This is a genomic window from Amycolatopsis kentuckyensis, assembly GCF_002155975.1.
Taxonomy (GTDB): domain Bacteria; phylum Actinomycetota; class Actinomycetes; order Mycobacteriales; family Pseudonocardiaceae; genus Amycolatopsis; species Amycolatopsis kentuckyensis.
Genome location: NZ_MUMI01000126.1, coordinates 1 through 56,052, shown reverse-complemented (window position 1 = coordinate 56,052; position 56,052 = coordinate 1). Strand labels below are relative to the sequence as shown.

Here is a 56,052-nt window from a genome sequence, read left to right as displayed (position 1 = left end):
GAGCCGTCGTCGAGCTCCAGCGACCGGCGCACGTCACCGACGTACTTCTGGACCAGGTTGACCGCGCTCCTCGGCGGCTTCGCGCCCCAGGCACCCTCGATGATCTGCTCGCGGTCCACCCGCCGGTTCGCGTGCAGCAGCAGCACCCCGAGCACCCGCAGGCACTTGGCGGACCCCACCTCGACCGGGGCCGCGCCGCGCCAGGCGGTGATCGGCCCGAGCACGCCGAATCGAACATCACGCATGGAAATGCCCCCTCCCCGAGGCCGAGCGTACCTCCGACCGGCGACGTTCCGTAAGACTGCAGTGCGATTGCAGTGAGCGCTGCCAGGCTCCCGTCGCCGGCCGAGTGCGTGCCGGCGAGGGGAGAGCCACGATGGGAACCAGGACGAAGGCCGGATCCGTGTGCCGCGGCCGGCCTTGACGGCGGGACCACCGCGCCGGATCGCGGCCGCGCTGCTGAGCGCCGCGGTCGTCGTGGCTACCGCGGCGCCCGCCGGCGCGGCGCCGGCCCCGCACGTCCCGGCCAGGGTGCGCGAGGTCGTCACCACCGTCGAGTGGGCGTCCATCGAGGTGGTCGACGCCGGGCTCCACCACCGGCGGACGGTGGTGCCGCTGACCCGCGCGTTCACGATCGAACGGGTGCTGTGACCGAGCCGACTCCGGTCCGTCCACAGTTGACACCGGCCGCGTGCCCGGCGCAGGATCGGACCACAGTGGTCGATCGTGTGTTCGAACAGTAGTCGCTGGCTTCCCCACAGCGAAATCGGTGGGAGAGTCGGCGTTGGCGTTCAACAATCCACGCGTGCCGTGGTCCGAAGTGGAGCGGATCGCGTCCGGGCGTCCGCCCGTACCCGGGGACGGCAACGACGCCCCCGCGTGGTCGCGCAAGCGGGAGGGCTACGCCGGTGCGCCACCCGATCTCGTGCACCGGCGGGGCCGGGACGACGGCGGGGACCGGATCCGGGCGCCCTACGCCGAGCTGCACGTCCACTCCAACTTCAGCTTCCTCGACGGGGCCTCGCACCCGGAGACCCTCGTGGAGGAGGCCGCGCGGCTCGAGCTCGACGCGCTCGTCCTCACCGACCACGACGGCATGTACGGCGCCGTGCGGTTCAACGACGCCGCCCGGGCGCTCGGGGTGCGGGTCGGGTTCGGGGCCGAGCTCTCGCTCGGGCTGCCCGCGCCGCAGGCCGGCGCGCCCGATCCGGCCGGGTCGCACCTGCTCGTGCTCGCCCGGCAGCAGACCGGTTACCACCGGCTGTGCCGCGTCATCTCCCGCGCCCAGCTCGCCGGCGGGGAGAAGGGACGGCCCGTCTACGACTTCGACGAGCTGGCGGACGAGCTGGCCGGGCACGTCGTCGTCCTCACCGGCTGCCGCAAGGGCGCGGTCCGGCAGGCGCTGGCCCGGAAGGGGCCGGCCGCCGCGCGCGCCGAGCTGGCCCGGCTCGTGGACCGGTTCGGGCGGTCGCACGTGGCCGTCGAGCTGATCGACCACCGGCTGCCCACCGACGAAGCCGCCAACGACCTGCTCGACGCGCTGGCCAAGGAGCTGCGGCTGCCGACGGTCGTGTCCAACAACGTGCACTACGCCCGCCCGGAAGACGCCGTCGTGGCGGACGCGCTCGCCGCCGTCCGGGCGCGGCGGTCGGCCGAGGACCTCGACGGGTGGCGGCCGCCGTCGGGGCAGGCGTTCCTGCGGTCCGGGATGGAGCAGCGGCGCCGCTTCGAGCGCCGCTACCCTGGCGCGGTCGGCCGGGCCGCCGTCCTGGGCGTCGAAGTGGCCTTCGACCTGCAGCTGGTCGCGCCGGACCTGCCGCCGTTCCCCGTCCCGGCCGGGCACGACGAGATGTCGTTCCTGACCGAGCTGACCCGGCGGGGCGCGAGGAAGCGGTACGGCACGCGCGAAGAGAACCCGAAGGCCTACGCCCAGCTCGACCACGAACTCGCCGTCATCGAGGAGCTGGGCTTCCCCGGCTACTTCCTCGTCGTCTGGGACATCGTCCGGTTCTGCCGGGAGTCGGACATCCTCTGCCAGGGCCGCGGTTCGGCCGCGAACTCCGCGGTCTGCTACGCGCTGGAGATCTGCCACGCCGACCCGGTGCGGTGGAACCTGCTGTTCGAGCGGTTCCTCGCGCCGGAGCGGGACGGCCCGCCGGACATCGACGTCGACATCGAGTCCGGCCGCCGTGAGGAAGCCATCCAGTACGTCTACGAGAAACACGGCCGGTTCCACGCCGCGCAGGTCGCCAACGTCATCACCTACCGGGCGCCCTCGGCGATCCGCGACGCCGCGAAGGCGCTCGGCCACAGCCCCGGGCAGCAGGACGCCTACGGCAAGCTCGTGGACCGCTGGGGCGGGGTCGCCGCGACCAGGCGGCAGGCAGCGGGGTCGATCCCGGACGACGTCCTCGACCTGGCGGCGCGGATCGAGGACTTCCCGCGCCACCTCGGCATCCACTCCGGCGGCATGGTGATCTCGAAGCAGCCGGTGTCCGAAGTGGTCCCGGTCGAGTGGGCGACCATGAAGGACCGCAGCATCCTGCAGTGGGACAAGGACGACTGCGCCACCGTCGGCCTGGTCAAGTTCGACCTGCTCGGCCTCGGCATGCTGTCCGCGCTGCACCACATGATCGACCTCGTCGCCGAGCACCACGGATCCACTGTGGACATCGGGAAGCTCGACCTGGCCGACCCGGCGGTCTACGACATGCTCTGCGAAGCCGACGCGGTCGGCGTGTTCCAGGTGGAGTCCCGCGCCCAGCTGGCCACGCTGCCGCGGCTGCGGCCCCGGAAGTTCTACGACCTCGTCGTCGAAGTCGCCCTGATCCGGCCCGGCCCGATCCAGGGCGGCTCGGTGCACCCCTACATCCGCCGTCGCCGCGGGGACGAGGAGTGGGAACACGCGCACCCGCTGCTGGCCGCGTCCCTGGACCGCACCCTCGGCGTGCCGCTGTTCCAGGAACAGGTGATGCAGATGGCGGTCGACGTCGCCGGCTTCACCCCGGCCGAAGCCGACCAGCTGCGGCGGGCCATGGGCGCGAAACGGTCCAGCGCCAAGATGAAGGCGCTGATGGCGCGGTTCTTCGCCGGCTGCGCAGCCAACGGCCTCGACCGCGAGCTCGCCACGCGGATCTTCGAGCAGATCCACGCCTTCTCCGGCTACGGCTTCCCCGAAGCGCACTCGATGTCCTTCGCGCTGCTCGTGTACGCGTCCGCGTGGTTCAAGCGCTACTACCCGGCCGCCTTCTGCGCCGGGCTGCTGCGGGCCCAGCCGATGGGTTTCTACAGCCCGCAGTCCCTGGTCGCCGACGCCCGCCGCCACGGCGTGCGCATCCGCGAACCCGACATCAACGCGAGTCTCGCGGGCGCCACCCTCGAACCGGACGCCGGCGGAGTCGCGCTCCGGCTCGGCCTCGCCGCGGTCCGTCACCTGGGCGAAGACGTGGCCGGCTCGATCGTGGCCGAACGCGAGGCCCACGGCCCGTACACGAGCATCGGCGACCTGACCCGCCGCGTGCAGCTGAAGAAGAACGCCGCCGAAGCACTGGCCACGGCCGGGGCGTTCAGTGGCTTCGGCGGCGACCGGCGCCAGGACCTGTGGGCGGCGGGCGCGGCCGCGGCGACCCGGCCGGGTCACCTGCCCGGCCTCGCTCCGGGTCTCGACGCACCGGCGCTGCCCGGGATGACGAAGCTGGAGGTGACGGCGGCGGACCTGTGGGCGACGAGCGTCTCCCCGGACAGCCACCCGGTGGAGTACCTGCGCGAGCTGCTGGACAGGCGCGGGGCGATCACCGTGGCGGAGCTCATGCGCACCGAGGACGGCACGCGAGTGTGGATCGGCGGCGCGGTCACCCACCGCCAGCGCCCGGCGACGGCGGGCGGCATCACGTTCCTCAACCTCGAAGACGAGACGGGGATGGCCAACGTCCTGGTCTCACCGGGCCTGTGGCAGCGGCAGCGGCTGGTGGCCCGCACCAGCGCGGCGTTGCTCGTCCGCGGCCAGGTCCAGGCGGCCGAAGGTGTGGTCACACTGGTTGCCGATCGCATCGAAAACCTCGATCTTTCGGTGCGAACCGGGCCCTCACGCGACTTCCGTTGACTTCGGGCCGCCTCGGTGGTTCTCTCGCTGAGAGCGCTCCCAGTCATCCGTTCGTGCCCGACGAGTGAGGATGGACCTTCATGACAGCTCGACGTCTGCGCTGGGCAGCGTGGCCGGTGATCGCCGTGCTCGCCGCGGCCATCCCGGCGGCCGGGACCGCCGGGGCGGCGACCGCGCCCACGGCGACGGTCACCGTCAACGCCCGAGCCGGGCTGGCGACCATGCCGGACACCGGGATCGGCATCAACCACGCGGTCTGGGACAGCCAGCTGGGGACCGACGAGGTGGCCGACCTGTTCGGCGCCGCCGGTGTCCGCACGATGCGCTACCCCGGTGGTTCCTACGGCGACATCTACCACTGGAAGGACAACACCGCGCCGGGCGGGTACGTGGCGCCGAACACCGATTTCGACACCTTCATGGGCGGCGTCCGAAGAGCCGGGGCCCAGCCGATCATCATCGCCAACTACGGCACCGGCACCCCGGAGGAAGCCGCGGACTGGGTGCGGTACGCCAACGTCACCAAGGGGTACGGCGTCAAGTACTGGGAAATCGGCAACGAGCTGTACGGGAACGGGCACTACGGCGCGAACTGGGAAGCCGACAACCACGCGGACAAGAGCCCGACCGCCTACGCCAACGGTGTCGTCGCCTACGCCGACGCGATGAAGGCCGTCGACCCGGGGGTCAAGATCGGCGCCGTGCTGACCACCCCGGCGAACTGGCCGGACGGCATCGTCGGTGCCGGCGACACCGCCACCTGGAACCAGACCGTGCTGTCCATCGCGGGCCCGCACATCGACTTCGTCATCCTGCACTGGTACCCCACCGGCTCGACGGCGGCGGAAGCCCTCGCCAAGCCGGAGCAGCTCGACGACATGCTCTACCTGGCGCGCGAGCAGATCACCCGGTACGCGGGCCCGAACTCCGGCCGGATCGGCATCTCGATGACCGAAACGAACACCCCGGTGGGCATGGACACCCAGCCCGGTGCCCTGTTCGCCGCCGACACCTACAGCTCGCTGCTGGCGAACGGCGTGTTCACCGTCGACTGGTGGGACACGCACAACGGCGGGACGAAACTGTCCACTGTGGCCGGTTATCCGGACTACGGCGACTCCGGCCTGCTCTCCAGCGCCACCTGCCTCGAAGGCGGCGTCTGCGAACCGCCGCTCAACACCCCGTTCGCGCCCTACTACGGCCTGAAGATGCTGAGCGCCTTCGCTCATCCCGGTGATCAGTTCGTCCGGGCCGGTGCGGACGACCCGCTCGTCGGCGCGCACGCCGTCCGGCGCCCCAACGGCGACCTCGCGGTGCTGCTGCTCAACAAGGACCCCGACCAGGCCAGGGCGGTGACGCTGGACTACGCGGGTTACACGCCGGCCGCGGCCGCGCCGCAGGTGCTCACCTTCACCAACGGCGCCACGGCCATCTCGAGCGCCACGACCGGGACGAGCACGTCCCAGACGCTGCCGCCGTATTCGCTGACCACGCTGGTGTTGCACCCCGCGACCGCCGCGTCCGCCGGCCCCGGGACACCCGGGCAGCCGACCGGCACGGCGACCGACCGGACCGCGACGATCAGCTGGCCCGCGGCGGCGCCCGGCGCCCACCCGATCGCGAAGTACGAGGTCTACCGGCAGCTGGGTGCGGTCAGCGAGCAGTGGGGCGAGACGGCCGGCACGTCACTCGACGTCGGGAACCTGGTGCCGGGCAGCAGGTACACGATCAACGTGCTGGCGCGCGACACGGCCGGGAACGTGTCCGCGGCCTCTCCGCCGCTGACGCTGACGACCGGCGCGCCGGCGTCGAGCAGCTGCACGGTCCGGATGACCGACGTCACCGACTGGGCGAGCGGTTTCGTCGGCGGCATCCACGTCACCGGCACCGGCGTGGTGGGGGACTGGACGCTGACGTTCAGCTGGCCGACCGCGCGGCAGAAGCTCACCGGCGGCTGGAACGGCACCTGGGCCCAGAACGGCACGACGGTGACGGTCTCGTCGTCGGCCCCACCGGCGGCGGGGGTCGATGTCGGCTTCACGGCTGACTACAGCGGGCCGAACATCCTGCCGACGGCGTTCACGCTCAACGGCGTCCTCTGCGCGGCGGGCTGAGCGCGGGGACTGACTCCTTCCTGGCGTCCGACGCCAGGAAGGAGTCAGTCAACGCTCTCGACGCGCTCGCGCACGGCCCGCAGTTCCTCGCCGACGACCGCCATCTGCGCGTCGACCGCCGACGGGTCGGTGTCCTCGGGGAAGAACAGGCTGAAGATCAGTTCGGCGCCGGCCAGGTTCGGCACCACCCGGGTGAACAGGCCCAGGGTGGGGGAGTCGGCGCTGACGACGTCGACGACGCCGTGCTCGGCCGCGACCCGCACGGCGACCCGCTGCGGGCCGCTTTCGGTGTGGACGCGCCAGATGTCACCGTGGTCGTGGTCGACGGCGGTGGCGAATGCCGGTGCCCATTCGGGGAGGTGACGCGGATCGGCGAGGTATTCGACGACCCGCGCGGGCGGGGCGGCGACGGAGATGGTGCGGGTTTCGGCGCGTCCCGGTGTCGTGGGTTCCATGCCGGAAACGATACGCACCTGCGTATGGTTTGTCGACGCGTAAAATCCCGCCGGTGAACGAGGACGACGATCTCGGAGCCCTCTGCGCCGGGGCGGGCCGCAGCCTGGCCGAAGCCGAGCGGCCGGTGCTCGAGCGGCACGGGCTCTCGATGTGGCAGTACGTGGTGCTGTCGGCGCTGTCCGCCGGGTCGGCGCCGAGCCAGCTGGTGCTGGCCCAGCAGATCCGCTACGACAAAACCCGGTTGATCGGCTTGCTGGACGCGCTCGAAGCGGAGGGCCTGGTCGCCCGCGACCCGGACCCGGCCGACCGGCGCGCAAGGGTGGTGCGCCTGACAAGGGAGGGCAGCGAGCGGCACGCGGCGGTCCGGGCCGCGATCAAAGAGGTGGAGGACCAAAAACTGGCGGGGCTGCCCCCCAACACCAGACGACTGCTGCGGTCGGCCTTGGCCCACCTGGCAAATTCGGACTGACCGCAGCGCTTCAGGCGGCGCACTTCCCAAAGGGAGAGAAGGAACACGCGAACCGGCGGCCGGGAGCGCAAGCCGGCCAACGCGGAACCGATCCGGACGACAAGGCGAACCGGCGGCCGGGGGCGCAAGTCGGCCGACGCGGAACCGATCCGGACGACAAGGCGAACCGGCGGCCGGCAACGCAAGCCGACCAACGACGTCACCAGACCTCCCCCGCCCCTCGTCCCAGCCTGCACTTCAGTCGACGACCGGGTTTGTCAAGGCACGCTTTCCCGCCTTGACAAACCCGGGCGGCGACTGAGACTCCTACCGGAGGGGCGGGGGAGGGCGGACCCGCTTTACCACGGCAGACTGTCTCTGCCGTGGCGGACTCTCTCTGCCGCGGCAGAGACAACCCGCCACGGCAGAAAAACAAAAGACTGTCCTCGCCGGACGGGCAGGCTCTGGGATGGCCCGCGCTGTCCCCTCACGTTCTGGATGTGGGCCGCTGGGTGGTCATCCCGTCGCCTGATTGAGGCCTATCACTTTGAGCNNGGATGACCACCCCGCTCCTCCGTGGGGCAGGGCCTTACTGGTGGCGGATCAGCTCCTCCGCCACCCACTCCGCGATCCCCTCCGGATACGGATCGGCCAGCCCGAGCACGAAGTGGCCGAACCCTGCGTCCGCGGCCTCGGCGATCTTCTCCCGCGTCACCTGCGGTCGCTCGTACTCCACCGGTAGGAAGATCGACCGCGTGATCTCTGCCGGGTTGCGGCCCAGCTCCGCGCAGTACTTGTCCAGCAAGCGACTTCGGGCGGCCAGGTCCGCGATGTCGCCGCCGCCCGGGATGTTCCACATGTCCGCGTGCTTTGCCACCACCCGCAGCGTTGCGTTTGCTCGGCCGCCGATCATGATCGGGGGGTGGGGGCGCTGTAGCGGCCGTGGGTTTCCGTATGCCCCCGAAAGGCGGACGTGCGCTCCCGAGAAGTCGAACGGTGATGGGGATGTCCACAAGCGACGGATCACCGTGCATGCCTCGTCCAGGGCCGTGACCGCGTCCGCCTGGCTGAGGTACGGCAAGCCGTGGGCGTCGTACTCGCGTCGGGCCAGTGGGTGGCTTGGCCGGGAGCCCGCGCCGATGCCGAAGTCGAGGCGTCCGCCCGAGACTATGTCGACCGTTGTGGCGATCTTGGCCAGCATGGCCGGTGGGCGGAACCGGTTGCTGGTGACCAGCAGGCCGATGCGCAGCCGGGATGTCTGGGCCGCCAGCGCCGAAAGCAGGGTCCAGCCTTCGAAGATCGGGCCGTCCGGGTTGCCGGCTATCGGCATCAGGTGGTCGAACAGCCACGCGTGCTCGATCTCCGGTACCTTGTCCGCTTCTCGCCACACGCGCAGGATCTCGTCGTAACCGACCTGCTGCGGTGCGGTCATGATGCCGAACTTCACCGGCGCCGCCGCAGTGACGCGTCGAGCAGCGCCGGCGGGGTGTCGAACTTCTCGTCCGGGGCCAGGTCGACGCCGGGCGCCACGATGGTGTCGATCTCGTCGAGGACGTCGGCCGGCAGCACCGTGTCGGCGGCCGCGAGCTGGGCAGCCAGGTGGTCCGGGGTGCGCGGGCCGATCAGCGCGCTCGTCACACCCGGGTGTGCGGTGACGAAGCCGAGCGCCAGCTGGATCAGGGTGAGGCCGGCCGCGTCGGCCAGCTTGACCAGTTTCTCCACCGCGTCGAGGCGGGCGCGGTTGGCCGGGATGTCGAGGTCGAAGCGCTGCGGCACGACCTTCGCGCGATTTCCGCTGAACTCCCGGCCCGCGCGGATCGCGCCCGACAGCCAGCCCGAAGCCAGCGGGCTCCAGGCCAGGACGCCCATGCCGTACTCCTCGGTCACCGGCAGCACGTGGGCTTCGATGCCGCGCTGCAGGATCGAGTAACTCGGCTGCTCGGTGACGTACCGGCCGAGGTGGTGCGCGCGGGCGGCCCACTGCGCCTGGACGATGCGGTACGCGGGGAACGTCGAGGACCCGAAGTACCGGATCTTGCCCGCACGCTGCAGGTCGGTCAGCGCGGAAAGCGCTTCCTCGTCGCTCGTCGCGGGGTCCCAGCGGTGGAGCTGGTAGAGGTCGACGTGGTCGACGCCGAGGCGGCGCAGGCTGTCGTCGAGCGCGGTGACCAGCCAGCGGCGCGAATTCCCGCGGTGGTTGCGCTCTTCGCCCATCGGCATGGTCGCCTTCGTGGCCAGCACGAGGTCGTCGCGGCGGCCGGCGATCGCCTTGCCGACCATCGTCTCCGACTCGCCCTGGCCGTACATGTCGGCGGTGTCGACGAGGTTGACGCCGGCTTCGAGCGCGGCGTCGACGATGGCGGTGGCCTCGTCCTGCGTCGTGTTTCCGATGGCGCCGAAGTTCATCGCGCCGAGCGCGAGGGTGCTGACCTGGACGCCGGTGCGGCCCAAGGTGCGGTACTGCATGGGGAGTGCCTCCGTGGCAGGATAGGCAAACGGAACGTTGCTCCGCTAACGATACGGAACATTGTTCCGCTTAGCAAGGGAGGGTCGGTGGGCGAACGCAAGCCCAAGCGGGCGGACGCCCGGCGCAACGAAAAGACGTTGCTGGACGCGGCGGCCGCGGTCTTCGTCGCCTCCGGCGTGGACGCGCCGGTGCGGGACATCGCGGCGAAGGCCGGCGTCGGGATGGGCACCATCTACCGGCACTTCCCGACCCGGGCGGACCTGGTCATCGCGGTCTTCCGGCACCAGGTGGACGCCTGCGCGGCGGCGGCGCCCGCCTTGCTGGCCTCGCACGAATCGCCGTATGCCGCGCTGACGCAGTGGATCGACCTGTTCGTGGACTTCCTGGTGACCAAGCACGGGCTCGCCGGGGCGCTCCAGTCCGACAACACCGGCTTCGAGGCGCTGCACGCGTACTTCCTGGACCGGCTGGTGCCGGCGTGTGGCGAGCTGCTCGACGCGGCGATCGCCGCCGGCGAGGTCCGGGCCCGGGTGGCGCCGCTGGACCTCATGCGCGGGGTCGGCAACCTCTGCATCGGCGCGGACGATCCCCGCTACGACGCGCGAGGGATGGTGAAGCTCCTTGTCGCCGGGCTGCGGTGCGAGACCATGGACGCATGACGGTGTGGCGGGAGTTCGAAGCGGCGGAACCGGAGTTCGCGGGCCGGGTGCGGGCGTTGTTCGACGCGCACAAGCACAAGACCATCGCGACCCTGCGGGCGGACGGCTCGCCGCGGATCTCGGGGATCGAAACGGTCTTCGAGGACGGTGAGCTGGTCTTCGGGTCGATGCCGAACGCGCGCAAGGGCGCGGACCTGCGGCGGGACCCGCGGTTCGCGCTGCACAGCGCGACGGTCGACCCGGTGGACGGCGCCGAGGCGCAGTGGCCGGGCGAGGCGAAGATCGCCGGGCGGGTGCGCACCGAGGACGGCGAGCGGTTCGTCGCCGACGTCGCCGAGGTCGTGCACACCCACCTGAACGAGGCGGCGACGCTGCTGGTCGTCGAGTGGTGGACCCCCGACGGCGGCCTGCGCAAGGTCGAGCGCGAGTAACTCCGCCCTGCGGTGAACGACTCATGCAAGGCGCTGTCGGAGTCTGAATTAAGTCAACTGCTTGACTTAATCAGGGATCGTCGCCATGCTCGGGTCAGGGGACATTCACCAACGAGAGGCCCGTGATGACGCCGAGCAACACCGATTCGCTGCCGCGGTTCCCGTTCGAGGCCGCCACCGCGCTGGAGCCGCCCGCCGAGTGGGCCGAGTTCCGGGAGAAGTGCCCGGTCGCGCGCGTCGCGCTGGCCAGCGGGGACGAAGCCGCCCTGATCACCCGCTACGACGACGTCAAGACCGTCCTGTCCGACCCGCGGTTCACCCGGCCGACGCCGGGGGACAACGCGGCCCGCGTCGCCGACACCGAGTCGGGCGGGGTGTTCAACAGCGAGATGGCGACCGTGCTCCCGCAGCACGGCGAGGCGCACCTCAAGTGGCGGCGCCTGCTCGGGAAGTGGTTCACCGCCAAGCGGATGAACGCGCTGCGGCCGGGCATGGCGGCGATGGCCGAGCAGCTCATCGACGACATGGTCGCCAAGGGCGCGCCCGGCGACCTCAAGGCGGGCCTCGCCTTCCCGCTGCCGGTCTGGGTCATCTGCGACATGCTCGGCGTGCCGGACGCCGACCGCGACCGGTTCGCCCACTGGTCCGACGTCATGCTCAGCATGACCCGCTACACGCAGGCCGAGTTCGACGCGGCGCAGGCGGAGTTCGGCCGGTACATGGGCGGGCACATCGCGAGCAAGCGGGCCGAGCCGGGCGAGGACATCCTCAGCGCGCTGATCGCCGAGGGCGTCGACTGGTCCGACGCGATGTTGACCGCCACCGGCATCGGCCTGCTCATCGCCGGCCACGAGACCACCGCGAACATGATCGCCAAGATGACGGCGATGCTGCTGGCCGACCGCCGCCGCTGGGAGCAGTTGCTGGCCGATCCGTCGCTGGTGCGCACGGCGGTCGAGGAAGCGCTGCGGGCGGACGCCAACGCGGGCGTGGGCATGCAGCGGTACCTGACCGAGGACTTCGAGGTCGGCGGCACCGTGCTGCCGGCGGGGACCACCGCGATGTGCAGCATGGCCGCGGCCAACCGCGACGAAGGCGCCTTCGAGAACGCCGCCGACGTGGACCTGACCCGCAGCCCGAACCCGCACCTGGCCTTCGGCGCCGGCGCGCACGCGTGCCTCGGCCAGCCGCTGGCCCGCACCGAGCTGCAGGTCGTGCTGGAAGTGCTGCTGCGCAAGCTGCCGGACCTCGAGCTCGCCGTCCCGGCGGACGAGCTGCGGCGGGTCGAGGGCCTCGCCGTCGGCGGCCTGCGGGAACTGCCCGTCCGCTGGTGACGGCCCAGGCGACCCGGGAGCGGATCCTGGTCGCGGCGGAACGCCTCTACGCCGAACACGGCGTGCTGGCCGTTTCCCACCGGCAGATCAGCGAGGCCGCGGGGCAGGGGAACAACACCGCGGTGGGCTACCACTTCGGCACCCGGGCCGAGCTGGTCCGGGCCATCGCCCGCAAGCACACCGGGCCGATCGAACGGCTGCGTGGCCGCCGGCTGGACCGCGGTCACGACGGGCTGCGGGACTGGCTCGGGTGCCTGGTGCACCCCACCACCGAGCACCTGGCCGAACTGGGCGCGCCCACCTGGTTCGCCCGGTTCGCCGCCCAGGTGATGACCGAACCGTCGCTGCGCGCGGTCATCATCGAGGAAACCCTGACGTCCCCGTCGCTGGCGCAGACCGTCGAGGGGCTCCACCGGTGCCTGCCCGGGCTGCCCGCCGAAGTCCGCGCCGAACGCAACGACTTCACCCGCCTCGTGCTGATCCACGGGCTGGCCGAGCGCGAACGCGCCCTCGCCGACGGCGCGGGCACCCCGGAAGCCGGCTGGCGCGACACCGCCGGGGCCCTCACCGACGTACTGGCCGGGTTGTGGCTCGCGCCGGTCACCCAGTAACTCCAACGGAAGGAACCGCCATGAAGGTCATCGTGGACGAAGCCAAGTGCTGCGGCGCCGGCACCTGCGTCATGCTCGCCCCGGACGTGTTCGACCAGCGTGACGACGACGGCATCGTCGTCCTGCTCGACGAGCACCCCGCCGAAGCGCTGCACGCGACCGTCCGCGAGGCGGCGAGCGTGTGCCCGGGCGTCGCGATCGCGGTCAGCGAGGAGGGATGATCGACGACGTCCTCGTCGTCGGCGCCTCGGCGGCCGGGCTCGCGACCGTGGAAGCCCTGCGCCGCAAGGGTTACGCCGGCCGCGTGACCGTGCTGGGCGCCGAAGCGCACCTGCCCTACGACCGGCCGCCGTTGTCCAAGCAGGTCCTCGGCGGGAGCTGGACGCCCGAGCAGGCCCGGCTGCGGACGCCGGACGCGTTGTCCGCGTTGGCCGCCGAGTTCGTGCTCGGGGACCCGGCGGTGCGGCTGGATGCCGCCGCGCGGACCGTCCACACCGCGGCCGGGCGCACCCTGACCGCGGACGCGATCGTGCTCGCCACCGGGCTGCGGCCGCGCACCCTGCCGGGCCAGGACGGCCTCGACGGCGTCCACGTGCTGCGCACCCTCGACGACACGCTGGCCCTGCGCGCGGACCTGGCGCCGGGCAAGCGGGTGGTGGTCGTCGGGGACGGCGTGCTCGGCGCGGAGATCGCCGCGACCGTGTGCGCGGCGGGCGTGCCGGTCACCCTCGCCGGCCCCCAGCCCGCGCCGCTGGCCTACCAGTTCGGCCCGCTGCCCGCCGGGCTGCTCGCCGAACTGCACGCGAGCCGGGGCGTCGGCCTGCGGCTCGGCTCGGCGGTCACGGGCCTGGCGTCCGGAGACGGCCGGGTGACCGGGGTCCGGCTCGCGTCCGGCGAAGTGCTGCCCGCCGACGTCGTCGTGGTCGCCTTCGGGGCCGCACCGGCGACGGAGTGGCTCGTGGGCAGCGGAGTGCTGTGCGACAACGGCGTCGTGTGCGACTCCCGCTGCCGGGCGGCGGACGGGATCTACGCCGCGGGCGACGTCGCCCGCTGGCACCACGAAGGGCTCGATGCGCTGCTGCGGCTGGAAAACCGGACCAACGCGACCGAGCAGGCGGTGGCCGTCGCGGGGAACCTCCTCGGCGAAGACCGCCCGTACACGCCGGTGCCCTACTTCTGGACCCACCAGTTCGACGCCCGGATCCACGTGCACGGAACCCTGTCCGCGGCCGCGGAAGTGTCCGTTGTGGAGGGTGACCCGGCCGAAGGCCGGTTCGTGGCGCAGTACCGCCGTGGCGGCGTCGTCACCGGCGTGCTCGGGTGGAACATGCCCAAGCAGGCGCGGCTGCGGCGGCAGGACATCGCCGGTGCCGTCCTCGCCGGGCGTCCATGATGCCGAAGCGGCGGGGGTGTCCGCACGGCGGGTGCCGTGCGGACGCACCGCGGCACTACCGGCGGTAGCAGAAGCCCGTGTGGGCGCCGCCGGCGCCGTTGTTGTAGTCGTAGGCCTGGAAGGAGAAGTAGGAGCTGGTCTTGGGGCCGAACCGGCCGTCGACGGTCAGGACGTTGCCGTAGGCGCGGTTGATCGCGGTCTGGGCGTTCTTCACCCCTCGCTCGGTGTTGCCGCCGAAGTCGGAGTCTTCCTGCAGGCCCTGCTGGTAGCAGGCGTTCAAGCTCTCCTGCACCACCAGGACGGCGATGCCTCGGTGCCCCCGGACCACGACGCAGTTGTAGACCCCGGAGTTGGCGCCCACCGACGGCACGTGGAGGTACCACCCGCCGCCCACACCCACGTTGGTGAAGGAGTTGCACGCGACCTCGGCGGCCGGACCGGCCGCGGTCGCGGTCGGCGCGCCGACGACGGCCGTTGCCGCGGCGAGCGCGGCGGCGGTGGCGGCAAGGCGAATGGTCAGTCTTCGCATAACGGCTCCTCGTGAAGGGTCTGCCTCGGCTCGGACGGAGGTGACTCTTGCAGGGGTGCCGCGGGCGGAAGCGGTGTTTCGAACAGGATCTAACGTTCGGCCGGGGAAGCGGATCCGCGCTTCCCCGGCCGACGGCGAACCCCCCATCCGTCGGTTGACGGCGGTCCGGCGGCGGCCGATCCTTGTTCGCGTCGACGCCGCGGGAAGGGTGGGCCATGGCCACGAAGAGAGCGCTTTCCCGGATCCTGGGCGTGCTGGTGGCGGTGGCGCTGCCGCTGCTGCCCGCCGCGCCCGCGGAGGCGGCCGTGTCCGTGGTCAAGATCGCCGACACCCAGCTCGACGCGAAGGCGCTGTACTTCGTCTCCTACGACGGGCTGGTGAACAACGACTCGTTCCAGCAGAGCGGCATCTTCAGCTACGCGGGCTACCAGTACGCGGCCTGGTACACCGCCGACCGCAGCGCGGTGGTCGCCCGGCGGGCCGGTGCCGCCGGTGCGTGGCAGACCGTCGCGCTGCCGCACAAGCTGACCGTGGACGACTCGCACAACGTCATCTCGATGGGCGTCTCGCCCGACGACGGCCGGCTGCACGTGGCCATGGACACCCACGGCAACCAGGTCTACTACGTCGAGTCGGTGGCCGGGCTGCTGTCCGCGCCCGCTTCGCACGCCTGGACGTCCTCGGCGTTCGGGGCGGTGCAGCGCACGCTGAACGGCGTCGACCTCGGGGCGATCACCTACCCGCAGTTCGTCGTCACGCCGGAGCGCACACTGCAGCTCAGCTACCGGACCGGGGCGTCGGGCAACGGCACCAACGAGCTCGCCGAGTACAGCGGGGGCAGCTGGCGCAAGCTGGGGAAGTGGTCGTCGGCGACCGGCTCGTGGACGTCCGGCAACGGTGTCACCAGCACCACCCGCAACATGTACCTGCACGGCATCACCTACGGGCCCGGTGGCCGCCTGCACACCACGTTCACCTGGCGCGAAGGCAACTCCGGCGTGCTGTGCAACTCCGGCGGGCTGGCCAACCACGACACCGGCTACGCCTACAGCGACGACCGCGGCCGGACCTGGCGGAACAACGCCGGCGCGGTCGTCGGGACGACGGGCGGCACGCCGGTGGCCGTGTCCGCGCCGGGCACGGTCGTCGACCCGCTCGGCGTCGACCACGGGCTGATGAACCAGGAGAGCCAGGCCGTCGACTCCGCCGGGCAGCCGCACGCGGTGATCAGCTACGTGCCGGGCCGGTTCACCCAGTGCGTCACGAACTACTCCGCGCAGCGCAAGCAGTACGGCCGCACCTTCTTCCTCAGCCGGGCGGCCGACGGCAGCTGGACCAAACGCGAAGTGCCGGTCGCGCCCGAGTCCACCCAGCGGACGAAGCTGGTCTTCGACCGCGGCGACAACGCCTACCTCGTCATGCCGTACGGGCGGATCGTCGCGGCGACCAAGGCGAGCGGCTGGACCGACTGGAAGACCGTCTACAGCCCGGATCTCCGCGCGTTCGGCGAGGTCGACGTCGACGACTCGCGGCTGGCTGCCGACGGCGTGCTCTCCGTGATGTACCAGCAGGTGTCGAGCGGGACGACGCCCTCGCCGATCCGGGTGGCCGATTTCCGCCTAGGCTGAAGTGCTACTCGACTGTGACAGACTTGGCCAGGTTGCGCGGCTTGTCGATGTCGTAGCCCAGGGTCAGCGCGGCGTGGTAGGCGAGCAGCTGCAGCGGGATGGTCAGCAGGATCGGGTCGAGCTCCGGCTCGGTCTTGGGCACCACGATCCGCGGGACGTCGAGTTCGCCGAAGTCGACGTTCTCGTGGGTGACGGCCAGCACCGCCCCGCCGCGGGCCTTGATCTGCTGGACCGCGGCCAGGTTGCGCTCGGTCAGCTCGTCCGACGGCACGACGGCGACCGTCGGGAGGGCTTCGTCGATCAGGGCGAGCGGGCCGTGCTTGAGCTCGGAGGTCTGGTACGCCTCGGCGTGGCGGTAGGAGATCTCCTTGAACTTCTGCGCGCCCTCGCGGGCCACCGGGTAGCCGCGGACGCGGCCGACGAAGAACAGGCTCTTCGCGGCGGCGACGGTCTTCGCGTGCTCGGCGATCTCCGGCTCGAAGTCCAGAATGGACTTGATCTGGCCCGGCAGCGCGCGGACGGCGTCGATGATCCGCTGACCGTCCGCATTGGACAGATCGCGGACCCGGCCGAGGGCCAGCGCGATCAGTGCGAACCCGACGGCCATGTTGGTCAGCGCCTTGGTCGAGGCGACCGCGATCTCCGGGCCGGCGTGCAGGTAGACGCCGCCTTCGCAGGCGCGGGCGATGGTCGAGCCGACGACGTTGACCAGGCCGACGACCCGGCCGCCCTTGCGCTTGATCTCTTCGACCGCGAAGGCGGTGTCGATCGTTTCGCCGGACTGGCTGACCGCGATGTAGAGCGTGTCGGCCTCGATGATCGGGTTGCGGTAGCGGAACTCGGACGCGGCTTCGGCGTCGGCCGGGATCCTGGCGAGCTCCTCGATCATCGTCGCGCCGATCTGGCCGACGTAGTAGGCGGAGCCGCAGCCGAGGATCTTCACGCGGGCGAACCCGCGCAGCTCCCGCGGCGTCAGGTTGAGCCCGTCCAGGCGGGCGACGCCGAACCGGTCGTCCAGCCGGCCGCGGATGATCCGCTCGACGGATTCGGGCTGCTCCTGGATTTCCTTGGCCATGTAGTGCGGGTAGCCGCCCAGGTCGAGGTCCTCGGCGTCGATGTCGATCTCGGTGGCGGGCTTGGTGGTGTCGCTCTCGTCGACGGTGAAGGTGCGGTAGCCGGTGGCGAAGACCGTCGCGAACTCGCCGTCGTCGAGGTGCGCGACCTGCGAGGTGTGCCGCACGAGCGCGGCCAGGTCGCTGGCGACGAACATCTCCCGCTCGCCGACGCCGATGATCAGCGGCGAACCGTTGCGCGCGATGACCAGCCGGTCCGGGTGCGCGCTGTCGGTGACGGCGATCGCGTACGTGCCGGTGACCCGGGAGACCGCGTCCACGACGGCGTCTTCGAGGGTTTCGGCGGCCGAGCGCGCGATCAGGTGGGCGAGGACCTCGGTGTCGGTCTCGGAGGCGAGGGTGACGCCGGCGTCGGCGAGCTGGGCGCGCAGCGTGTCGGCGTTGTCGATGATGCCGTTGTGGACGACGCAGATCCGGCCGTCTTCGGACGTGTGCGGGTGCGCGTTGGCCTCGGAGGCGGGCCCGTGCGTGGCCCAGCGCGTGTGCCCGATGCCGGCCTTCCCGGCGAGCCGCTTGGGCAGCGCCGCAGCGAGGTTGCGCACGCGGCCGACCACGCGGTGGACCTGGGCGGTGTTCTTCGGGCCGAGGACGGCGATGCCCGCGGAGTCGTAGCCGCGGTACTCGAGCCGGGTCAGGCCTTCGAGCAGGATGGGGGCGGCGTTCTGGCCGCCGATGTAGCCGACGATCCCGCACATGGGAGACCTCTTCCTAGCCGTAGACGATGCGGCGCAGCTGCCGCTCGGAGAGGACGGGCGCGGCCACCAGCCGCCCGCGGAGCTCCGCGGCGATCAGGGGGAAGATCTCGGGGTTCTTCCGGCCCTGTGCCTGCAGCTCGGCGTGCCGGCGGCGCACGTAGTCCTCGGTGGGAGTCCGGTAGAAGGCCAGGACGTCGTCGACGACGCGGGCGGCGACCCCGGGTGGCAGCCCGGTGGACGCGGCCACGCGCTCGACGATGTCGGTGTCCTCCACGCGGGCCATCATGCCTCCTTGCGTCGCGAACCCCAAATTCTTGCCCGAAATCGGGCAAGTCGTAATTGGTTGGACAGCGCCCGTGGGTCCAAACCAGGGTGGGAGGGATGCGACAAGACGAGATCTGGGACGCTTCGGCGGCCGAGCACTACGACACGCCGGGTCGCGGCATGTTCGCCCCCGAGGTCGTCGAACCCGCGGTGGAGCGCCTGGCCGCACTGGCGGGCGGCGGGCGGGCACTGGAGTTCGCCATCGGCACCGGGCGGATAGCGGTGCCACTAGCCGAGCGCGGAGTGCCCGTCACGGGCATCGAGCTGTCGGAGCCGATGCTGGCCCGGCTGCGGGCGAAGGCGGCGATCCCGGTGGTCGTCGGCGACATGGCGACGGCGCGGGCCGAGGGCCGGTTTTCGCTGGTCTACCTGGTGTACAACACGATCTCGAACCTGCTGACCCAGGACGAGCAGGTGGCGTGCTTCCGCAACGCCGCCCGCCACCTGGAGCCGGGCGGCCGGTTCGTGATCGAGCTGGGCGTCCCCGAGCTGCGGAGGCTCCCGCCGGGGCAGGACGGGCTGGTGTTCCGGTCCGAGGACGGGTACGCCGGAGTGGACACGTACGACACGGTGCGCCAGCACCTGGTGTCCCACCACTTCACGTTCGGCGCGGGGCGGGAGGCACGGGTGAGCCGCTGCCCGCAGCGCTACATCTGGCCGGCGGAGCTCGACCTGATGGGGCGGCTGGCCGGGTTCGAGCTGGATTCCCGGCACGCGGACTGGACCGGGGCGGAGTTCACGACGGAGTCGCGCTCGCACGTTTCGGTGTACCGGCTGCGCTGATCGCTTCGGCCGCCGGGCCTGGATCGCCTCCGTGCTTCGACGCGTGCTTCTCCTGCTGAGCGCGGCCGGCCGGCGGCCCCAGCTCGGCCAGAACCGCTCGGATCGCCGGGCTCGCCTCCGCGCTCCGCCGCCACACCGCGTGCACCTCGCGCTTCGGCGGCCGGCTCAACGGCCGCGCGATCAAGCCGTCCCCCAGCGGCGGGCGGGCGAGCCGGGGGATCAATGCCACCACCTGTCCCGAGGCCACCAGCGACAGCTGCGTCGCGAAGTCGTCGACCCGGTGGCGCACGTCGGGTTCCTCCGCGAACAACCGGCGGAACCACTGGTGGCACACGGTTCCCGGCGGGCTGGTCACCCACGCGTGTCCCGCCAGTGCCGTCTCGTCCAGCGGTGTGGCGAGCTCCGCCAGCGGGTGCCTGCGGCTCACCACCACGTCGCCGACGTCCGTGTGCACCCACCGCCGGGCCAGCGATGGCGGCAGCGGCGTGGGCAGCAACCCGTCGGCGTCGTGGACCAGCGCCAGGTCGGCCGTTCCCGCACCGACGCTGCGCAACGCCTCGTCCGGATCCTGCTCCGTGAGCTCCACGCGCAGATCCGGGTACGCCAGCCGCCGCATCAGCGGTGCCAGCAAGCCGCGGATCGCCGTCGAAAACGCCGCCACCCGGAGCGTGCCGCGCGGTGCTCCCTCCGCTACCGACTGGGCCGCTTCCGCGCAGCGCTCCAGGGCCTGGAACACCTCCGGTGCCGAGTCGGCGATCGCCTGGCCCGCCGGGGTCAGCACCACGCCGCGGCCCGCCGGGGCCAGCACCGGGACGCCGACCTGACGTTCCAGTCGCTTGATCTGCTGCGACACCGCCGACGCGGTGAAGCCGAGCTCGTCGGCCGCCCGCGCCAGCGTCCCGAGCGCCGCCACCGAGCGCAACGCCCGCAGCGCACCCACCTCGATCATGAAGCCAGGCTACGCAATATCGGCAAAAAAGCATCGCTGGACCGCAGCAGTCGCGCCCGGCACGGTCGGGACATGACCGAATTCGGCGCCAACCTCGTCGCGATGGTGACCCCCATGGAGCCCGGCGGCGCGCTCAGCGCACCCGGCCTGACCCGGCTCGTCGAGCACCTGCTCGCCACCGGGTGCGACGGCCTCGTCGTCGGCGGCACCACCGGCGAGTCCCCGACCCTCTCCGACGCCGAGTCCGCCGGCCTCGTCCGGGCCGTGGTGGCCCAGGCGGAGAACCGCGCGCGCGTGATCGCCGGCGTCGGCACCTACGACACGGCGACGAGCGTCCGCCGGGCCCGCGAGGCCGCGGCCGCGGGGGCGGACGCGCTGCTGCTCGTCTGCCCCTACTACTCCCGGCCGACGCAGGCCGGCGTGCTCGCCCACTGCCTGGCCGTCGCGGACGCCACCGAGCTGCCGGTGATGCTCTACGACGTCCCCGCGCGCACCGGCGTCGCGATGGCGCCGTCGACCCTGATCGAACTGGCCGCCCACCCGCGGATCCGGGCCGTCAAGGACGCGAAAGGCGACCTGTTCGAGGCAATGACGGTGATGAGCCGGACGTCGCTGGCCTACTACTGCGGCATCGACGAGCTCAACCTGCCGTACCTCGCGTGCGGCGCCGCGGGCCTGGTCAGCGTCGTGGCCAACGTGGCGGCCGACCGCACCGCCGAGCTCATCCACACCGTCCGCGACGGCGACCTCGTGCAGGCGCGGGCGATCCACGACGAGCTGATCCCGCTGACGGACCGGCTCCTGCGTTCCGGCACGGGCGCGGCGAACGCCAAGGCCGCGCTGGCCGAGCTGGGGATCATCCCGCACGCGAGCGTGCGGCTTCCGCTGGTCGAAGCCGAGACCGCCGGTCAGTCTCTGAAGGCGTCCTCGGCGCTCGGATAGGCCGGGAAGAAGTCCGCGAGGCCGATCAGCCCGAACGTCCGGCTCAGCCGGGCGGGCACCGCCGCCAGCGCGACACCCGCCCCGGCCGCCTCGGCGACGTTGCGGGCCGCGATCAGCGCGGAAATCCCGCTGGAGTCGCAGAACGTCACCCCGGCCAGGTCCACCACCAGCAGCTGGCCCGGCCCCAGGGCGAGCGCGGCCACCCCGGCACGGAGGCGGGGTGCGGTCGCCACGTCGAGCTCTCCCTCGACGGTGACCACCGCGCCGGCCCCGGTGGTGCGGGTCGCGACGGAGAACGGGGTGCCGGTCACGCTCGATCGCCTCCGGGCAGCGGGATGCTCAGCGCCAGCAGCGCCGTGTCGTCCTCGACGCCGTCGCCGAAGCCGGCGAGCAGGCCGATCACCGCCGTGATCACCGCGGAGGCCGTCGTCGGCGCCAGGCCGGCCAGGTCCTCCTGCAGCTGCTCTTCGCTGTAGCGGACGCGGCCCTGCGTGCGCGCCTCGGTCAGCCCGTCGGTGTACAGCAGCAGAGTGTCGCCCGGGACCAGGAAGACGTCCTCGGTGGCGAAGCGCGCGCGGGGCAGCGCGCCCACCAGCTGGCCGCCCGGGACGGGCAGGAACGCGGACGTGCCGTCGGCGCGGATCAGCAGCGCGGGCGGGTGGCCGCCGGTGGCCAGGGTGACCGCCGCGCCGGCCGCCCCGGGCCGGATGCGGCCCTGGATGACGGTGCAGTAGCGCGGATCGGCGCCGCGGTACTCGTGGTGCAGCACCGTGTTGAGGTGGTCCAGCACGGCCGCCGGGTCGGGATCGTGCACCGCGGCGGCGCGCAGGGTGTAGCGCGCCAGCGACGTCACCACGGCCGCGGCGGCGCCCTTCCCGGACACGTCGCCGAGGAAGAACCCCCACGTGTCGCCGGTCAGCGGGAACAGGTCGTAGAAGTCGCCGCCGACCTCGTCGGCCGACGCGGGGTGGTAGTAGGCCGCGACCTGCACGCCGGGCACCTCGGCCAGCGCGGGCGGCAGCAGGGTCTGCTGCAGCGTCCGCGCGAGCCGCTGCACCCGGTCGCGTTCGCGCTCGGCTTCTTCGCGGGCCCGCAGCAGTTCCTGTTCGTAGGCCCGCCGGTCGCGCGCGTCGAAGATCGTGGTGCGGATCAGCTGCGCCTGCCCGTCGGAGCCGGTCTTGACCGTCGAGGTCACCAGCACCGGCAGCCGGCTCCCGTCGGCGGCCTTCAGCTCGAAGGCGACGCCGCCGAGTTCGCCCTGCATGCGCAGGAGCGGCGCGAAGTGCGTCTCGTGGTAGATCCGGCCGCCGACGGTGAGCAGATCGGCGAACCGGCGCCGGCCGACGACGTCGTCGCGTTCGTAGCCGAGCCAGCCGAGCAGGGTGGCGTTGATCTTCGCGATCGTGCCGTCGAGCAGCGTCGAGAGGTACCCGCAGGGGGCGTGCTCGTAGAGGTCTTCCGCGCTGTCCTCCAGCAAGGCCGAGAATTCCGGTGCGGCGCTCTCCTGACCACCCGGACCGGGGTGGTCTTCGCACATCACGGCCCGCTCACGAACGCCGTGATCGCGGCGGCCGTCGCCTCCGGCGCGCTGAGCTGCGGGCAGTGCCCGGTGGCGGCCAGCGTCACCAGGGTGCTGCCGTCGATCTGCTCGTGGGTGAACCGGCCCACCGCGGGCGGCGCGATGGCGTCGTTCGAGCATTCGAGCACCAGCGTCGGCACGGAGACCTTCGCCAGATCGGCCCGGTTGTCGGAGAGGAACGTCACCCGGGCGAAGACGCGCGCGATCGCGGGATCGGTGCGGCAGAAGCTGTTCGTCAGCTCCTCGCCGAGCTCCGGGCGGTCCGGGTTGCCCATGATCACCGGCGCCATGGTCGCGGACCAGCCGAGGTAGTTCGACTCGAGCGAGTCGAGCAGTTCGTCGATGTCGGCCCGGCTGAACCCGCCGCGGTAGGCACCGTCGTCGAGGTAGCACGGCGACGGCGTGAGCAGCACGAGCTTCGCGAACCGGTCCGGTTCCCGGTTGGCGGCCAGCACGGCGATCATCGCGCTGACCGAGTGGCCGACCAGCACGACGTCCCGCAGGTCCAGCTCGTGGCAGATGGCCAGGACGTCCTCGGCGTAGCCGTCGAGGCTGCCGTAGCGCTCGGGGGTCCAGGCGGAGAGGTCCGAGCGTCCGGCGCCGGTGTGGTCGAACAGCACGACCCGGTACCGCGTGGCGAGTTCCGGGACGACCAGGCGCCACAGGTTCTGGTCGCAGCCGAAACCGTGCGCGAACAGGAGGGTGGGGCCGTCTTCCGGGCCGGTGACGGTCACGTTGTTCCTGGTGCGCATGCTCACCGCGCACATCCTGCCACCCGCCCCGAGGTGACGCGGGGTGAGCGACGCAACCGGACATTTCGGGTACGCTTACGGCAAGATCGACACGGGGGGATTTCGATGCGTGCTGGGCGTCTTGGTGTGGTGACGGTCGCGGTTTCGGTGCTGGGCGGGCTGTTCGCCGCCGGTCCCGCCCGGGCGAGCAGCCCGGATTGCCGCGACTGGTGGACGATCGACGACCCGGCCCGGACGGTCTTCACCGACAGCACCCGCACGGTCCGGTTCTGGGGGCACCGCAGCTGCGGCGCATCGACGACCCCGCAGTACTGGACGGCCCCGTACCGCCCGGACGAGCCCGGCGACTACACCTGGGAAAGCGTGAAGGCGCTGCACGGCAGCGATCCCGGCGCGGTCGCCTACGGTTTCGAGCTGCGGCGGCAGGACGCGGGCTGGGTCGCGGTCGGGTTCGCGGCCAGCCACGGCTGAGCGCTCAACGCCGCCGCCGGTCGAAGCCGTCGAGCAGGCAGTCGAGGCCGAGCTCGAAGCGGGAGTCCGCGGTCAGGTCCGGCATGTCCGGGAGCCACGCCGCGAGCGAGTCGTCGGCCATCTCGGGTGCGTACGCGTGCAGGTCCTCCGTCGAGCCGATGCCGAACCGCTCGAGCATCACCAGCTCGCGGCTGACGCTCATCGCCGTGCCCGTCACGTAGTTGTCCAGCAACGACGCATACGCGACGGCCGGTTCCAGGCCCGCGCCGTCGAGCACCGACAGCAGGAACGCGGCCCGCCGCAGGGTGTGCGGGCCGAACGGGGGCCGGCCGTCCACCAGCTCGGCGTACCAGCGGTGCCTGCCGATCATCGCCCACAGGCCGAGCGCGAGCCCGCGCAGGTCGGCGCGCCAATCGCCGCCGGGGCCGGCCGGCACCGGGACCTCGGCCGACACCTCGTCGAGCATCAGGTCGACCAGGCCGTCCTTGTTCAGCACGTACCGGTACAGCGACATCGGCGTCGAGACGCCCAGCGCGTCGGCCACCGTCCGCATGGTCAGCGCCGCCACCCCGCCGGCGTCGGCGACCTCGATGGCCGCGCGCACCACCGACGCGCGGGTGAGCGCGTTCTTCCGGCCCGGGGGTTCCGGGTGGTGCCAGATCAGCTGTGGCATGCCCGGAATATACAGCGTACATTCGAGTGTACGACGTACATTCCAAGGGGGGAACGGATGCGGCTCAAGGGGATCAACTACGACACCGGCTTCGGCGGCGCGGTCGGGGACCGGTCCCGCCGGGAGTTCGAGCCCGCGGTCGTGCGGCGGGAACTCGAGATCATCGCAGCCGACCTGCACTGCGACACCGTCCGGATCAGCGGTGACGATCCGGACCGCCTCGTCGTCGCCGCGCACGCCGCGATCGACGCCGGGCTGCGCGTGTGGTTTTCGCCGTTCCCGATGGACCTCACGCCGCCGCAGCTGACGCCCTACTTCGCGGGCTGTGCCCGGCGGGCCGAGGAGATCCGGGCACGTGACCCGGAAACCGTGCTCGTGCTCGGCTGCGAGATGTCGTTGTTCTGCACCGGGTTCGTGCCCGGCGCCTTCCTCGTGGAACGCCTGCGCAACGCGACGGATCCCGCCGCCTGGGCCGGGTTCGAGCGCGAGTGGGACTTCGCCGCGATGCTGCGTGACCTCACCAAGACCGCCCGGGAGCACTTCGGCGGCCAGGTCACCTACGCCGCCGGGGACTGGGAAGAAATCGACTGGGCGGAGTTCGACTTCGCCGCGGTCAACCTGTACCGCTCGGCCGCCAACGCCGAGGACTTCGCCCGGCACGTCCGGGGCCACCGAAGGCACGGAAAGCCCTTGGTCGTCACGGAGTTCGGCTGCTGCACCTACCGGGGCGCGGCCGACGCGGGCGGCACCGGGTGGACGATCCTCGACTTCGAGGCCGATCCGCGGGCGCTGAACGGCGACTACGTCCGCGACGAGGCCGGGCAGGCGGCGTACTTCACCGAGCTGATGGACGTCTTCGAGGCCGAAGGCGTGCACGGCGCGTTCTGGTTCACCTTCGCCGGCTACGAATGCCCGTCCGATCCGGAGCCCCGGCGCGATCTCGACCTGGCCAGCTACGGCGTCGTCAAGGTCCTCAACGGACAGAGCGGCACGGCGTACCCGGGGCTCGCCTGGGAACCGAAGGAGGTCTTCCGCGCCGTCGCGGCCCGGTTCAGCCGGTGAGCGCGTCGTCCCGGGTGGTGGTGACGGCCAGTGCCTCGTGCAGGCCGGTCAGCCGGAGGGTGCGGTTGACGACGCCGGCTTCGGGGGCGACGACCCGGACCCGGGTGGCGGGGCCGGCCGCGCGGCGCGCCTCGAGCAGGACCGTGATGCCGATGGACGCCAGGAAGGACACTTCGGACAGGTCGATCACCAGCAGTTCCGGTGCGCCGGCGAGGGCGGTGGTCACGCCGTCGCCGAGAACGGGCGCGCTGAGCAGGTCGACCTCGCCCGCCACGGCGAGCACGACCGCGCTGCCGGACTCGTGGGCCGTCACGCGCAGGAGGTCCTGAGGCCGGACGTGGTTGCCGTCAGCGGTCACGATCACCCCTGGTCTGCATGCTGGGACCCCTTCTCCGTCGTCACTCGGTTCACACCGGGTGGGTGGTACCCCGGTCGTCCGACGACCAAACATCCGGCAACGACCCGAACGGAGTCACCGGGCGGTCGTGCCCCCGAGCGGCAGCGCGGGCAGGCCGAGCTTGCGGTGGTCCCACGACCGCGTCCGTTCGACGTCGAGGCGGACGGCGACCCGCTTGGTGAGCATGAACTCGACCATCGGCCGGACGTCTTCGCTGTACGGGCCGTTGTACCGCTCCCAGACGTTGACCCCGACCGCCCACAGCGCGTCCGGGTCGTCGACGATCGTGGCCCGGCCTTCCAGGGCGACCCCGCGCAGGGCGTCGTAGGTGTCGCCGGTTTCGACCATCACGGTGACGCGGCCGTCGCGGCGCAGGTTCGCGGCCTTCTGCGACTTGGCCTTGGTTTCGAACCACAGCACCCCGTCGAGCACGGCGTACCACATCGCGACGAGGTGCGGCTGGCCCGACGGGCCGAGGGTGGCGAGCGTCGCGACGCGTTGCTCGTCGAGGAACCGGCTGACCTCGTCCGGGGACATGACGACCTGTGCGCGCTGGTTCACCCGTGCTCCTCCGTGAGAGATAGTCCAGAATGAGACTATGTCTCAGAGTGAACCGGAAGGCCTGGCCGTCCGCAAGAGGCGGGCGACGAACGCGCGGATCGCCGCGTCGGCGGCCCGGCTGGCGGGACGGCACGGTGTCGCCGGCACGACGGTCGACCACATCGCGGCGGACGCCGAGGTCGCCCGGGCGACCTTCTTCCGCTACTACGACACCAAGGAAAGCGCGGTGGCGGCGGGCATCACCGGACCGTGGCTGACGCTGGTCACCGCGGCAATCGCCCGCCAGCCGCCCGAGCTCGCACCGAAGGAGGCACTGGTGGCGGCGTTCGGCGAGCTCGCGGCGGAGTTCCCGGCCCACGAGGACTCGATCCGCGAACTGGCCCGGCTCACCCGGACTTCGGCGACGCTGGCCGCGTGGACGGCGCAGACGTACCAGCGTTACGAGCGGGCGATCGCGGAGTTGCTGGCCCCGCGGTTCGCGGAGGTGACGGCGGCCGATCCGAGGCCCCGGATGCTGGCGGCCTCGGCAATGGCGGCGGTCCGCATCTCCCTGGACGACTGGATCGGCGGCGAGGGTCCGCTGCCGGACCTCATCGGCCGCGCGTTGAACGCGATCGCGGTGACGGGGTAGGCCTGTCGCGTGCTTGAAGGGCAGGCCGCGGAGGCTGGCTTCTCCGAATGGGTCGCCGCCGCGGCCACACCGTGAACCCCAAGCGGGTGGAGCGGCTGATGCGCGAACACGGGCTGGCCGGGATCACCCGCGCAAACGCCGCAGCCTCACCCGCCCCGCGGCCGGTCCGATACCGCCGGTGACCGATCTGATCCGCCGTAACGCCACCGCCCCGGCGCGGTTGGTCGGGGACATCGCGTGCTTGAAGGGTCATCTCGCGTGATTGAAGGGTCGGCACGCGTGATTGGCGGGACGACACGGTGGAGGTCAGGGGAGGGGCTCGGTTCGGTAGCGGCTGATGCGGTCGGCCAGGCCCCGCGTCGCACGGTGGCGGGTCAGGAGGCGCTCGAGCGGGGCGAGGCGGTCCTTCGGGCGGACCGAACCGACCGTCTCGGCCAGGTCGAGCGCCTCCTCGCCGATCCGGGTGGCTTCCTCGAAGTCGCCCTGGAGCGCGTGGTTCTGGGCCAGCATGATCAACGTCAACGATCGGCTGCGGGCCATGTCGGCGCCGTAGCGGCCGGCTGCCGCGGTCAGCTGGGGGATGGCTTCGCCGCTGTAGCGGGCCGACACCGTGGTGGACAGCTCCGTCAGGACCGTGCCGCGCATGGCCGCCATGTCCGTCTCGCGGAAGAACGCCTCCCACGGCCTCGGTTCCGGCCACGAACCCGCCGTGGCGAACGCCGCCTCGGCCTCCGCCAGCCGGGTCAGGGCCGCGTGCTCGTCGCCGGCCATCGCGAATGCCCACGCTTCGTTCGCCGCGAGGATCGCCAGGGCCCGGCGGCAGTCCGAGCGCCGCGCCGCGGCCCGGCCGCGGGCGAACTCCGCCAGCGCGCCGGTGACGTCGTGGTGGTGCAGGTGTACGCGGCCGAGCCGGTAGCGGATGTTGGCCACCAGGCTGTCGTTGCCCGCCTCGGCCGCGATGTCCAGCGCGCGCTCGAAGCGGCGCCGTGCCGGTTCGCCGCGTCCGATGTCGAATTCCGTCCAGCCCAGCAGGTTGTGCACATCGGCCAGGACCGTGTACAGCCTGGCCCGCAAGGGTTCCGGGACCGTGCCCCAGTGCAGCAGCAGGCTCGCCGTCTTGACCACCTGGACGGCGTCCCGGCAGAACCCGCCGCCCTGCCGGTAATCCAGGGCCCGCAGGACTCCGACGGCCGCTTCCAGCTGGGCTGCGTCAGTGTCCTCGATGCTGATCGGAAGCGGAAAGCCATCACCTGTCGTCGTCACCATGACCTCACCTCGCACCGGGGCGCACGCATGGTCGGGTTGCCGGCGCAGGAGGAATACCCAGGAGGGGCCCGGCGGAAACCGCCGTCACCCGTCAGGGGCGGAGAAACCGCGCGAGCGGCAACCGGGCCTCGACCATCGCCCGCGTGACGAGCGCGGCGAACTGCTCGGCACCGTACCGGCTCAGGTGGGTCGCGTCGTCGACGCCGTCGTGCGCGAGCGTCAGGTACAGCGGCCAGGACGCCGCTTCGCCCAGCCTTTCCACCAGGGCCTGGCTGCGCGCCGTCAGGTCCAGCAGCGGAATCTTCTGCTGCCGCGCGACGTCCCGCAGCACCGCGGGCAGGTCGACGCCGATGTTGTTGACGACCAGGCCGAGCGGTGTGAGCTTGCCGTCCGCGCCGAACCGGTGCCGCACCGGAGGCGTCACCACGACCGGCGCCCCGCCCTGTGCGCGGACGCCGTCGATCAGCGTGCCCAGGTTGGCGCGGTAGACGTCTTCGGTCGTCTGCTTGTCGTTGTGCGCCAGCTGGATCAGGACCGTGTCCCCGGGCCGGACCATCGGGCGCACGCGGGCGAAGTAGCGCGGGTCGGCGAGGTAGCTGACCGTGCCGGCGCCGGACTGGGCGTAGTTCCGCACGCTCGGTCCGGCGCGGAAGAACTCCGGCAGCGCCTGGGCCCAGCCGTTCTTCGGCAGGTTCGTCCAGTCGCAGGCGGTGGAGTCGCTGATGACGAAAACCCGTGGTGCCCGCGGTTTCGGTGTCACGGCGATTCGGGCCGGCCGCGGCGCCGCACCGGTGAGCCGCACCTGCAGGCCGGGTGTGCCCGGCCCGTCCTCCCCGCTCGGCATCCCTTCCGGCGTGCGCACCTCGACCGTCACCGACCGGTGGACGTACTGGCCCGGCCGGGTGTCCACCGGAGCGAGCGCGATCCGGCGGGCTTCCACGTCGAGGCCGGTCTGCCCGGTCAGCAGCGCATCGATCTCGTAGTCGCCCGCGGGCACGTCGAACGAGCACGAGCCGTCGCACACGGTCCAGCGCGAGTGCGCGGCCGCCGGGGACGCGCCCAGTGCGAGCACCGCGGCCAGTAGCGGAACCAGGATTCTCACGGGGCTTCCTCCGGGGCGATGGCGAGCAGGGCGATGGTGGCCAGGTTCCGCTGCGCGAAGTCGTTGGTGGCAAAGGTGGCGAAGTCGCCCGCGGGGTTCGTCGTGGTCCGCGTGGGAATCTCGGTCACCGGGCCGGCCACGGCGGAGCCGGTGACGCGTTCCGCGGGTGGCCACGGCTTGCCCGCGGGGTCGCTCGTGAACTGGTCCCAGCCGCGTTTGCGCAGGCTCGCGTCGCCGAGCTGCTCGCCCGCCCACGCCGTGACGCGGGAGTAGATCGTCTTGAACAGCCCCGGGTTGAAGTCGCGGCCGTACCGGGCGATCTTTTCGGCCGACGGCGCTTGGGCGTACCGGGCGAAGTCCAGGTAGGTCCGGCGGAACTCCGGGACGTCGACCAGGTCGAGGCTCTCCCAGAGGATCTGCTCGCCGAGGAAGGCCATCGACAGGTTGTAGCCGCCGTCGAAGTCGCCCTTCTCCAGGTTCACCAGGTGGCCGGTCGCCGGGTCGAAGCCGACCGCGCCACCCGCCTCGCCGGTGAACAGCCCGGCGGGGAACGTGGCGATGTCCTTCATGCCGGTGACGATCCGGTCGCGCCAGCGGACGTCGCCGGTGCGTTCCCACTCCGTCAGCCAGTTGCTGACCAGCGCGTACCAGTCGGGTCCGATGCGGACGCGGGCCGGCGCTTTCGTCTGCGGCGGCAGGACTTCGCGCAGCGGGTCCACCGTGCGCAGCGTCTCGTCGACCTGCAGCGACGACCGGATCAGGTCGCCCAGCAGCTCGTCGGCGGTGAGGTAGTAGGAGAACCGCTTGGTGAACGACTCGCCGACCCGCGCTTCCTTGGCCCCGTCGCCCCAGTGGACGACGGCGTGCCGCGACCCGAGCCCGGCGAACCGGCCGCTGTGGTGGGTGTCCACTTCGGACACGTGCTGGGTCATGGCGTGCGCCAGCCGGAACGTCCGGGGATCGCCCGAGCGCAGGAAGGCGTACCAGAGCAGGGCGTCCGTGCCGAGTTCGGCGTTGTCCCAGGCGTACCCGCCGACGTCGTAGCGCCATTCGTGGCGGTCCGCGTCGTAGGTGTGCATGACGTCGCCGTAGTGCCAGAACCCGTACCACTCGCGCTCGTCGACCTGGTCGGCATAGAAGCCGATCTCCCGGGCGATCCCGTCTTCGAGGGCCGCGCGGGCGGGCGTGCTGCGGTCGGGCAGGCTCCAGCGGCCGAAGACCCCGGCCGCGTGGTAGGTCCCCGGGTCCGTGACGAGCTGCGGCGGCGCGGTCAGCGTGGCCGACAGCGCGGCGATCGCGTCCCGGGACGGGGTGGCCGACAGCGCCCACAGCCGTAGTTCGGTCGAGCGCACCATGCCCTGCGGCGTCGCGAAGCCTTCTTGGACGTCCTCATAGGACAGATCGAGCCCGTGGGCGACCGTGTCGTAGGTGCGCAGGTCCATCGCCGGGGCCAGCGGGGAGTACGACCAGACGGTCACCGACGCCGTGTCGGTGGCCGCGCCCCGGACGTCCAGCGAGCGCGGGGCACGCTGCCAGAAGTCGCGCAGCCCGAAGCCCAGCCCGCCGGCCGGGCCGCCGACGTAACCGAAGCCGGACGCGCGGTCGCCGTGGCCGGCGTGCTTGAGCCAGCTGCCCGCGGCGCTCGTGCGTTTCCACACGGCGAAGTGGCGGGCGGACTCCTGGAACAGCGTGAAGTCGTTCCACAGCGCCAGGTTCTGGTAGCCGTCGCGCACCTGCTGGCCCCACTGCGCGACCGGCGGCGTGGCGGTGCCTTCGGTCTGCGCCTTCCGGACCGCCGCGCCGGGGTCGCGGCGCAGGCCGGTGAGCACCCGGACGGGTTCGCCCCAGACGCCGCCCGCGGCCGTGCCGAAGCGGACGTGCCGGTTGTGCGGCTCGTCGGCCAGCGGAACGGCGAACCGCAGGCCGAGCCCGCGGACGAAGTCGTGGTTTTCGTCGGCGTCCCAGCGGAAACTGTGCACGACACGCAGGGAGTCGTCGCCCGCGCCGAGGTAGACCCGCACCGTCCAGGGCAGGATCGCCCGGGTGCCGCGGCCGCGGTCGCGCCGGTACCGGCCGGTCAGCTTCACCACCGCGCGCACCGGGCCCGATTGCTCGACCTCGGCGCGTTCGACGATGCCCGTCCAGTCTTCGCGACGGGGTGCCCGGGTGTCGTCGGCGTCGTCCGGCTGGTCCTGCAGCCGCAGCACGAGCTCGCCGTCGCGCGCCACGACCCGCCCGCCGCGGGAGAGCGACGGCACGGCGACGGCGCCGGTCGTGGCGAGCTTCAGCTCGACCGTTCCGTTGGCCACCACGATTTCGCGGGGCGACCGGCGCACGGTGACCGGAACCGGTGGCGGCGCGGGTGTCCCGGGGGTCAGCACGAAGGTGTCCGCGCCGGCCGACGACGTCACGGCGTGCCCGGTCCACTTGACCGAGCCGTCCGGCCAGTAGGCGAGCGGCCACGACTGCACCGGAACTCCGCCGCCGTCGCCCGTGCGCAGGGCCAGTGGGGTGTTCCTGGACAACGTTCCCCGTGGCCAGGGGACGCCGAAGGCGCAGCCCGCCGGGGCGGTCGGCCGGCCGTCCAGCCAGTGCAGGCGCACTTCGCCACCGCCGGACGTGGTGGGGGAGGCCGCCGCGGCGGCCACCGGGGTGACGGCGGTGGCGGCCAGTGCCGACACACCGCCGAGGAAGACTCTGCGGGAAAGGGGGAACTGCGGGGACATCGTCGGCCTCCGGATCAGCTCGTCGCTGCCGCGATGAACCGATTCAAACCAGACGTTTCCGGGCTTGTCAACCTGGCCGACCCGAACAGTCCAGTCCGCAAGTAAGCGCTTTCTCGGTGATCGGATGAACGGCTTCGGTCATTCGACCCATTCGAAAGTTTCGGCGCTTTCGCGGCGATCATTGCTGGTTGACGCCGACCGCGCGCGGACTTACCGTGCTTGAACCGATTCAAGACCGAATTCCGGTGAGCTCGCCCGGGTGGTGGTCTCCAGAAGGGAAATTCGATGAACGGACGGTTCGGGGTGCGCGCCGGCCTGGCGGCGGCCGTGGCGGTCACGCTGGCGGGGCTGATCACGGGGTGCGGTGGCGGCGGCGCCGCGTCGGGACCGACGACGATCCGCTTCGTCTGGTGGGGCAACGAAGACCGCGCCAAGGTCACCAAGGCCGCGGTGGACCTGTTCATGAAGGACAATCCGGGCATCACGGTCCAGACCGAGTACGCCGCGTACGACGCCTACTTCCAGAAGCTCTCCACCCAGGTCGCCGGCGGCGCCTCCCCCGACCTGATCCAGCTGGACCGCGCGACGCTCGGCGAGTACCAGCACCGGCACGTGCTCGAGGACCTGAGTTCGTACACGGGCAAGACGATCGACGTCACCGGGATCGCGCCCGCGCTGCTGGCCGGCGGGAAGATCGAGGGCAAGCAGTACGCCGTGCCCGGCGGCCAGACCACGCAGATGCTCGCCTACGACGCGGGCGTCTTCACCAAGGCGGGCGTCGAGCCGCCGTCCGGGCCGGGCACGAGCTGGACCTGGGCGCAGTTCGGCGAGGGCCTGCGCAAGGTGGCCGCGACCGGGGTGGCCGGGACGACCGACTTCGGCTGGGCCATCGACTGGTTCGAAGTCTGGCTGCACCAGCACGGCAAGCAGCTCTACACCGACGACGGCAAGCTCGGGTTCGACGCCGCCGACCTGACCCGGTTCTGGACGCTGACCGGCGACCTCCGGGCCGCCAAGGCCGTCACCGCGCCCGAGGTCACCACGAAGATGGACGGCTCGATGCCGAACTCGGGCCTGGTCACCAAGCGCGCCGGGTCGGAGATCAACTACGACTCCAGCCTCAGCGCCTACCTCTCCAGCTACGGCCCCGGGATCAAGGCGGCGCCGCTGCCCGCTGATGGCGCGGTGTCCGGCATGGCCGCCATGCCGCCGGTCACCTTCGCCGTCGCGCAGCGCTCGGCGCACAAGGACGCGGCCGCCAAGCTGCTGAGCTTCCTGGTCAACGACCCCGAAGCGGGCAAGCTCCTGGGGGTCGCGCGCGGGTTGCCACCGAACACCGCGATCCGCGAGCAGGTCTGCGGCACGGCCCAGGCCGCCACGAAGGCGGTGTGCGACTACGAGAAGTCGGTCGCCGACCGGATCGGCCCGGCCACCGGCCTGTGGCCCACCGGGTCCGCGGCGGTGAAGCGCGACTTCCAGCGCGGCTACGACGACGTGATCTTCGGCCGGACGAGCGTCGCCGACGGGGCCGCGCGCGTGGTGCAGACCGCGCAGCAGTCACTCGGGTCCTGAGGGGGACGCACGATGACGCAAGCTGTGCTGGACCGCCCGGTGGCGCGGGAACGGGCCGTGCCCCGCCGCCGCCGGGCCGGCCAGGGCGCCGGGTACCTGTTCCTGTCGCCGTGGCTGATCGGCGTGCTGGTGCTGACCATCGGCCCGATGATCGCCTCGCTGTACCTGTCGTTCACCGACTACGACCTGTTCGACGCGCCGCACTGGGTCGGCCTGGACAACTACGTCACGATGTTCACCCGCGACGACCGGTTCTGGCACGCCGCCGGCGTCACCGCCCGGTACGTCGGGCTTTCGGTGCCGCTCAAGCTCGGGTTGGCGCTGGCCGTGGCGATGCTGCTGAACCGCGCCCACCGCGGCGCCGGGCTGTACCGCTCGGCGTTCTACGCGCCCTCGCTGCTCGGCGCGAGCGTGAGCCTCGCTCTGGTCTGGCGGGCGATGTTCGCCACCGGCGGCACCGCCGACCGGGTGCTGGCCGCGTTCGGCCTCGACACCGGCGGCTGGGTCGACCAGCCGCAGTTCGCGCTCCTGGCGGTGATCGCGCTGGCCGTCTGGCAGTTCGGCGCGCCGATGGTGATCTTCCTGGCCGGGCTCAAGCAGATCCCGAAGGAGCTGTACGAGGCGGCGGAACTCGACGGCGCCGGTGCCCTCCGCCGGTTCCGGTCGGTGACGCTCCCGATGCTGTCCCCGGTGCTGCTGTTCAACCTGGTGCTGGAGACCATCCACAGTTTCCAGTCGTTCACCGGCGCGTTCGTCGTCAGCAACGGCCGCGGCGGACCCAGCGACTCGACCCTGCTCTACACGCTCTACCTCTACCAGCGGGGGTTCACCGACTTCCGGATGGGTTTCGCCTCGGCGATGGCCTGGGTGCTGCTGGTGGTGATCGGCGTGCTCACCGCGCTGCTGTTCCGCGGCTCGCGCCGGTGGGTGTTCTACGCGGGGGAGGGGCGATGACCCGCCGGTCGTGGGGGTGGCACCTGCTGATGGTGCTCATCCTGGTGGTGCTGCTGTACCCCGTGGTCTGGCTGGTCTCGGCGTCGTTCAAGCCCGCGGAGGAAGTGCTGGCCGGGCTTTCGCTGCTGCCGTCACACGCGACCGGGGACAACTACACGCAGGTGTTCGCGGGAGTGGCCGGGTACGGCGTGGGGCACTACTTCGCCAACTCGCTGGTGATCTCCGTCGGCGCGGTGATCGGGAACGTCCTGTCGTGTTCGCTGGCCGCCTACGCGTTCGCCCGGCTGCACTTCCGGGGCCGCGGGCCGATGTTCGGGTTCCTGCTCTCCACGATCATGCTGCCGCAGCACGTCGTGCTCATCCCGCAGTACGTGATCTTCCAGAAGCTCGGCATGGTCAACACGTTCTGGCCGCTCGTGCTGCCGAAGTTCCTGGCCACCGACGCGTTCTTCGTCTTCCTGATGGTGCAGTTCATCCGCACCCTGCCCGGGGAACTCGACGAGGCGGCGACGATCGACGGCTGCGGGCCGGTGCGGACGTTCCGGTACGTGATCGCGCCCCTGCTGCGCCCGGCCCTGATCACCACCGCGATCTTCACCTTCATCTGGACCTGGAACGACTTCTTCTCCCAGCTGATCTACCTCAACGACCCCGGCAAGTTCACCCTGCCGCTGGCGCTGCAGATCTTCGTCGACCAGACGAGCCAGTCGGCGTTCGGGCCGATGTTCGCCATGTCGGTGCTCGCCCTGCTGCCGATCGGGCTGTTCTTCTTCGCCTTCCAGCGGTACCTGGTCGAAGGCGTGGCGACCTCGGGGCTGAAGGGATGAACACGCGGTACCGCTCGCTGACGCTGCTCGCCGAGGTCCTGTTCGTCGGCCTGCTGGTCTGCGCGGCCTCGGTGTTCGTCGTGACGTCCTTGGCCGCGGCGGCGGCCGGTTCGGTCCTGGTCACCGAGGTCGCCGCGGACGTGCGGACGCCGACCGTGCGCCGGTTCGCCCGGCTGTTCCGCGCGGCGTTCGACCACCCGGTGGCGGTGCTGGCCCCGGTGGGCCTGCTGGTCGTCGGGACCGTCGACGTCGTCGCGGTGCTGGGCGGGCTGCCCGGCGGCCGGGTGTTCGGCGCCGTGCTGGGACTGGTGCTCGCCGCGCTCCTCGCGGCCGGCCTGCGCGGCGCGGCGGCCTGGCGACCGGGGCGGCGCTGGCCGGAGGTGCTGGCGGTGGCCGGCCGGGAGGCGGTCGCGGACTGGCGCGGCAGCTGCGGGCTGGTCGTCGCGATCGTCGTCGTGGCCGTCGTGGTGGGGCAGGCGCCGGCCTTCGTGGTCGTCGCCCCGGGCCTGCTCGTGCTGGCCGCGGTCGCGGTGGGTGCCCGGTGAAGCCGCCGATCGGCATCCGGGACGTCGCCCTCCGGGCCGAGGTGTCGGTCGGCACGGTGTCCAACGTGCTGAACCGCCCCGACGTGGTCGCCGCCGCCACCCGCGCCCGGGTGCTCGCCGCCATCGACGCGCTGGGGTACGTCCGCAACGAGCCGGCGCGCCAGCTGCGGTCCGGCACCGCCCGCACGATCGGGCTGGTGGTGCTCGACGTCGGCAACCCGTTCTTCACCGACGTCGCCCGCGGCGTCGAAGAGGCGGCGAGCGAAGCCGGGCACGCGGTGATCCTGTGCAACAGCGGCGAATCCGCGGCCAAGGAACGCGGGCACGTCGAGCTGCTGGCCGCGCAGCGGGTGCACGGGGTGCTGATCACGCCGGTGGAGTCCGGGCCGGTGCCGGTGCGGTGGCTGCGGGAGCGGGGGATTTCGGTGGTCCTGCTCGACCACCCGACCGCGGCGGACGACCTGTGCTCGGTCGCGGTGGACGACCGCCACGGCGGCGAGCTCGCGGTCACCCACCTGCTGGCCGAGGGGTGCGAGCGGATCGTGATGGTCACCGGCCCGGCCGGCGTCCACCAGGCGGCCGAACGCCACCGCGGCGCCCGCGACGCGGTCCGCCTGGCCGGCCGCCCGCCGGACGTCCTCGAGGTGCTCCCGGCCCCGGCCCTCAACGTGGCGAGCGGCCTGCGCGCCGGCGAGCAGCTGCTGGCCAGGGCGGTGCTGCCGGACGCCGTCTTCTGCGCGAACGACCTGCTGGCGCTGGGCCTCCTGCAGGCCACGGTCCGGGCGGGTGTCCGGGTCCCGGAGGACCTGGCGATCGTGGGCTACGACGACATCGACTTCGCGGCCGCGGCCGCGGTCCCGCTGACGTCGGTCCGCCAGCCGCGGCACGAGATCGGCCGCGCGGCGGCGGCCCTGGTCATCGCCGAATCGCAGGCGCCGGCCGAGCACGAGCACCGCCACGTGGTGTTCACGCCCGAGCTGGTGGTCCGCGAGTCCAGCCGCCGCCCGCTGCGGGCCGGCCGCGCGAGGTGGCCGTAACCGGCGTCGAACAGCCCGAGAACTCGATCAAAGGAGATCGGATGACCGTGTCCCGTACCGGCCGCCTGGCGACGGCGGCCCTGGTCCTGACGACCCTCGTCCTGCCCGCACCGACGGCGTCGGCCGCCGCGAATTCCCTCGGGATGCTGGGCGCGGACCTTTCGACCACCCAGCGGGCGCTCGACCTCGGCGCCCAGTACACCGACGCGGCCGGGGTGGCCCGTGATCCCCTCGACATCCTCAAGGGCGCGGGCGTCAACTACGTGCGCCTGCGCGTGTGGAACAACCCGCGCAGCGGCTACAACAACAAGGCCAAGGTGCTGCAGTACGCCCGCGCGGTGAAGGCCAAGGGGCTCAAGCTCCTGGTCGACTTCCACTACTCCGACACGTGGGCCGATCCCGGCACGCAGACCAAGCCGGCGGCCTGGGCCGCGCACCCCGTCGGCCGGCTGCAGACCGACGTGTACGACTACACCTACGACGTGTGTTCCGGGCTCAAGGCCCAGGGCACGACGCCGGACAGCGTGCAGATCGGCAACGAGATCAACGTCGGCATGCTGTGGAACGACGGGAAAGTCGTCGACAACGACTTCACCAACCTCAGCCTGCTGCTCAAAGCCGGGTACAACGCCACCAAAGCCTGCAACAGCGGCACCCAGGTGGTCATCCACACCGCGGACGCCGACAGCGACGCGCACGCCCGCTGGTTCTACGACGGCATCCGGGCGAAGGGCGTCCCGTGGGACATCACCGGCCTGTCCTACTACTGCTACTGGCACGGCACGATGGCGAACCTGGCGAGTGTGGTGTCCGACGTGCGGTCCCGGTACGGCAAGCCGGTCATCCTCGCCGAAACGGCGTACCCGTACACGACGGCCAACGACGACAGCACGCCCAACGTCATCTCGGCCGCGCAGCCGTGCGCGGGCTATCCGGCCACCCCGGCCGGGCAGGCGGCGAACTTCACCGCGGTCCAGGACACTGCCCGGGCCGCCGGCGCGAGCGGCATCTTCTACTGGGAGCCCAGCTGGTACGCGGTCAAGGGCAACGGCTGGGACCCGGCCGACATCACCGGGTCCGGCAACGGCTGGGAGAACCAGGCCGTCTTCGACCGCTCCGGCCGGTTCAACCCGCAAGTCCGCTGGCGAGCTTGACCGCCATGAGAAAACGCTTTCTCGATGGGCGCGCCGGCGAGCTTAACGTTAAGCAGATTGGCCGCTTTCTGTCTCGCCGCCGGTGTTCCGCCCGTGGCTCCCGTGTTACCGTGGGAGCGCTCCCAGCCTGAAACTTTCCTGTCGAGTGGTTCTCCAGGAGGTCGGTAATGAACTGGCGATTCCTCCGCGTGCTCGTGGCCGGCTTGCTGCTGGCCGCGGGTGCCGTCGTGGCTCCGGCCGCGGCCGAAGCGGCCGCGCCCCCGCGGGTCATGGCGCTGGGCGACTCCATCACCGGGTCGCCCGGCTGCTGGCGGGCGCTGCTGTGGAAACACCTCCAGGACACCGGCCACGCGGAAGTCGACTTCGTCGGCACGCTGCCCGCGCAGGGCTGCGGTTTCACCTACGACGGCGAGAACGAGGGCCACGGCGGGTTCCTGGCGACCGGGATCGCCCGGGACAACCAGCTGCCCGGCTGGCTGTCGGCGACGCACCCGGACATCGTCCTGATGCACCTGGGCACCAACGACGTCTGGAACAACATCCCGGCGAGCACGATCCTCGACGCCTACACGACGCTGCTGGGCCAGATGCGGGCCGCGAACCCGGCGACGAAGCTGATCGTGGCCAAGATCATCCCGATGAACCCGAGCAACTGCGCGGCCTGCGGGCAGCGGGTCGTCGACCTGGACAACGCCATCCCCGGCTGGGCGCAGGCGCACTCGACGGCCGCGTCGCCGATCACCGTCGTCGACCAGTGGACCGGGTTCGACACCGCGGCCGACACCGGTGACGGCGTCCACCCCAACAGCACCACCGGCATCCAGAAGATCGAGAGCCGCTGGTACCCCGCCCTGGTGGCGGCGCTCGGCCCCGACACGCCCGCCGCGACCGGCCTGCACGTCGACGGCACCCGGATCGTCGAAGCCAACGGAAGTCCGTTCGTGATGCGCGGGGTGAACCACGCCTACGTCTGGTACCCGGGCCAGAACCGGGCCTTCGCCGACATCAAGTCCTTCGGCGCCAACACGGTCCGGGTCGTGCTCGGCAGCGGGCAGCGGTGGGGGCCGACCCCGGCCGCCGAGGTCACCAGCGTCATCGGGTTGTGCAAGCAGAACCGGCTGATCTGCGTCCTGGAGGTGCACGACACCACCGGGTACGGCGAGCAGAGCGGGGCCGCCACCCTCGACCAGGCGGCCAGTTACTGGATCAGCGTCGCCAGTGCGCTGAAGGGCCAGGAAAGCTACGCGGTCATCAACCTGGGCAACGAGCCGTTCGGCAACGACCAGCAGGTCAGCGCGACCTGGACGAGCGCGACGGGCAACGCGATCAAGCGGCTGCGGGCCGCCGGGCTGCAGCACCTGCTGATGGCCGACGCGCCGATGTGGGGCCAGGACTGGCAGAACATCATGCGGGACAACGCGGGCACGGTGTTCACCGCCGACCCGCAGCACAACACGGTCTTCTCCATCCACATGTACGGCGTCTACGACACCGCCGCCGAGATCAACGCGTACTTCGACGCCTTCCGCACCGCCGGGCTGCCGCTGGTCGTCGGCGAGTTCGGGAACATGCACACCGACGGCAACCCGGACGAAGACACCATCATGGCCCAGGCGCAGGCCCGCGGGCTCGGCTACCTCGGCTGGTCGTGGAGCGGCAACAGCAGCGACGTCGGCTACCTCGACATGACGAACGGCTTCGACCCGGCCAGCCTGACCGCGTGGGGCGAGCGGTTCCTCAACGGCGCCAACGGGATCCGGCAGACGTCGAAGGAAGCCACCATCTTCGGCGGCGGCCAGGCGGACACCCAGGCGCCGTCCGTCCCGGGCACGCCGGCCGTGTCGGGCGTGACTTCGAGCGGGGCCACGCTGAGCTGGACGGCGTCGACCGACAACGTCGGCGTCACCGGCTACGACGTCCTGCGGGCGCCGGGGGCGAGCGGCGGCACGTTCGCCGTGGTCGGCTCGGCCGCGACGACGTCGTACACCGACAGCGGGCTGGCCGCGTCGAGCACCTACCGGTACCAGGTGCGGGCCAGGGACGCCGCCGGGAACACCTCGGCCGCTTCCGGGACCGCGACGGCGACGACGAGCGCGGGCGGCGGGACCGGCGCGTGCAAGATCGCCTACACCGCCTCGAACTGGGGTGGCGGCAACGGGTTCACCGCCAACGTCACCATCACGAACACGGGCACGAGCGCGGTCAACGGCTGGACGCTCGCGTTCACCTTCGCCGGCGGCCAGCAGGTGACCCTGCCCGGCTGGGGTGCCACCTTCGCCCAGTCCGGCAGCGGCGTCACCGCCAAGAACCTGAGCTGGAACGGCTCGCTGGCACCGAACTCCTCGATCGGCATCGGCTTCAACGGCACCTACACCGGCTCCAACCCGGCGCCGACGGCGTTCACGCTCAACGGAAGCACCTGCTCGGCCGGCTGAAAGAAGCCGCTCAGGACAAAGGAGTCCTCATGTCACTCAGGCAGGGAGCGGTCATCCTCGCCGGCCTGGCCGCGGCCACCCTGGTTCCCGCACCGGAGGTGGCCGCGGCCGTCCAGCAAGCGCTTCCCGCACCGTGCTCGGGCACCGCGCCGATCAAGTGCCACTTCGCCGTCGCGCCGGGAAACTACGACGTCACGGTGGGGCTCGGCAGCCCGGCGAAGGCGGCGAACACCTCGATGGCGGTGGAGGCGCGCCGGCAGGTCCTGAACGCCGTCGCGACGAGCGCGGGCCAGGTCGTCCCCACGACGGTCACGGTCAATGTGCGCACCCCCGAGGGGCAGCCCACCGGCCAGGGCGGCACCGGCACCGCGGGCCTGGACATCACGTTCGGCGGCAGCGCGCCCGCGATCGGCTCGCTGACCGTGACAGCGGCCGCGGCCCCGCTGGTGACGTACCTGGCCGGCGACTCGACCGTCTGCGACCAGCCGGTGGCGCCCTACACCGGCTGGGGCCAGATCCTGCCCGCCGCCGTGCGCGGCGGGGCCGTGATCGCCAACTACGGGGACTCGGGCGAGAGCTCGGGCAGCTTCCTGTCGAACGGCAAACTGTTCCCCACGCTCAAGCCGCTGATCAAGAGCCAGGACCTGGTGCTCGTCCAGTTCGGGCACAACGACAAGCAGACGTCGGCGACGGCGTTCCGCGACAACCTCTCGAAGCTGGTCAACGGCGTCCGGGAACGCGGCGGCATCCCGGTGCTGGTGACGCCACCGGTGCGGCGGCTGTTCAGCGGTACCAAGCTGACCGAAACCGCCTTGCACGTCAACGGCGTGGGCGCCGACCTGCCCGCGGTGATCCGGGCGCTCGGCAAGAGCGCGAACGTGCCGGTGATCGACCTGACGGCCAAGAGCAAAGCCCTGGTCGAGTCCCTCGGCCCGTCGGCGTCGCAGAAGATCTACCTCACCCAGGCCGCCGACGGCGTCACCGACAACACGCACTTCTCGGCCTACGGCGCGGCCCAGATGGCGAATCTCGTGGTGCAGGGCGTCCGCGAACTGAACCTGTCCCTCGCGGGTTACCTGCGCTGAGCGGTCCACTGCAGAAATGAGGAGTCATGCGTAACTTCGGCAAGCGGCTGGCTCTCGCCGCCGCGGGGGTGCTGGCGGCGGGTCTGGTGCCCGTCCCGGCCGCCGTCGCGGCCACGCCGCAGATCGACAAGCTGAACCGCGGGGTGGTCAGCGTCCACACCGCCCAGGGCAACACCGTCGGCTGGCGCCTGCTGGCCGACGACCCGGCCGGCGTGGCCTTCACCGTCTACCGCGACGGGACCAGGGTGACCGCGAACCCGGTCAGCGGACCGACGACCTTCGTGGACGCGGGCGCGCCCGCCGGGGCCCGGTACACCGTGCGCGCGGTGAGCGGCGGCGTCGAGCGGATGTCGGCCTTCGCCGCCGAGGATTCGCTGACCTTGACCAGCGGGGTCGCCGCGAGCACCCGGGACGTCCCGATCCAGCCGCCGTCCGGGGGCACGACGCCGTCGGGGGAGAGCTACACCTACACCGCGAACGACGCCAGCGCCGGCGACCTGGACGGCGACGGCCAGTACGAGCTCGTGCTGAAGTGGGATCCGACCAACTCGAAGGACAACTCGCAGTCCGGCTACACCGGCAACGTCTACGTCGACGCCTACCGGCTCGACGGCACCCGCCTCTGGCGGATCGACCTCGGGCGCAACATCCGCGCCGGCGCGCACTACACGCAGTTCCAGGTCTTCGACTACGACGGCGACGGCAAGGCCGAGGTCGCGATGAAGACCGCGGACGGCACCCGGTCGGGCACCGGCCAGGTCATCGGCAACGCGAGCGCCGACTACCGCAACTCGAGCGGGTACGTCCTGTCCGGCCCGGAGTTCCTGACGATGTTCGCCGGCCAGACCGGCGCCGCGGTGTCCACCGTCAACTACGACCCGCCGCGCGGCACGGTGTCCTCGTGGGGTGACAGCTACGGCAACCGCGTCGACCGGTTCCTCGCCGGGACGGCCTACCTGGACGGGGCCCGCCCGAGCCTGATCATGAGCCGCGGCTACTACACGCGGACCGTGATCGCCGCCTGGGACTTCCGGAACGGGGCGCTGACCGAGCGGTGGAAGTTCGACTCGAACTCGGCCGGCTCGCAGTACGCCGGCCAGGGCAACCACCAGCTGGCCATCGCGGACGCCGACGGCGACGGCCGGGACGAGATCGTCTTCGGCGCCATGGCGATCGACGACAACGGCAGTCCACTGTGGAACACCCGCAACGGCCACGGCGACGCCATGCACGTCGGCGACCTGATCCCGAGCCGTGCGGGCCTGGAAGAGTTCAAAGTGGACGAGGACAAGGCCAAGCCCGCCGCCTGGATGGCCGACGCGAAGACGGGCCAGATCATCTGGCAGAACGCCTCCTGCAACTGCGACAACGGACGCGGTGTCTCGGACGACATCTACGCCGGCAGCCCCGGTGCCGAGTCGTGGTCGTCCGCGGTGTCCGGGCTGCTGAACACCAGCGGGCAGAACATCGGGCGCAAGCCGTCGTCGACGAACTTCGTCATCTACTGGGACGGCGACGCCCAGCGCGAGCTGCTCGACGGCACCCACATCGACAAGTACGGCACCGGCGGCGACACCCGGCTGCTGACCGGCTCCGGCGTGCACGCGAACAACGGCACGAAGAACACGCCGTCGCTGCAGGCCGACCTGTTCGGCGACTGGCGCGAAGAGGTCGTCTGGCCGACGTCGGACAACCGCGCGCTGCGGATCTACTCGACCACGGACGCGACGAGCATCTCGCACGTGTCGCTGATGCAGGACCGGCAGTACCGCGAGGCCGTGGCGTGGCAGAACACGGCCTACAACCAGCCACCGCACCCCAGTTTCGCGCTGGCCCGGTGACCGGCCGACCTCGAGGAAGGTGCGTTCCATGTTCCCGGAAGCTGACGTGGGCCATGGTCGCCGCCGCGGTGACCTTCGGCTTGGTGGGCGGCGGCGCGATGTACGCGGCGCCGCACCGGCCTGGCGCGCCGTCGCCGGGGTGGTGGCGCTCGTGCTCGCGCCGCTGACCGTGGTGTCCGGCACCGCCGCCGCGGCCGACCGGTACCGGGTGGTCACGGACTTCGACGCCGGCTGGCTGTTCAACTACGGTGACGCCAGCGGCGCCGGTGGCGCGTCCTACGACGACGGCGGCTGGCGCAAGCTCAGCGTGCCGCACGACTGGAGCATCGAGGGCCGCACTCCGCCGGCCAACCCGTTCTCGCAGTCGGCGCCGAGCACTGGCCGCGGTGGCTACCTACCGTCGGGGATCGGCTGGTACCGCAAGCACTTCTCGCTGGCCGGGGTGCCCGCCGGCCGGAAGGTGTTCCTCGAGTTCGACGGCGTGATGGCCAACGCGAGCGTGTACGTCAACGGCACGCTCATCGGCACGCACCCCTACGGGTACACCAGTTTCCGCTACGACATCACGGCGGCGGCGAAGCCCGGCGGCGAAAACGTGGTCGCCGTCAAGACGGACACGACGTCGCAACCGGCATCGCGCTACTACACCGGCGCCGGGATCTACCGGGACGTCCGGCTCATCGCGACCGACCCGATCCACATCGGACAGTGGGCGACCCGGGTCACCACCCCGAACGCGAACACCGTGCACGCGGAAACCACGGTGGTCAACGAAGGCGGCGCGGCGGCGAGCGTCAGCGTCCAGGGCGTGCTCAGCGACCCGGGCGGGGCCGCACTGCCCGCGGTGACGACGGCGGCCAAGACCATCGCCGCCGGGGCGTCGGCCATCTTCGCCTACGACGTGCCGGTGAGCAACCCGAGGCTGTGGGACCTGGCGAACCCGAACCTGTACTCGCTGGCGACCACCGTCCTCTCCGGTGGGACCGCGGTGGACGACGACGTCACGTCCGTGGGCATCCGCACCCTGACGTTCAGCGCCTCGACCGGGATGAGCCTCAACGGCAAGAACGTGAAGTTCCAGGGTGTCGCGCTGCACCAGGACCTGCACGGGCTCGGGATGGCGGCCCCGCAACGGGCCGTGCAGCGGCGGCTCGCCCAGCTGAAGGCGCTCGGGGTGAACGCCATCCGCACCGCGCACGACCCGCCGAGCCCGGCGTTGCTCGAGCTGACCGACCGGATGGGGTTCCTGGTCCTCGACGAGTTCTTCGACGTCTGGACCCAGCACAAGTACTCCGACGTCGGCGACTACGCGACGTACTTCAACCGGACGGCGTCCGCACCCACCGGCACACCGGCGGTGCCCGGCGCGAGCGGCTCGGTGCCGTGGTACCAGGTGGACGCGACCAGCGTGGTCATGCGCGACCGCAACCACCCCAGCGTGGCGATGTGGAGCACCGGCAACGAGATCCGCGACCCGATCGCGACCCGGACACCGCTGCTGACCCGGATGGTCGCCCTCGCGCACAGCCTGGACCCGGGCCGTCCGGTCACCCAGGCGCTGTTCCGGCCGGCCGACAGCGGCGACGTCACCGGGGCCACCCGGACCATCGTCGACGTCTTCGGCGGCAACTACCGGCCGGACGAGGTGCTCCAGGCCGCGAAGGCGGCACCCGCGCGGGCCGGGCTCTTCACCGAGATGGGCACCGACACCTCCGCGTGGACGGCGGTGAAGAACAACCCGATGATCACCGGCCTCTTCCTCTGGACCGGTGCGGCCTACCTGGGTGAGGCCGACGGGCTGTGGCCACGCGGTGAGCCGGACTTCGGCCTGATGGACGGCGTCGGCACGGTCCGGCCGATCGGGTATTCGTGGCAGCGCACCTGGGGCGCGCCCACGACGTCACCCCCGGCGACGGGCACCACGGCGAACCGCGTGCTGCTCTCGCCCGACCACAGCACCGTGTCGACCGATGTGGACGACGTCTCGTACGTCAAGGCGACCGTGGCCGACTCCTCGGGCCGCGTGGTGACCGGCTCGTCCGCCCCGATCACGTTCAGCGTCAGCGGGCCGGGCGTGCTGGTGGCGGTCGACAGCGGGAGCCCGGTGCAGGAGACGTTCCGCGGCTCGGTGCGGAAGGCCTACCAGGGCGTCGCGTACGGCCTGGTGCGGGCGACCGGCGCGGGCACCGTCACGGTGACCGCGAGCTCGGCCGGGCTGACGCTCGGCACCACGACGCTGACCGGGACGACGGCGCCGTTCGTGCCGTGCTCCGGCAGCTGCAACTGACCTTTGGAGTGCCCATGAAACTCGCCGTCTCCCTCGTGGTGTTCGCGACCGCGGTGACCGTCGCCGGCGCGCCGGCCGCCGCGGCGGCCGGGAAGACCTACTACGTCGCTCCGTCGGGCAGCGACACCGCCGCCGGGACGCAGGCCGCGCCGTGGGCGTCGGTCGCGCACGCCCAGGCCGTCGCGCAGGCGGGCGACACGGTGTACCTGCGCGGCGGCACCTACACCTACTCCCGCGCGAACAAGGCCTGCGCGAGCCAGACCGACCGGGTGGACGCGATCACGCTGAACAAGAGCGGCAGTTCCGGCAGCCCGATCCGCTACTGGGCCTACCCCGGCGAAACACCGGTCTTCGACTTCTCCCGGGTGAGCGACGACTGCCGGATCAAGGGCTTCGACGTCACCGGCAGCTACCTTCACCTCAAGGGACTGGAAGTCAAGGGAGTCCCCCAGAACAACAACCTGAACCACGAGTCGTGGGGTATCTGGATCTCCGGGAGCAACAACACGTTCGAACTGCTCAACCTGCACCACAACATGGGGCCCGGGTTGTTCATCCAGGACGGCGGGGGCAACCTCGTCGTCAATTCCGATTCCCACGACAACTACGACCCGCGCACGTCGAACGGCGCCGGCGAAAGTGCCGACGGGTTCGGCGCGCACATCTCCGCCAACCACCCGGGCAACGTCTTCCGCGGCTGCCGGGCGTGGTGGAACTCCGACGACGGGTTCGACCTGATCAACGCGTTCTCGTCGGTGACCATCGAGAACTCGTGGGCGTGGCGCAACGGCTACCTGCCGCAGACGACCACGCCGTCCGGCAACGGCAACGGCTTCAAGATGGGCGGCTACGGCGGCAAGTACGTCAGCAACGGCGTCAAGCACTACGTCCGCACCTCGGTGGCGTTCACCAACAGGGCCGCCGGCTTCTACGCCAACCACCACACGCTGGCCAACGACTACTTCAACAACACCAGCTACGACAACCACCCGGACTACAACATGCTCGGCATCACCTCGAGCGGCGGGGCCACCGGACTGGGCAACCTCCGCAACAACATCGCCTACGCGGGAACGCTGACTTCGAACATGTCCGGCACGAGCGCTTCGTACAACTCCTGGAACGTGGGCGGCACGCTGTCGGACGCGCAGTTCCGGAGCGTCTCGACCAGTGGCTGGGACGCGCGGCGCCAGGCCGACGGCAGCCTGCCGGTGTTGCCGAACCTGCGCCTCGCGTCGAACAGTTCGCTGATCGACAAGGGCACCAACGTCGGCCTGCCCTACACCGGCAGCGCTCCCGACCTCGGCGCCTTCGAGTCCTGAGTGGACAGATCGGCGGTGGCCCGGTGCGGGCCACCGCCGATTCGGCCTACTTGAAGCCGTCCATGATGGCGGTGGGCTTGCGGGTGGCGGAGTCCCAGGCGACGTTGGCGTAGCCGGTGAACGGCGAGTAGCCCTCCGGCTCCCAGTAGAACAGGCCCTGGCCGCCGGTGCTCTTGAGCGCGCCGAGGTAGGCCACCAGCGAGGCCTTGGTGGCCGAAACCTTGCTCACCGGGCCGCCGAACTCGCTCTGCAGGAACGGCTTCCCGTACTGGCCGGCGATCTTCTGCATGTTCGCCACGATCCCGGCGGCGAGGTCCGCGCTGCCGTAGGAGGAGAAGACCGACATGTCCCACTTGCCGCCGTTTCCGGCGTAGCGGCTGAAGAAGGTCTGCATCGAGTCCCACTTCTGCGGCTGCGCGAGGTGGATGCACACGGTGGTGCTCGGCGACACCTGCTTGACCTGGTTGTACGCGGCGTTGAGCAGGCCGGTCATCTGTGCTCCGTTGGAGACGCTGCCGACCGGGCGGCAGATGCCGCTGTTGATCTCGTTGCCGATCTGCACCCAGGTCGGGAGGACGTCGTTGGTCTTCATGACGTTCATGGTCTGGCCGACGTAGGAGTTCATGGCCGACAGCATCTGGTTGTAGCTCATGTTCTTCCACGCCGCGGGCGGGTTCTGCACGCCGACGGAGTTCCAGGTGTCGCCGAACATGTAGTCCAGCATGAGGGACATGCCCGCGGCCTTGACCCGTTTGGCCAGCGCGGCGACCTCGGTGATGCTGCAGTGGCCGTCGGTGGCGCTGCCGGACGGGTTGACGAAGGTCCGCAGGCGGATGGCGTTGATGCCGTACCCCTTGAGGATGGTCAGCAGGTCCTGCGCCTGCCCGGCGGCGTTCTTCCAGGTGTAGCCGTGGGCTTCCATCTGCGGGGCCCAGCTGATGTCGGCGCCCTTGAAGAACGCCGCCTCGGGTGCGGCGACCGCCTGTGCCGGGGCGCCGGTGCCGAGGACGAGCGCGCCGGCGCCCGCGGCCGCGCCGAGCAACACGGTGCGCCGGCCGAGTCCGGCCGAGGCGATTTCCGGTTCTGCTTTCATGGGATGAGCTCCTTCGGCGGAATACGCACTGGTCTCGTGAAAAGGAAACCGCAACGGCGAGATCGAAGCAAGACTCGTTCGACGATTTCCGGAAAGCGCTTTCATGGGTGATCCCGGGTACGGTCCTCGACGGCCGGAGGGAGATCAACTAGGGTGGGTGGCGCCTGGGGGACGGCGAGGACGAGGAGCAACCGTGCCCACATTGACCGAATTGCCCCAGTGGACGATTCGGACCTCCGGCGACCAGGCCACTTTCACGCCCGCGGGCCGCGACCCCGGGACTCCCCGGGTGCCGGGCGGGCGCGGGCTGGTGCTGCGCGAGGAAGACCTGCCCGGCTTCGCCAAGGCCCTCGGCGAGGTGATGAAGCTGCCGACTTACTGGACCGCGCGCGCCCGGGCGGGACGCCTGACGCTCGACGGCGAGCCGGCCTGGTCGGCGCCCCGGCACGACCCGGAAGGCGGCTTCGTCCACGTTGCCGGCCCGTGCCACCCGCCGCGGCCCGGCTCGGGCGGCTCCTTCACCGTCGACCTGGCCGACATCCGCGCCCTGCGGGTCCGGATCGCCGCCTACCTGCACCAGCGGGGGTTCGAGGCCCGGTCCGGCGGGTAGCCGGGAGCACCACGCGGCGGCGGGACGGGAGACGACATGGCGATCAGGCTGGGCAGCACGGTGATCAACTGCACCGACCTGGACACGATGACCCGCTTCTGGTGCGCGGCGCTGGACCTCGAGCCGTCGTCCGAGGACGAGGACTTCCGCCTGCTGCGCGGCCGGTACGTCAACCTGTCCCTGCAGCGGTCCGCGACGCCGGTGTCGGCCCGTGACCAGATGCACCTGGACCTCTACGCCGACGACCAGCGGCAGGAGGTCGACCGGCTGATCGGCCTGGGCGCGCGGTTCGTGCGGCACGTCGAGGACGACCCGGCCGACGACTGGGTCGTCCTCGCCGATCCGGAGGACAACCTGTTCTGCGTCTGCGTGAAACCGGCGGCGGTGGTCCGCCACCCCGGGGCCCGGCCGGGTGCCGGGCCGGCGGCGTAGTCTCGGCCCGTGCCGACGCCGACCGAGCGGGAAAGCGAGCCCTCTACGAGGGCCCGCGACCACGTGTGCCGGGGCTACCGGCGGCGTGGCGAATTCGTGGCCCACGCGCAGGAGTTCCTGGCCGAGGGCCTGGCGGCCGGCGAGCGGGTGCTGTACGTCGCCCCGGGCGACGAGACCGCGCTGACCGGGCAGCTGCGGGTGGACGAGCTCTGCGACGAAGGCCTGGAACGCGGGGCGGTCCAGGTCGCTTCGGTCGAGGCGGCCTACCCGACGGGAGCCGTCGTCGACCCGGCCGGCCAGGTCGAGCTCTACGCCGCGGCGACGTCCGAAGCGCTCGCGGCCGGGTTCACCGGGCTGCGGGTCGCGGCCGACGCGACGTCGCTGGTGCGCACCCACGCCCAGGTCGACGCCTTCGCCCGCTACGAGCACCTGGTGGACCACTACATGGCGAGCCACCCGATGTCGGCGATGTGCGGCTACGACGTGGCCGAGCTCGGCGGCGACGTCGTCGCGCAGCTGGCGTGCATGCACCCCACCGCCTACGAGGGCGGGACACCGTTCCACCTGCACGGTCACGTGCGTGACGGCAGCGCCGCGGCGCTCGACGGGGAGCTGGACCCGGAGTCCCGCGGGCTCTGGCCGCTGGCGCTGGAGCGCGCCGGCCTGCGGCCCGAAGGGGGCACGATCGCCATCGACGCCGTCGGCCTCGACTTCGTCGACCACCGCAGCCTGGTCGCGCTGGCCGGCTACGCCGAGCGGCACGCCGCCACGGTGGTGTTGCGCACGAAGCTGGCCACGCCCGCCCGGCTCGTGGAGCTGCTGGACCTGCCCGGCGTGCGCGTGGATCGGGCCGCATGAGCGGCCGGGGCTACGACCACGCCGCCGTCCACTACGACGGCGACCAGGAGCTGCTCGCCGTCGCCGTGCCGTTCCTGGAAGGCGGGCTGGCCGCCGGCGAGCCGACGCTGGTGTCGATGGAGCCGGAACGCGCGGAGCTGGTGCGCGACGCCCTGCCGCCGTCGGCGCGGGTGGAGTACCTGTCCACGCGCGACCTGTACGCGCGGCCCGCCGCGGCGATCCGGTCCTACCGCGAGCTGCTGGCCGGGTTCGTCGCCGGCGGCGCGGCCGGCATCCGCATCTTCGGCGAAATCCCGCAGGCGGCGATCGACACGTCCTGGGACTGGTGGGCCCGCTACGAGGCGACGGTCAACCACGCTTACGGCGAGTTCCCGCTGCGCAGCATGTGCGCCTACGACATGCGCACGACACCCCGGCACGTCCTCGACGACGTGGCCCGCACGCACCCCTTCGTCGCCACCGCCGGCGGCGGGCACCACGCGAACACCGGCTACGTCGACCCGCTGTCGTTCCTGACGGACCCGCGGCCGATGGCGCCGCTCCCGATCGAAGGCACCGCCCCGCTGGCCGAGCTCGCCGACCCCCGCCCGGCGGACGCCCGCCGGGCGGTGCTGGCCACGGCGCCGGTGGACCTGCCCGCGGCCGAGGTGGACGATCTCGTGCTGGCGGTGAGCGAGATCGTGGACAACGCGCTCCGCCACGGCCGTCCGCCGGTCCGGGTGCGGATCTGGGCCGGGGCCGGGCAGATGGTCGTTTCGGTGCACGACACCGGCGCGGGCCCGGCCGATCCGTTCGCCGGGCTGTTGCCGGCGGACCGGAGCATCGGCGGCCGGGGGCTGTGGATCGCGCACCAGATCTGCAGCCAGGTGACGCTGCACCGCGACGAGACCGGCTTCACGGCTCGCCTCACGGCGGGCCGCCCCTGGTGACGCGTTCGTGGCTCAGGCGCAGCGGGGCTGGCCCGGGCAGCTCCGCAGCAGCCTGACGATCGGCGCGGCCGGAACCGTCCCGCCCGGTTCCGGCATCCCCTGTGGCCACGAAATCGACATCGCGACCGCCGAAGAATTGTTCCGGTAGTTCGTCTCCAGCAGCGTCCGGTCCGCGTTCACCGTGTTCACCAGGTCGTACGTCCCGGTCGGCACCCGGGTGATGTCCAGCCACTGGAAGTCCACCGTGAACTTGTAGTCGTCGCCCGAGCCGACCGAAATCCCCTCGAGCACCTCCAGGGCGGTGGGCTCGTGGTGGCGGCACATGTTTTCGCGCAGGGTCGCTGCGAGGTCGGCGTCGGGTCCGGTGTCGCCCGGGACGTGGGCCAGCCGGCCGGCGTCGTGCACCTCGAACCGGTCGCCGAGGCAGAACCCGTTCTTGCGGTCGGTGACCACCGTCTTGCCCTGCCGGGAAACCAGCGCGAAGTGCTCGAAGTTCATCAGGTGCCAGTGCTGGTGGGCGAGCGCCGGTTCGTAGTACGTGAACGCCCCGGTCGCGCGTTGCGCCGCCCGGTAACCGCCCGGGATCGAACCGTCGGTGCCGGTGCGCAACGCCTGCCGGACCGTCATGGTCGCCTGCTGCGTGCTCTCGCGGCGGCCGTACAGCACCAGCGGCCCGTCGCCGACGTTCTCCTCCGCGCTGGTGAACCGCAGCCGGACGGCCTTCGCCACCGACGGCGCGACGCAGCGGCCGTTGGGCGCGGCCGGGTCGATCACCGGGCACACGTCCCAGGCCGTGCACAGCGGGAGTTCGCCGGAACTGCCGCCGGCGCACCCCGGTGGTGCCTGGCGGAGGTCGGGGAGCAGGAAGTCCGGCCCGGTGTCGGCGCGCGGTGCGGATGCGGAAACGGTGGCCGTGAGCGCCACGAGCGCCAGTACCGCGAATTTCTTGAGCAAGAGCGGGCCGTCCTGTCCGGTATTCCGATCGCGGTCATTCTAGGGCGTCCGCATTTCCACCGGGCGACACCGTGCCGTCACACGATCGACTGAGTCGCCACCGGTTTTCCGGTTCCGGTGAGTAGCGTGCGGCGAACTCCCCGCCCGAAAGGATCCGCAGCACATGTCGATGACCACCGCAGATTTCCGTGAAGCCGGTTCGCCGGCCGTGAGGCCCGCCGGAACCGGGGGAATCACGCTGGTCTGCGGCACGCGGCCGGAACTGATCAAGCTCGCGCCGCTGATGCGGGTGTTCGGCGACGAGTGCGCCGTCGTCTACACGGGACAGCACTACGACCGGGCGCTGTACTCGCGCATCCGCGCGGACCTGCCGCCGTCCGACCGGTTCCACGAACTCGGCGTGGGCGCGGGCCGCCGCGGCGGTCAGCTCGGCCGGACGGTCAGCGCGGTCGACGAGGTCCTGGCGGAGCGGCCGGGCCGGGCGGTGGTCGTCCAGGGCGACACGACGTCGGCGCTCGCCGGCGCGCTGGCGGCGAACGCGCACGATCTCCCGCTGGTGCACGTCGAAGCCGGGCTGCGCAGCCACGACCGGGCGATGCCGGAAGAGCACAACCGCGTGCTGATCGACCACCTCGCCGACCTGTGCTGCGCGCCGACCGAGCTCAACCGGGCCCACCTGCTGGCGGAAAACGTGCCGGACGAACGGATCACCGTCACCGGCAACACCGTCGTCGAAGCGCTGCAGGCCGCGCTCCCGTCGACGGAGGACCGCCGGGCGGTGCTGTCGGCCCGCGGACTGGAGCGCGACCGGTTCGTCCTGGCGACGATCCACCGCCCGGAGAACGTCGACGACCCCGGGCGGCTGGCGGTGATCCTGAGCGAGCTGGGCCGCCTGCCGCTGCCGGTGGTGTTCCCGCTGCACCCGCGCACGGCGAAGAGCGTCGAGCGGTTCGGCCTGCGGCACCTGCTGGACCCGCTGGTGGAGCTGGAGCCCCAGGCCTACCCGGCGTTCCTCGCACTGGCCGCGGAGGCGGCGGTGCTCGTGTCCGATTCCGGGGGCATCCAAGAGGAAGCGAGTGTCCTCAAGCGACCGGTGGTGGTGGTCCGGCGCAGCACGGAGCGCCCCGAGATCGCCGGCACGTTCGGGACGAGGGTGCTCCCGGGCCCGGCGATCGGCGCGGAGGTCGCCCGATGGCTCGACGACGTGGCCGGCCACCGGGAGCGCCTCCGCGACCTCCCGTCCCCGTACGGCGACGGGACCGCCTCCGCCCGGATCGTGACGGCGCTGGGCGCATTGCTCGATCAGCGAGCCGCGGCGACGGCCGGCTGATCCGCCAGCAACGCGACCACGTCGTTCGCCAGCCGGACGCTCGAGTTCCAGCTCGTCACATCCGGGTAGACGTGGGCGGTGGTGGCCAGCAGGACGCCCGTTCCGGCCACGGTCACCGCCGGCCGCTCGGCCAGGTAGCCCAGCGGGTACACCGGTTCCACGAACGGCGCCTTGAACACCCGCACCTCCTCGACGTCGTCCGCGCCGAGCTCCGGGTACAACCCCCGCAGCTGGGCCGTCCAGCGCGCCGCGATCGCCGCGTCGTCGTCGCGGTACAGCGGCGAGTCGCGGTCGGTGTAGTGCATGACGTACACCAGGTGGCGGCCGTCGTGCGGGCCGGCCAGCGCGGACATCGCCACCACCCCGTCGAACTCGGTGCCCGAGTGCAGGACCGGCGTCCAGTAGTGCTCGGTGACCGGCTTCCGGAGGAAGAACACGCCGTTGACCACGCCCTGGTACGGGAGGTCGGTGGCCGGCAGGCGGGTGGCGAGCGCGTCGTCCGCGAGGCGCCGCAGCAGGGGCAGCGGCACCGTCGAAACGACGTGGTCGGCTTCCAGGACCTCGCCGCCGGACAGCGTGATGACCGAACGGCCGCCGTTGCTGCTCAGGCGCTGGACGGGCGTGGAAGTGCGCACCACGCCGCCCGCCCCGGAGATCGACCTGCGCAGTGCGTCGATGATCGTCTTGTAGCCGCCGTCCGGGTAGCCGCGGGTGGCGACGTTGCGCTCGCGGCCCAGCCGCTGCCACAGGTACAGCGCGGGCACGTCCCCGAACGCCGGGCCGAACTTCGAGCCGAACAACGGCGCGAAGAGCCGCTCCCAGACGACATCGCCGTAGAGCCCGCGCAGCCAGTCCTCGGTGCGGAGCGTGTCGAGGTCGCGGCCCTTCCCCAACCGGCGCAGCAGCAGCGAAACCACGCCGAAGCGCACGCGGTCGTGCAGCCGCAGCGGGGAGAAGCGGAGCAGGTCGAGCGGCGAGTTGAACGGGTGGTGGCCGCCGTCGACGACCATGCCCATCGTGGTTTCCCGCCACCGCACCGCATCCCGCAGGCCGACTTCGCCCAGCAGGGCCAGCAGGCTCGCGTCGGACGGCATGATGCAGTGGTAGAAGCGCTCGACCCACCGGTCGCCGTGGGCGAAGAACGTGCCGAGGCCGCCGAGCTGGTCGCTGCTTTCCAGCAGCGTCACGCGGGTGCCGCGGCGGGCGAGGCGGTGGGCGGCGGCGAGGCCGCAGATGCCGCCGCCGATCACGGCGACGTGCGGGGAGTCGGGAGAGGTCACCGGGTCACAGCTTCCGGTAGGGCGCCGGGCTGAGCCGGTCGCGGGCGAGCAGTTTCAGGTATTGCACGACGGTCCGCCGCAGCTTCAGCTTGCTGGGTCCCTGCTTGCGGTCGTACCGCAGGGCCAGCGGGACCTCGGTGATCACCGGGCGGCAGTGGCGCAGCTTGAGCAGCAGTTCCACCATGCAGGCGAAACCCTGCTCCTCGATGAGCCGCTCGCCCCAGTGCGCCGACGCGCGCGCCAGCAGCGACGCCCGGTAGGCGCGGTAGCCGCTGGTGAAGTCCCGGACGCCGTCGACGTCGAGGGCGCGGTGGAACAGCTGGGCCGCGCCGCGGGAGAGCAACCGCCGCCCGAACGGGGCGGTCCGGTCGTCGCCGCCCGGGACGAACCGGGAGCAGATGGCGACGTCCGCGCCGGCCGTGATCTCCGCCTGCAGCGCGCGGATCAGGGCCGGGTCGTGCGTGTCGTCGGCGTCCATCACGACGACGATGTCGTCCGGGCTCGCGTCTTCCAGCGCCGCCCGGAGCCCGGACTGCACCGCGCGGCCGAGCCCGAGGTTCACCAGGTGCCGCACGACGCGGACGTCGAGCCCGCCGTAGCCCGCCTCGGCCACGGCGACGGTGGCGTCGGCCGAGCCGTCGTCGACGACCCAGACGGTGACCTGTTCGGTGCGGGCCACGTCGGCGAGCCGGCGCAGCAGCGGCGGCAGGGACGCTTCTTCGTTGAACGCGGGCAGCACGACGTGCGCCCGTCCGCCGGTCCGCTCCCCGGTTCGGTCCGGTTCGGACAGTGTGGCCAGGGTGGTCTCTTCGCGCGCCACGGTTCCCCTCGTCTGGTTGTCCTCGTCTGTTGCCCGTCACCCGGCCGGAATCGGGTTTCGTGCGGCCGTCGAGTCCTATTCGGCTATGTTGTGTGGTTTCTTTAGTGGCCCCGGAAGTCCCTCGGAAGGATGCGCGTCATCGAAATTACTTGGTGTTCCCGAAAATCACCGGATCGGGTTGGTGGGCCGCCTCGATCGAGTGTATTTCCGGGGCTGCGCGGAAAAATTCACCCGATCGAGCCGGTGTTGCCTCGAATGGCTGAGTCGTGAAGAAAGCGAGAATGGAATCCTCATGTCAAGTAGAGGTCGAGACCGGTGACTGAACTCAGAGACACGGTCGTCACCGAAGCGGTGCCGGCGCAGCGGCGGGTCCGCCCGGGTGACCGGCCGCGGGCCGCCGTCCGCTCCCGGCCGCTCCTCGCCCGGGTCAACGCCGTGGCCGTGCTGCTCGGCGCCGTCGACGGCGCCG

The 56,052-nt window shown here is 71.7% G+C and carries 54 protein-coding genes (1 of these 54 only partly in view); 33 read left to right on the top strand and 21 right to left on the bottom strand.

What is annotated here, in order from left to right; genetic code table 11:
* Nucleotides 1–245, bottom strand: the start of a protein-coding gene (locus CCN39_RS13885) for an AfsR/SARP family transcriptional regulator (RefSeq protein ID WP_158104504.1). 2,623 nt of this gene lie to the left of the window's left edge; 245 of the gene's 2,868 nt are visible here — the first part of the coding sequence; the start codon lies at nt 243–245; its stop codon lies beyond the left edge, outside the window.
* A 175-nt stretch (nt 246–420) separates the two neighbouring features.
* Here CCN39_RS13885 and CCN39_RS50135 point away from each other — a divergent pair, with 175 nt between their 5' ends.
* From CCN39_RS50135 to CCN39_RS13875, 3 genes are all read left to right on the top strand, one after another.
* A complete protein-coding gene (locus CCN39_RS50135; protein ID WP_158104503.1) occupies nt 421–651 on the top strand; it encodes a hypothetical protein in 231 nt (76 codons plus the stop codon).
* 133 nt (nt 652–784) lie between these two features.
* Entirely contained in the window at nt 785–4,102 is a 3,318-nt protein-coding gene (locus tag CCN39_RS13880) for an error-prone DNA polymerase (RefSeq protein ID WP_086842057.1), read from the top strand.
* An 80-nt stretch (nt 4,103–4,182) separates the two neighbouring features.
* Nucleotides 4,183–6,216, top strand: coding sequence for a cellulose binding domain-containing protein (locus CCN39_RS13875; RefSeq protein ID WP_244210774.1), 2,034 nt, complete (start codon nt 4,183–4,185; stop codon nt 6,214–6,216).
* 44 nt (nt 6,217–6,260) lie between these two features.
* Here CCN39_RS13875 and CCN39_RS13870 read toward each other — a convergent pair whose 3' ends face one another.
* A complete protein-coding gene (locus CCN39_RS13870; RefSeq protein WP_086842045.1) occupies nt 6,261–6,671 on the bottom strand; it encodes an SRPBCC family protein in 411 nt (136 codons plus the stop codon).
* Nucleotides 6,672–6,724: 53 nt separating this feature from the next.
* On the opposite strand from CCN39_RS13870, the gene CCN39_RS13865 reads away from it, so the two are divergent.
* A complete protein-coding gene (locus tag CCN39_RS13865) occupies nt 6,725–7,141 on the top strand; it encodes a MarR family winged helix-turn-helix transcriptional regulator (protein WP_086842043.1) in 417 nt (138 codons plus the stop codon).
* A gap of 568 nt (nt 7,142–7,709) precedes the next feature.
* Here CCN39_RS13865 and CCN39_RS13860 read toward each other — a convergent pair.
* Together CCN39_RS13860 and CCN39_RS13855 are read right to left on the bottom strand one after the other, a co-directional pair.
* A complete protein-coding gene (locus CCN39_RS13860; protein WP_086842041.1) occupies nt 7,710–8,567 on the bottom strand; it encodes an LLM class flavin-dependent oxidoreductase in 858 nt (285 codons plus the stop codon).
* Nucleotides 8,564–9,586, bottom strand: a complete 1,023-nt coding sequence (locus tag CCN39_RS13855) for an aldo/keto reductase (RefSeq protein ID WP_086842039.1) — start codon at nt 9,584–9,586, stop codon at nt 8,564–8,566. Before CCN39_RS13855 ends, CCN39_RS13860 begins: the two co-directional genes overlap by 4 nt.
* Nucleotides 9,587–9,673: 87 nt before the next feature.
* On the opposite strand from CCN39_RS13855, the gene CCN39_RS13850 reads away from it, so the two are divergent.
* The 6 genes from CCN39_RS13850 (at nt 9,674) to CCN39_RS13825 (ending at nt 14,015) form a co-directional block, all read left to right on the top strand.
* Complete coding sequence (locus CCN39_RS13850; protein WP_086842037.1) at nt 9,674–10,246, top strand: TetR/AcrR family transcriptional regulator; 573 nt, start codon at nt 9,674–9,676, stop codon at nt 10,244–10,246.
* Entirely contained in the window at nt 10,243–10,677 is a 435-nt protein-coding gene (locus tag CCN39_RS13845; RefSeq protein ID WP_086842035.1) for a pyridoxamine 5'-phosphate oxidase family protein, read from the top strand. Before CCN39_RS13850 ends, CCN39_RS13845 begins: the two co-directional genes overlap by 4 nt.
* A gap of 125 nt (nt 10,678–10,802) precedes the next feature.
* Entirely contained in the window at nt 10,803–12,011 is a 1,209-nt protein-coding gene (locus CCN39_RS13840) for a cytochrome P450 (protein WP_167455072.1), read from the top strand.
* Entirely contained in the window at nt 12,008–12,622 is a 615-nt protein-coding gene (locus CCN39_RS13835; RefSeq protein WP_086842031.1) for a TetR/AcrR family transcriptional regulator, read from the top strand. Before CCN39_RS13840 ends, CCN39_RS13835 begins: the two co-directional genes overlap by 4 nt.
* Nucleotides 12,623–12,642: 20 nt before the next feature.
* Nucleotides 12,643–12,843 carry a ferredoxin gene (locus tag CCN39_RS13830; RefSeq protein WP_086842029.1) on the top strand — a complete coding sequence of 67 codons (201 nt, stop codon included), beginning with the start codon at nt 12,643–12,645 and terminating at the stop codon, nt 12,841–12,843.
* Nucleotides 12,840–14,015, top strand: coding sequence for an NAD(P)/FAD-dependent oxidoreductase (locus CCN39_RS13825; protein ID WP_086842027.1), 1,176 nt, complete (start codon nt 12,840–12,842; stop codon nt 14,013–14,015). The genes CCN39_RS13830 and CCN39_RS13825 overlap by 4 nt, the downstream gene beginning before the upstream one ends.
* A 55-nt stretch (nt 14,016–14,070) precedes the next feature.
* Here CCN39_RS13825 and CCN39_RS13820 read toward each other — a convergent pair whose 3' ends face one another.
* Nucleotides 14,071–14,544: a peptidoglycan-binding domain-containing protein gene (locus CCN39_RS13820; RefSeq protein WP_086842025.1), complete on the bottom strand. Its 474-nt coding sequence runs from the start codon at nt 14,542–14,544 to the stop codon at nt 14,071–14,073.
* A 215-nt stretch (nt 14,545–14,759) separates the two neighbouring features.
* On the opposite strand from CCN39_RS13820, the gene CCN39_RS13815 reads away from it, so the two are divergent.
* The gene (locus CCN39_RS13815) at nt 14,760–16,172 is read left to right on the top strand and encodes a BNR repeat-containing protein (RefSeq protein ID WP_086842023.1); all 1,413 of its coding nucleotides are present in this window, start codon (nt 14,760–14,762) and stop codon (nt 16,170–16,172) included.
* 4 nt (nt 16,173–16,176) lie between these two features.
* Here CCN39_RS13815 and glmS read toward each other — a convergent pair whose 3' ends face one another.
* Together glmS and CCN39_RS13805 are read right to left on the bottom strand one after the other, a co-directional pair.
* Nucleotides 16,177–18,000, bottom strand: coding sequence for a glutamine--fructose-6-phosphate transaminase (isomerizing) (gene glmS / locus CCN39_RS13810; RefSeq protein ID WP_086842021.1), 1,824 nt, complete (start codon nt 17,998–18,000; stop codon nt 16,177–16,179).
* Between the two features lie 13 nt (nt 18,001–18,013).
* Entirely contained in the window at nt 18,014–18,286 is a 273-nt protein-coding gene (locus CCN39_RS13805; protein WP_086842019.1) for a hypothetical protein, read from the bottom strand.
* A 95-nt stretch (nt 18,287–18,381) separates the two neighbouring features.
* Here CCN39_RS13805 and CCN39_RS13800 point away from each other — a divergent pair, with 95 nt between their 5' ends.
* Nucleotides 18,382–19,107, top strand: coding sequence for a class I SAM-dependent DNA methyltransferase (locus tag CCN39_RS13800; RefSeq protein ID WP_086842017.1), 726 nt, complete (start codon nt 18,382–18,384; stop codon nt 19,105–19,107).
* Here the strand turns inward: CCN39_RS13800 and CCN39_RS13795 are convergent.
* Nucleotides 19,061–20,056, bottom strand: coding sequence for a LysR family transcriptional regulator (locus tag CCN39_RS13795; protein WP_086842015.1), 996 nt, complete (start codon nt 20,054–20,056; stop codon nt 19,061–19,063). The genes CCN39_RS13800 and CCN39_RS13795 overlap by 47 nt on opposite strands.
* Before the next feature lie 72 nt (nt 20,057–20,128).
* Between CCN39_RS13795 and dapA the strand changes: the two genes are divergently transcribed.
* Complete coding sequence (dapA, locus tag CCN39_RS13790; protein WP_086842014.1) at nt 20,129–20,998, top strand: 4-hydroxy-tetrahydrodipicolinate synthase; 870 nt, start codon at nt 20,129–20,131, stop codon at nt 20,996–20,998.
* On the opposite strand, the gene CCN39_RS13785 is transcribed toward dapA, so the two are convergent.
* From CCN39_RS13785 to CCN39_RS13775, 3 genes are read right to left on the bottom strand one after another with little or no spacing between them, the layout of a single operon-like run.
* Nucleotides 20,965–21,309 carry an STAS domain-containing protein gene (locus CCN39_RS13785; RefSeq protein WP_086842011.1) on the bottom strand — a complete coding sequence of 115 codons (345 nt, stop codon included), beginning with the start codon at nt 21,307–21,309 and terminating at the stop codon, nt 20,965–20,967. The genes dapA and CCN39_RS13785 overlap by 34 nt on opposite strands.
* Nucleotides 21,306–22,535 carry a PP2C family protein-serine/threonine phosphatase gene (locus CCN39_RS13780; protein WP_244210773.1) on the bottom strand — a complete coding sequence of 410 codons (1,230 nt, stop codon included), beginning with the start codon at nt 22,533–22,535 and terminating at the stop codon, nt 21,306–21,308. The genes CCN39_RS13785 and CCN39_RS13780 overlap by 4 nt, the downstream gene beginning before the upstream one ends.
* The gene (locus CCN39_RS13775) at nt 22,535–23,335 is read right to left on the bottom strand and encodes an alpha/beta fold hydrolase (RefSeq protein ID WP_434781104.1); all 801 of its coding nucleotides are present in this window, start codon (nt 23,333–23,335) and stop codon (nt 22,535–22,537) included. Before CCN39_RS13775 ends, CCN39_RS13780 begins: the two co-directional genes overlap by 1 nt.
* 123 nt (nt 23,336–23,458) lie before the next feature.
* Here CCN39_RS13775 and CCN39_RS13770 point away from each other — a divergent pair, with 123 nt between their 5' ends.
* The gene (locus tag CCN39_RS13770; protein WP_143264033.1) at nt 23,459–23,800 is read left to right on the top strand and encodes a hypothetical protein; all 342 of its coding nucleotides are present in this window, start codon (nt 23,459–23,461) and stop codon (nt 23,798–23,800) included.
* A gap of 4 nt (nt 23,801–23,804) precedes the next feature.
* On the opposite strand, the gene CCN39_RS13765 is transcribed toward CCN39_RS13770, so the two are convergent.
* Nucleotides 23,805–24,473, bottom strand: a complete 669-nt coding sequence (locus CCN39_RS13765) for a TetR/AcrR family transcriptional regulator (protein ID WP_086842005.1) — start codon at nt 24,471–24,473, stop codon at nt 23,805–23,807.
* A 57-nt stretch (nt 24,474–24,530) separates the two neighbouring features.
* On the opposite strand from CCN39_RS13765, the gene CCN39_RS13760 reads away from it, so the two are divergent.
* Entirely contained in the window at nt 24,531–25,535 is a 1,005-nt protein-coding gene (locus CCN39_RS13760) for a glycoside hydrolase family 113 protein (protein WP_086842003.1), read from the top strand.
* On the opposite strand, the gene CCN39_RS13755 is transcribed toward CCN39_RS13760, so the two are convergent.
* Together CCN39_RS13755 and CCN39_RS13750 are read right to left on the bottom strand one after the other, a co-directional pair.
* Nucleotides 25,525–25,899: an STAS domain-containing protein gene (locus tag CCN39_RS13755; RefSeq protein WP_086842001.1), complete on the bottom strand. Its 375-nt coding sequence runs from the start codon at nt 25,897–25,899 to the stop codon at nt 25,525–25,527. The two genes, CCN39_RS13760 and CCN39_RS13755, sit on opposite strands and share 11 nt — an antisense overlap.
* Nucleotides 25,900–26,007: 108 nt before the next feature.
* Nucleotides 26,008–26,493 (bottom strand): pyridoxamine 5'-phosphate oxidase family protein, encoded by a 486-nt coding sequence (locus CCN39_RS13750; RefSeq protein WP_244210772.1) that lies wholly within the window; start codon nt 26,491–26,493, stop codon nt 26,008–26,010.
* Between the two features lie 37 nt (nt 26,494–26,530).
* On the opposite strand from CCN39_RS13750, the gene CCN39_RS13745 reads away from it, so the two are divergent.
* Both CCN39_RS13745 and CCN39_RS52880 read left to right on the top strand, forming a co-directional pair.
* A complete protein-coding gene (locus CCN39_RS13745) occupies nt 26,531–27,124 on the top strand; it encodes an acyl-CoA-like ligand-binding transcription factor (protein ID WP_086841999.1) in 594 nt (197 codons plus the stop codon).
* Between the two features lie 47 nt (nt 27,125–27,171).
* Nucleotides 27,172–27,306: an IS3 family transposase gene (locus CCN39_RS52880; RefSeq protein WP_086841997.1), complete on the top strand. Its 135-nt coding sequence runs from the start codon at nt 27,172–27,174 to the stop codon at nt 27,304–27,306.
* Nucleotides 27,307–27,430: 124 nt separating this feature from the next.
* Here CCN39_RS52880 and CCN39_RS13735 read toward each other — a convergent pair whose 3' ends face one another.
* The 3 genes from CCN39_RS13735 to CCN39_RS13725 form a co-directional block, all read right to left on the bottom strand.
* Nucleotides 27,431–28,390 carry an NsdA family TPR-like regulatory protein gene (locus CCN39_RS13735; protein WP_086841994.1) on the bottom strand — a complete coding sequence of 320 codons (960 nt, stop codon included), beginning with the start codon at nt 28,388–28,390 and terminating at the stop codon, nt 27,431–27,433.
* Nucleotides 28,391–28,481: 91 nt separating this feature from the next.
* The gene (locus tag CCN39_RS13730) at nt 28,482–29,492 is read right to left on the bottom strand and encodes a GDSL-type esterase/lipase family protein (RefSeq protein WP_086841992.1); all 1,011 of its coding nucleotides are present in this window, start codon (nt 29,490–29,492) and stop codon (nt 28,482–28,484) included.
* Nucleotides 29,489–32,218, bottom strand: a complete 2,730-nt coding sequence (locus tag CCN39_RS13725; protein ID WP_086841990.1) for an exo-rhamnogalacturonan lyase family protein — start codon at nt 32,216–32,218, stop codon at nt 29,489–29,491. The genes CCN39_RS13730 and CCN39_RS13725 overlap by 4 nt, the downstream gene beginning before the upstream one ends.
* Before the next feature lie 285 nt (nt 32,219–32,503).
* Here CCN39_RS13725 and CCN39_RS13720 point away from each other — a divergent pair, with 285 nt between their 5' ends.
* The 11 genes from CCN39_RS13720 (at nt 32,504) to CCN39_RS13670 (ending at nt 47,277) form a co-directional block, all read left to right on the top strand.
* Nucleotides 32,504–33,790, top strand: a complete 1,287-nt coding sequence (locus CCN39_RS13720) for an ABC transporter substrate-binding protein (RefSeq protein WP_086841988.1) — start codon at nt 32,504–32,506, stop codon at nt 33,788–33,790.
* Between the two features lie 12 nt (nt 33,791–33,802).
* Nucleotides 33,803–34,744 (top strand): carbohydrate ABC transporter permease, encoded by a 942-nt coding sequence (locus CCN39_RS13715; protein ID WP_086841985.1) that lies wholly within the window; start codon nt 33,803–33,805, stop codon nt 34,742–34,744.
* Nucleotides 34,741–35,571, top strand: coding sequence for a carbohydrate ABC transporter permease (locus CCN39_RS13710; protein ID WP_086841983.1), 831 nt, complete (start codon nt 34,741–34,743; stop codon nt 35,569–35,571). The genes CCN39_RS13715 and CCN39_RS13710 overlap by 4 nt, the downstream gene beginning before the upstream one ends.
* Complete coding sequence (locus tag CCN39_RS13705; protein WP_086841981.1) at nt 35,568–36,116, top strand: hypothetical protein; 549 nt, start codon at nt 35,568–35,570, stop codon at nt 36,114–36,116. The genes CCN39_RS13710 and CCN39_RS13705 overlap by 4 nt, the downstream gene beginning before the upstream one ends.
* Nucleotides 36,113–37,153, top strand: coding sequence for a LacI family DNA-binding transcriptional regulator (locus CCN39_RS13700; protein ID WP_086841979.1), 1,041 nt, complete (start codon nt 36,113–36,115; stop codon nt 37,151–37,153). The genes CCN39_RS13705 and CCN39_RS13700 overlap by 4 nt, the downstream gene beginning before the upstream one ends.
* Before the next feature lie 41 nt (nt 37,154–37,194).
* Nucleotides 37,195–38,307 (top strand): glycoside hydrolase family 53 protein, encoded by a 1,113-nt coding sequence (locus CCN39_RS13695; protein WP_086841977.1) that lies wholly within the window; start codon nt 37,195–37,197, stop codon nt 38,305–38,307.
* 167 nt (nt 38,308–38,474) lie between these two features.
* On the top strand, nt 38,475–40,742 hold the full coding sequence (locus CCN39_RS13690) for a cellulase family glycosylhydrolase (RefSeq protein WP_086841975.1): 2,268 nt from the start codon (nt 38,475–38,477) through the stop codon (nt 40,740–40,742).
* Nucleotides 40,743–40,771: 29 nt separating this feature from the next.
* Entirely contained in the window at nt 40,772–41,827 is a 1,056-nt protein-coding gene (locus CCN39_RS13685; protein WP_086841973.1) for a rhamnogalacturonan acetylesterase, read from the top strand.
* 26 nt (nt 41,828–41,853) lie between these two features.
* A complete protein-coding gene (locus tag CCN39_RS13680) occupies nt 41,854–43,668 on the top strand; it encodes a rhamnogalacturonan lyase (protein WP_086841971.1) in 1,815 nt (604 codons plus the stop codon).
* Nucleotides 43,669–43,696: 28 nt separating this feature from the next.
* Nucleotides 43,697–45,955, top strand: coding sequence for a glycoside hydrolase family 2 TIM barrel-domain containing protein (locus tag CCN39_RS13675; RefSeq protein ID WP_244210771.1), 2,259 nt, complete (start codon nt 43,697–43,699; stop codon nt 45,953–45,955).
* 14 nt (nt 45,956–45,969) lie between these two features.
* Nucleotides 45,970–47,277 carry a right-handed parallel beta-helix repeat-containing protein gene (locus CCN39_RS13670; protein ID WP_086841967.1) on the top strand — a complete coding sequence of 436 codons (1,308 nt, stop codon included), beginning with the start codon at nt 45,970–45,972 and terminating at the stop codon, nt 47,275–47,277.
* A 46-nt stretch (nt 47,278–47,323) separates the two neighbouring features.
* Here the strand turns inward: CCN39_RS13670 and CCN39_RS13665 are convergent, their stop codons facing one another.
* Nucleotides 47,324–48,370 carry a glycosyl hydrolase 53 family protein gene (locus CCN39_RS13665; protein ID WP_086841965.1) on the bottom strand — a complete coding sequence of 349 codons (1,047 nt, stop codon included), beginning with the start codon at nt 48,368–48,370 and terminating at the stop codon, nt 47,324–47,326.
* Nucleotides 48,371–48,563: 193 nt separating this feature from the next.
* On the opposite strand from CCN39_RS13665, the gene CCN39_RS13660 reads away from it, so the two are divergent.
* From CCN39_RS13660 to CCN39_RS13645, 4 genes are read left to right on the top strand one after another with little or no spacing between them, the layout of a single operon-like run.
* Nucleotides 48,564–48,980 carry a hypothetical protein gene (locus CCN39_RS13660; RefSeq protein ID WP_086841963.1) on the top strand — a complete coding sequence of 139 codons (417 nt, stop codon included), beginning with the start codon at nt 48,564–48,566 and terminating at the stop codon, nt 48,978–48,980.
* A gap of 36 nt (nt 48,981–49,016) precedes the next feature.
* Nucleotides 49,017–49,412, top strand: a complete 396-nt coding sequence (locus CCN39_RS13655) for a VOC family protein (protein WP_086841961.1) — start codon at nt 49,017–49,019, stop codon at nt 49,410–49,412.
* A 9-nt stretch (nt 49,413–49,421) separates the two neighbouring features.
* Nucleotides 49,422–50,270, top strand: a complete 849-nt coding sequence (locus CCN39_RS13650) for an MEDS domain-containing protein (protein ID WP_244210770.1) — start codon at nt 49,422–49,424, stop codon at nt 50,268–50,270.
* Nucleotides 50,267–51,199, top strand: coding sequence for a sensor histidine kinase (locus tag CCN39_RS13645; protein ID WP_086842053.1), 933 nt, complete (start codon nt 50,267–50,269; stop codon nt 51,197–51,199). The genes CCN39_RS13650 and CCN39_RS13645 overlap by 4 nt, the downstream gene beginning before the upstream one ends.
* A gap of 12 nt (nt 51,200–51,211) precedes the next feature.
* Here the strand turns inward: CCN39_RS13645 and CCN39_RS13640 are convergent, their stop codons facing one another.
* Entirely contained in the window at nt 51,212–52,153 is a 942-nt protein-coding gene (locus tag CCN39_RS13640) for a lysyl oxidase family protein (RefSeq protein ID WP_086841959.1), read from the bottom strand.
* A 163-nt stretch (nt 52,154–52,316) separates the two neighbouring features.
* Here CCN39_RS13640 and wecB point away from each other — a divergent pair, with 163 nt between their 5' ends.
* The gene (gene wecB, locus CCN39_RS13635) at nt 52,317–53,483 is read left to right on the top strand and encodes a non-hydrolyzing UDP-N-acetylglucosamine 2-epimerase (RefSeq protein WP_086841957.1); all 1,167 of its coding nucleotides are present in this window, start codon (nt 52,317–52,319) and stop codon (nt 53,481–53,483) included.
* Here wecB and CCN39_RS13630 read toward each other — a convergent pair.
* Both CCN39_RS13630 and CCN39_RS13625 read right to left on the bottom strand, forming a co-directional pair.
* The gene (locus CCN39_RS13630) at nt 53,456–54,763 is read right to left on the bottom strand and encodes an NAD(P)/FAD-dependent oxidoreductase (RefSeq protein ID WP_086841955.1); all 1,308 of its coding nucleotides are present in this window, start codon (nt 54,761–54,763) and stop codon (nt 53,456–53,458) included. The genes wecB and CCN39_RS13630 overlap by 28 nt on opposite strands.
* A gap of 4 nt (nt 54,764–54,767) precedes the next feature.
* Nucleotides 54,768–55,583: a glycosyltransferase gene (locus CCN39_RS13625; protein WP_086841954.1), complete on the bottom strand. Its 816-nt coding sequence runs from the start codon at nt 55,581–55,583 to the stop codon at nt 54,768–54,770.
* Between the last annotated feature and the right edge of the window lie 469 nt (nt 55,584–56,052).

Coding starts and splice junctions, on each gene's coding strand:
- CCN39_RS13645 (WP_086842053.1), top strand. CDS start 50,267: ATGAGCGGCCGGGGCTACGACCACGCCGCCGTCCACTACGACGGCGAC.
- CCN39_RS13690 (WP_086841975.1), top strand. CDS start 38,475: ATGAACTGGCGATTCCTCCGCGTGCTCGTGGCCGGCTTGCTGCTGGCC.
- CCN39_RS13855 (WP_086842039.1), bottom strand. CDS start 9,586: ATGCAGTACCGCACCTTGGGCCGCACCGGCGTCCAGGTCAGCACCCTC.
- CCN39_RS13745 (WP_086841999.1), top strand. CDS start 26,531: ATGTCTCAGAGTGAACCGGAAGGCCTGGCCGTCCGCAAGAGGCGGGCG.
- CCN39_RS13675 (WP_244210771.1), top strand. CDS start 43,697: ATGTTCCCGGAAGCTGACGTGGGCCATGGTCGCCGCCGCGGTGACCTT.
- CCN39_RS13870 (WP_086842045.1), bottom strand. CDS start 6,671: ATGGAACCCACGACACCGGGACGCGCCGAAACCCGCACCATCTCCGTC.
- CCN39_RS13820 (WP_086842025.1), bottom strand. CDS start 14,544: ATGCGAAGACTGACCATTCGCCTTGCCGCCACCGCCGCCGCGCTCGCC.
- CCN39_RS13685 (WP_086841973.1), top strand. CDS start 40,772: ATGTCACTCAGGCAGGGAGCGGTCATCCTCGCCGGCCTGGCCGCGGCC.
- CCN39_RS13800 (WP_086842017.1), top strand. CDS start 18,382: ATGCGACAAGACGAGATCTGGGACGCTTCGGCGGCCGAGCACTACGAC.
- CCN39_RS13780 (WP_244210773.1), bottom strand. CDS start 22,535: ATGTGCGAAGACCACCCCGGTCCGGGTGGTCAGGAGAGCGCCGCACCG.
- CCN39_RS52880 (WP_086841997.1), top strand. CDS start 27,172: ATGGGTCGCCGCCGCGGCCACACCGTGAACCCCAAGCGGGTGGAGCGG.
- CCN39_RS13735 (WP_086841994.1), bottom strand. CDS start 28,390: ATGGTGACGACGACAGGTGATGGCTTTCCGCTTCCGATCAGCATCGAG.
- glmS (WP_086842021.1), bottom strand. CDS start 18,000: ATGTGCGGGATCGTCGGCTACATCGGCGGCCAGAACGCCGCCCCCATC.
- CCN39_RS13720 (WP_086841988.1), top strand. CDS start 32,504: ATGAACGGACGGTTCGGGGTGCGCGCCGGCCTGGCGGCGGCCGTGGCG.
- CCN39_RS13725 (WP_086841990.1), bottom strand. CDS start 32,218: ATGTCCCCGCAGTTCCCCCTTTCCCGCAGAGTCTTCCTCGGCGGTGTG.
- CCN39_RS13825 (WP_086842027.1), top strand. CDS start 12,840: ATGATCGACGACGTCCTCGTCGTCGGCGCCTCGGCGGCCGGGCTCGCG.
- CCN39_RS13765 (WP_086842005.1), bottom strand. CDS start 24,473: ATGCCACAGCTGATCTGGCACCACCCGGAACCCCCGGGCCGGAAGAAC.
- dapA (WP_086842014.1), top strand. CDS start 20,129: ATGACCGAATTCGGCGCCAACCTCGTCGCGATGGTGACCCCCATGGAG.
- CCN39_RS13760 (WP_086842003.1), top strand. CDS start 24,531: ATGCGGCTCAAGGGGATCAACTACGACACCGGCTTCGGCGGCGCGGTC.
- CCN39_RS13665 (WP_086841965.1), bottom strand. CDS start 48,370: ATGAAAGCAGAACCGGAAATCGCCTCGGCCGGACTCGGCCGGCGCACC.
- CCN39_RS13670 (WP_086841967.1), top strand. CDS start 45,970: ATGAAACTCGCCGTCTCCCTCGTGGTGTTCGCGACCGCGGTGACCGTC.
- CCN39_RS13710 (WP_086841983.1), top strand. CDS start 34,741: ATGACCCGCCGGTCGTGGGGGTGGCACCTGCTGATGGTGCTCATCCTG.
- CCN39_RS13715 (WP_086841985.1), top strand. CDS start 33,803: ATGACGCAAGCTGTGCTGGACCGCCCGGTGGCGCGGGAACGGGCCGTG.
- CCN39_RS13875 (WP_244210774.1), top strand. CDS start 4,183: ATGACAGCTCGACGTCTGCGCTGGGCAGCGTGGCCGGTGATCGCCGTG.
- CCN39_RS13845 (WP_086842035.1), top strand. CDS start 10,243: ATGACGGTGTGGCGGGAGTTCGAAGCGGCGGAACCGGAGTTCGCGGGC.
- CCN39_RS13840 (WP_167455072.1), top strand. CDS start 10,803: ATGACGCCGAGCAACACCGATTCGCTGCCGCGGTTCCCGTTCGAGGCC.
- CCN39_RS13695 (WP_086841977.1), top strand. CDS start 37,195: ATGACCGTGTCCCGTACCGGCCGCCTGGCGACGGCGGCCCTGGTCCTG.
- CCN39_RS13815 (WP_086842023.1), top strand. CDS start 14,760: ATGGCCACGAAGAGAGCGCTTTCCCGGATCCTGGGCGTGCTGGTGGCG.
- CCN39_RS13680 (WP_086841971.1), top strand. CDS start 41,854: ATGCGTAACTTCGGCAAGCGGCTGGCTCTCGCCGCCGCGGGGGTGCTG.
- CCN39_RS13830 (WP_086842029.1), top strand. CDS start 12,643: ATGAAGGTCATCGTGGACGAAGCCAAGTGCTGCGGCGCCGGCACCTGC.
- CCN39_RS13805 (WP_086842019.1), bottom strand. CDS start 18,286: ATGATGGCCCGCGTGGAGGACACCGACATCGTCGAGCGCGTGGCCGCG.
- wecB (WP_086841957.1), top strand. CDS start 52,317: ATGTCGATGACCACCGCAGATTTCCGTGAAGCCGGTTCGCCGGCCGTG.
- CCN39_RS13705 (WP_086841981.1), top strand. CDS start 35,568: ATGAACACGCGGTACCGCTCGCTGACGCTGCTCGCCGAGGTCCTGTTC.
- CCN39_RS13795 (WP_086842015.1), bottom strand. CDS start 20,056: ATGATCGAGGTGGGTGCGCTGCGGGCGTTGCGCTCGGTGGCGGCGCTC.
- CCN39_RS13655 (WP_086841961.1), top strand. CDS start 49,017: ATGGCGATCAGGCTGGGCAGCACGGTGATCAACTGCACCGACCTGGAC.